General features: G+C 46.9%; 57 protein-coding genes and 1 pseudogene (2 of these 58 running past the window's edge). 19 read left to right on the top strand and 39 right to left on the bottom strand.

Translation table 11 applies throughout. From position 1 onward, the window contains the following. Nucleotides 1–780: the 5' portion of a SusC/RagA family TonB-linked outer membrane protein gene (locus H3H32_RS24445; RefSeq protein ID WP_182458241.1), read on the bottom strand. It extends 2403 nt beyond the left edge of the window; only the first 780 of its 3183 coding nucleotides appear in the window; it begins with the start codon at nucleotides 778–780; the stop codon falls past the left edge of the window. A 982-nt stretch (nucleotides 781–1762) separates the two neighbouring features. Further along, nucleotides 1763–2998 carry a spore maturation protein gene (locus H3H32_RS24440; RefSeq protein ID WP_182458239.1) on the bottom strand — a complete coding sequence of 412 codons (1236 nt, stop codon included), beginning with the start codon at nucleotides 2996–2998 and terminating at the stop codon, nucleotides 1763–1765. A 250-nt stretch (nucleotides 2999–3248) separates the two neighbouring features. Here H3H32_RS24440 and H3H32_RS24435 point away from each other — a divergent pair, with 250 nt between their 5' ends. Both H3H32_RS24435 and H3H32_RS24430 read left to right on the top strand, forming a co-directional pair. Next, nucleotides 3249–3857, top strand: coding sequence for a M15 family metallopeptidase (locus H3H32_RS24435; protein ID WP_374191779.1), 609 nt, complete (start codon nucleotides 3249–3251; stop codon nucleotides 3855–3857). A 73-nt stretch (nucleotides 3858–3930) separates the two neighbouring features. Beyond that, complete coding sequence (locus H3H32_RS24430; protein ID WP_182458235.1) at nucleotides 3931–5001, top strand: M28 family peptidase; 1071 nt, start codon at nucleotides 3931–3933, stop codon at nucleotides 4999–5001. 14 nt (nucleotides 5002–5015) lie between these two features. On the opposite strand, the gene H3H32_RS24425 is transcribed toward H3H32_RS24430, so the two are convergent. Both H3H32_RS24425 and panC read right to left on the bottom strand, forming a co-directional pair. After that, nucleotides 5016–5348, bottom strand: a complete 333-nt coding sequence (locus tag H3H32_RS24425; protein ID WP_182458233.1) for a DUF6169 family protein — start codon at nucleotides 5346–5348, stop codon at nucleotides 5016–5018. 364 nt (nucleotides 5349–5712) lie between these two features. Continuing rightward, nucleotides 5713–6552, bottom strand: coding sequence for a pantoate--beta-alanine ligase (gene panC / locus H3H32_RS24420; protein ID WP_182458231.1), 840 nt, complete (start codon nucleotides 6550–6552; stop codon nucleotides 5713–5715). Between the two features lie 139 nt (nucleotides 6553–6691). On the opposite strand from panC, the gene H3H32_RS24415 reads away from it, so the two are divergent. Both H3H32_RS24415 and glmS read left to right on the top strand, forming a co-directional pair. Next, entirely contained in the window at nucleotides 6692–7498 is an 807-nt protein-coding gene (locus tag H3H32_RS24415; RefSeq protein WP_182458229.1) for a glycogen/starch synthase, read from the top strand. A 135-nt stretch (nucleotides 7499–7633) separates the two neighbouring features. Further along, the gene (glmS, locus tag H3H32_RS24410) at nucleotides 7634–9472 is read left to right on the top strand and encodes a glutamine--fructose-6-phosphate transaminase (isomerizing) (RefSeq protein ID WP_182458228.1); all 1839 of its coding nucleotides are present in this window, start codon (nucleotides 7634–7636) and stop codon (nucleotides 9470–9472) included. A gap of 12 nt (nucleotides 9473–9484) precedes the next feature. On the opposite strand, the gene H3H32_RS24405 is transcribed toward glmS, so the two are convergent. Continuing rightward, nucleotides 9485–9961: a DUF6252 domain-containing protein gene (locus tag H3H32_RS24405; protein ID WP_182458226.1), complete on the bottom strand. Its 477-nt coding sequence runs from the start codon at nucleotides 9959–9961 to the stop codon at nucleotides 9485–9487. 224 nt (nucleotides 9962–10185) lie between these two features. On the opposite strand from H3H32_RS24405, the gene H3H32_RS24400 reads away from it, so the two are divergent. Together H3H32_RS24400 and H3H32_RS24395 are read left to right on the top strand one after the other, a co-directional pair. Beyond that, a complete protein-coding gene (locus H3H32_RS24400) occupies nucleotides 10186–11646 on the top strand; it encodes a serine hydrolase (RefSeq protein WP_182458224.1) in 1461 nt (486 codons plus the stop codon). Between the two features lie 773 nt (nucleotides 11647–12419). Further along, nucleotides 12420–13615 (top strand): annotated as a pseudogene (locus H3H32_RS24395) (IS256 family transposase). Here the strand turns inward: H3H32_RS24395 and H3H32_RS24390 are convergent. The 23 genes from H3H32_RS24390 to H3H32_RS24280 form a co-directional block, all read right to left on the bottom strand. After that, complete coding sequence (locus tag H3H32_RS24390) at nucleotides 13577–13984, bottom strand: hypothetical protein (protein WP_182458222.1); 408 nt, start codon at nucleotides 13982–13984, stop codon at nucleotides 13577–13579. The pseudogene H3H32_RS24395 and the gene H3H32_RS24390 overlap by 39 nt on opposite strands. Before the next feature lie 263 nt (nucleotides 13985–14247). Further along, the gene (locus H3H32_RS24385; protein ID WP_182458220.1) at nucleotides 14248–14646 is read right to left on the bottom strand and encodes a hypothetical protein; all 399 of its coding nucleotides are present in this window, start codon (nucleotides 14644–14646) and stop codon (nucleotides 14248–14250) included. A gap of 56 nt (nucleotides 14647–14702) precedes the next feature. Next, nucleotides 14703–15329 carry a hypothetical protein gene (locus H3H32_RS24380; RefSeq protein ID WP_182458218.1) on the bottom strand — a complete coding sequence of 209 codons (627 nt, stop codon included), beginning with the start codon at nucleotides 15327–15329 and terminating at the stop codon, nucleotides 14703–14705. Further along, nucleotides 15301–15486, bottom strand: a complete 186-nt coding sequence (locus H3H32_RS24375) for a hypothetical protein (RefSeq protein WP_182458216.1) — start codon at nucleotides 15484–15486, stop codon at nucleotides 15301–15303. Before H3H32_RS24375 ends, H3H32_RS24380 begins: the two co-directional genes overlap by 29 nt. An 11-nt stretch (nucleotides 15487–15497) precedes the next feature. Continuing rightward, nucleotides 15498–16019: a hypothetical protein gene (locus H3H32_RS24370; RefSeq protein WP_182458214.1), complete on the bottom strand. Its 522-nt coding sequence runs from the start codon at nucleotides 16017–16019 to the stop codon at nucleotides 15498–15500. 232 nt (nucleotides 16020–16251) lie between these two features. Further along, on the bottom strand, nucleotides 16252–16833 hold the full coding sequence (locus H3H32_RS24365) for a hypothetical protein (protein WP_182458213.1): 582 nt from the start codon (nucleotides 16831–16833) through the stop codon (nucleotides 16252–16254). A gap of 392 nt (nucleotides 16834–17225) precedes the next feature. Next, entirely contained in the window at nucleotides 17226–18029 is an 804-nt protein-coding gene (locus H3H32_RS24360; protein ID WP_182458211.1) for a LytR/AlgR family response regulator transcription factor, read from the bottom strand. 4 nt (nucleotides 18030–18033) lie between these two features. Continuing rightward, nucleotides 18034–21081, bottom strand: coding sequence for a sensor histidine kinase (locus H3H32_RS24355; protein WP_182458209.1), 3048 nt, complete (start codon nucleotides 21079–21081; stop codon nucleotides 18034–18036). 123 nt (nucleotides 21082–21204) lie between these two features. Then, a complete protein-coding gene (locus tag H3H32_RS24350; RefSeq protein ID WP_182458207.1) occupies nucleotides 21205–21837 on the bottom strand; it encodes a hypothetical protein in 633 nt (210 codons plus the stop codon). Between the two features lie 115 nt (nucleotides 21838–21952). Continuing rightward, the gene (locus H3H32_RS24345; protein ID WP_182458205.1) at nucleotides 21953–22111 is read right to left on the bottom strand and encodes a hypothetical protein; all 159 of its coding nucleotides are present in this window, start codon (nucleotides 22109–22111) and stop codon (nucleotides 21953–21955) included. An 8-nt stretch (nucleotides 22112–22119) separates the two neighbouring features. Continuing rightward, a complete protein-coding gene (locus H3H32_RS24340) occupies nucleotides 22120–22743 on the bottom strand; it encodes a hypothetical protein (protein ID WP_182458203.1) in 624 nt (207 codons plus the stop codon). A 104-nt stretch (nucleotides 22744–22847) separates the two neighbouring features. Beyond that, nucleotides 22848–23339, bottom strand: a complete 492-nt coding sequence (locus H3H32_RS24335; RefSeq protein ID WP_182458201.1) for a hypothetical protein — start codon at nucleotides 23337–23339, stop codon at nucleotides 22848–22850. A gap of 78 nt (nucleotides 23340–23417) precedes the next feature. Beyond that, on the bottom strand, nucleotides 23418–24194 hold the full coding sequence (locus H3H32_RS24330; protein ID WP_182458199.1) for a leucine-rich repeat domain-containing protein: 777 nt from the start codon (nucleotides 24192–24194) through the stop codon (nucleotides 23418–23420). Nucleotides 24195–24200: 6 nt separating this feature from the next. Next, nucleotides 24201–25328: a hypothetical protein gene (locus H3H32_RS24325; RefSeq protein ID WP_182458197.1), complete on the bottom strand. Its 1128-nt coding sequence runs from the start codon at nucleotides 25326–25328 to the stop codon at nucleotides 24201–24203. A 65-nt stretch (nucleotides 25329–25393) separates the two neighbouring features. Then, a complete protein-coding gene (locus H3H32_RS24320) occupies nucleotides 25394–25891 on the bottom strand; it encodes a YbjN domain-containing protein (RefSeq protein WP_182458195.1) in 498 nt (165 codons plus the stop codon). A gap of 203 nt (nucleotides 25892–26094) precedes the next feature. Beyond that, the gene (locus H3H32_RS24315) at nucleotides 26095–26757 is read right to left on the bottom strand and encodes an ankyrin repeat domain-containing protein (RefSeq protein WP_182458193.1); all 663 of its coding nucleotides are present in this window, start codon (nucleotides 26755–26757) and stop codon (nucleotides 26095–26097) included. Further along, nucleotides 26711–27358 carry a hypothetical protein gene (locus H3H32_RS24310; protein ID WP_182458191.1) on the bottom strand — a complete coding sequence of 216 codons (648 nt, stop codon included), beginning with the start codon at nucleotides 27356–27358 and terminating at the stop codon, nucleotides 26711–26713. The genes H3H32_RS24315 and H3H32_RS24310 overlap by 47 nt, the downstream gene beginning before the upstream one ends. Nucleotides 27359–27480: 122 nt before the next feature. Beyond that, nucleotides 27481–28905: a hypothetical protein gene (locus tag H3H32_RS24305; RefSeq protein WP_182458189.1), complete on the bottom strand. Its 1425-nt coding sequence runs from the start codon at nucleotides 28903–28905 to the stop codon at nucleotides 27481–27483. 71 nt (nucleotides 28906–28976) lie between these two features. Then, complete coding sequence (locus H3H32_RS24300) at nucleotides 28977–29249, bottom strand: hypothetical protein (protein WP_182458188.1); 273 nt, start codon at nucleotides 29247–29249, stop codon at nucleotides 28977–28979. Between the two features lie 12 nt (nucleotides 29250–29261). Then, the gene (locus H3H32_RS24295; RefSeq protein WP_182458187.1) at nucleotides 29262–30806 is read right to left on the bottom strand and encodes a TPM domain-containing protein; all 1545 of its coding nucleotides are present in this window, start codon (nucleotides 30804–30806) and stop codon (nucleotides 29262–29264) included. A 6-nt stretch (nucleotides 30807–30812) separates the two neighbouring features. Then, nucleotides 30813–31670, bottom strand: a complete 858-nt coding sequence (locus tag H3H32_RS24290) for a DKNYY domain-containing protein (RefSeq protein ID WP_182458186.1) — start codon at nucleotides 31668–31670, stop codon at nucleotides 30813–30815. Between the two features lie 11 nt (nucleotides 31671–31681). Further along, nucleotides 31682–32533, bottom strand: a complete 852-nt coding sequence (locus H3H32_RS24285; RefSeq protein WP_182458185.1) for a hypothetical protein — start codon at nucleotides 32531–32533, stop codon at nucleotides 31682–31684. 20 nt (nucleotides 32534–32553) lie between these two features. Next, nucleotides 32554–32844 carry a hypothetical protein gene (locus H3H32_RS24280; protein ID WP_182458184.1) on the bottom strand — a complete coding sequence of 97 codons (291 nt, stop codon included), beginning with the start codon at nucleotides 32842–32844 and terminating at the stop codon, nucleotides 32554–32556. A 55-nt stretch (nucleotides 32845–32899) separates the two neighbouring features. Here H3H32_RS24280 and treZ point away from each other — a divergent pair, with 55 nt between their 5' ends. Further along, a complete protein-coding gene (gene treZ, locus H3H32_RS24275) occupies nucleotides 32900–34804 on the top strand; it encodes a malto-oligosyltrehalose trehalohydrolase (protein ID WP_182458183.1) in 1905 nt (634 codons plus the stop codon). A gap of 141 nt (nucleotides 34805–34945) precedes the next feature. On the opposite strand, the gene H3H32_RS24270 is transcribed toward treZ, so the two are convergent. From H3H32_RS24270 to H3H32_RS24260, 3 genes are all read right to left on the bottom strand, one after another. Further along, entirely contained in the window at nucleotides 34946–35659 is a 714-nt protein-coding gene (locus tag H3H32_RS24270; protein ID WP_182458182.1) for a DUF8737 domain-containing protein, read from the bottom strand. Nucleotides 35660–35780: 121 nt separating this feature from the next. Next, the gene (locus H3H32_RS24265; RefSeq protein ID WP_182458181.1) at nucleotides 35781–36662 is read right to left on the bottom strand and encodes a LytTR family DNA-binding domain-containing protein; all 882 of its coding nucleotides are present in this window, start codon (nucleotides 36660–36662) and stop codon (nucleotides 35781–35783) included. Nucleotides 36663–36687: 25 nt separating this feature from the next. Beyond that, nucleotides 36688–37554 (bottom strand): SMP-30/gluconolactonase/LRE family protein, encoded by an 867-nt coding sequence (locus H3H32_RS24260; protein ID WP_182458180.1) that lies wholly within the window; start codon nucleotides 37552–37554, stop codon nucleotides 36688–36690. Nucleotides 37555–37737: 183 nt separating this feature from the next. On the opposite strand from H3H32_RS24260, the gene H3H32_RS24255 reads away from it, so the two are divergent. After that, nucleotides 37738–37947 carry a hypothetical protein gene (locus H3H32_RS24255; RefSeq protein ID WP_182458179.1) on the top strand — a complete coding sequence of 70 codons (210 nt, stop codon included), beginning with the start codon at nucleotides 37738–37740 and terminating at the stop codon, nucleotides 37945–37947. A 91-nt stretch (nucleotides 37948–38038) separates the two neighbouring features. On the opposite strand, the gene H3H32_RS24250 is transcribed toward H3H32_RS24255, so the two are convergent. Continuing rightward, a complete protein-coding gene (locus H3H32_RS24250) occupies nucleotides 38039–39289 on the bottom strand; it encodes an MFS transporter (RefSeq protein ID WP_182458178.1) in 1251 nt (416 codons plus the stop codon). 55 nt (nucleotides 39290–39344) lie between these two features. On the opposite strand from H3H32_RS24250, the gene H3H32_RS24245 reads away from it, so the two are divergent. After that, nucleotides 39345–40007 carry a phosphoribosylanthranilate isomerase gene (locus H3H32_RS24245; RefSeq protein WP_182458177.1) on the top strand — a complete coding sequence of 221 codons (663 nt, stop codon included), beginning with the start codon at nucleotides 39345–39347 and terminating at the stop codon, nucleotides 40005–40007. A gap of 111 nt (nucleotides 40008–40118) precedes the next feature. Here the strand turns inward: H3H32_RS24245 and H3H32_RS24240 are convergent, their stop codons facing one another. After that, nucleotides 40119–40541 (bottom strand): Hsp20/alpha crystallin family protein, encoded by a 423-nt coding sequence (locus tag H3H32_RS24240; RefSeq protein ID WP_182458176.1) that lies wholly within the window; start codon nucleotides 40539–40541, stop codon nucleotides 40119–40121. A 330-nt stretch (nucleotides 40542–40871) separates the two neighbouring features. Between H3H32_RS24240 and H3H32_RS24235 the strand changes: the two genes are divergently transcribed. Continuing rightward, nucleotides 40872–42212, top strand: coding sequence for a tetratricopeptide repeat protein (locus H3H32_RS24235; RefSeq protein ID WP_182458175.1), 1341 nt, complete (start codon nucleotides 40872–40874; stop codon nucleotides 42210–42212). A 145-nt stretch (nucleotides 42213–42357) separates the two neighbouring features. Here H3H32_RS24235 and H3H32_RS24230 read toward each other — a convergent pair whose 3' ends face one another. Then, entirely contained in the window at nucleotides 42358–42681 is a 324-nt protein-coding gene (locus H3H32_RS24230) for a hypothetical protein (RefSeq protein ID WP_182458174.1), read from the bottom strand. A 52-nt stretch (nucleotides 42682–42733) separates the two neighbouring features. Then, the gene (locus tag H3H32_RS24225; protein WP_182458173.1) at nucleotides 42734–43504 is read right to left on the bottom strand and encodes an AMP nucleosidase; all 771 of its coding nucleotides are present in this window, start codon (nucleotides 43502–43504) and stop codon (nucleotides 42734–42736) included. A gap of 110 nt (nucleotides 43505–43614) precedes the next feature. On the opposite strand from H3H32_RS24225, the gene H3H32_RS24220 reads away from it, so the two are divergent. After that, nucleotides 43615–44058, top strand: coding sequence for a type I restriction enzyme HsdR N-terminal domain-containing protein (locus H3H32_RS24220; RefSeq protein ID WP_182458172.1), 444 nt, complete (start codon nucleotides 43615–43617; stop codon nucleotides 44056–44058). A gap of 103 nt (nucleotides 44059–44161) precedes the next feature. Here H3H32_RS24220 and H3H32_RS24215 read toward each other — a convergent pair whose 3' ends face one another. The 4 genes from H3H32_RS24215 to H3H32_RS24200 all read right to left on the bottom strand — a co-directional run bounded on the left by H3H32_RS24215 (nucleotide 44162) and on the right by H3H32_RS24200 (nucleotide 47984). Next, nucleotides 44162–44728 carry a YceI family protein gene (locus H3H32_RS24215; RefSeq protein WP_182458171.1) on the bottom strand — a complete coding sequence of 189 codons (567 nt, stop codon included), beginning with the start codon at nucleotides 44726–44728 and terminating at the stop codon, nucleotides 44162–44164. A gap of 52 nt (nucleotides 44729–44780) precedes the next feature. Continuing rightward, a complete protein-coding gene (locus H3H32_RS24210; RefSeq protein WP_182458170.1) occupies nucleotides 44781–45236 on the bottom strand; it encodes a MarR family winged helix-turn-helix transcriptional regulator in 456 nt (151 codons plus the stop codon). Nucleotides 45237–45292: 56 nt separating this feature from the next. Beyond that, a complete protein-coding gene (locus tag H3H32_RS24205) occupies nucleotides 45293–47308 on the bottom strand; it encodes a BamA/TamA family outer membrane protein (RefSeq protein WP_182458169.1) in 2016 nt (671 codons plus the stop codon). A 154-nt stretch (nucleotides 47309–47462) separates the two neighbouring features. After that, a complete protein-coding gene (locus H3H32_RS24200; RefSeq protein ID WP_182458168.1) occupies nucleotides 47463–47984 on the bottom strand; it encodes a GNAT family N-acetyltransferase in 522 nt (173 codons plus the stop codon). Between the two features lie 79 nt (nucleotides 47985–48063). Between H3H32_RS24200 and H3H32_RS24195 the strand changes: the two genes are divergently transcribed. From H3H32_RS24195 to H3H32_RS24160, 8 genes are all read left to right on the top strand, one after another. Next, nucleotides 48064–48651, top strand: a complete 588-nt coding sequence (locus H3H32_RS24195; RefSeq protein ID WP_182458167.1) for a Maf family protein — start codon at nucleotides 48064–48066, stop codon at nucleotides 48649–48651. Nucleotides 48652–48669: 18 nt separating this feature from the next. Next, nucleotides 48670–50226: an alpha-amylase family glycosyl hydrolase gene (locus tag H3H32_RS24190; RefSeq protein ID WP_182458166.1), complete on the top strand. Its 1557-nt coding sequence runs from the start codon at nucleotides 48670–48672 to the stop codon at nucleotides 50224–50226. 65 nt (nucleotides 50227–50291) lie between these two features. Further along, complete coding sequence (locus H3H32_RS24185; protein ID WP_182464466.1) at nucleotides 50292–50459, top strand: DUF433 domain-containing protein; 168 nt, start codon at nucleotides 50292–50294, stop codon at nucleotides 50457–50459. A 294-nt stretch (nucleotides 50460–50753) separates the two neighbouring features. Beyond that, nucleotides 50754–51836: an efflux RND transporter periplasmic adaptor subunit gene (locus H3H32_RS24180; protein ID WP_220472560.1), complete on the top strand. Its 1083-nt coding sequence runs from the start codon at nucleotides 50754–50756 to the stop codon at nucleotides 51834–51836. A gap of 22 nt (nucleotides 51837–51858) precedes the next feature. Beyond that, complete coding sequence (locus tag H3H32_RS24175; protein ID WP_182458165.1) at nucleotides 51859–55071, top strand: efflux RND transporter permease subunit; 3213 nt, start codon at nucleotides 51859–51861, stop codon at nucleotides 55069–55071. Between the two features lie 131 nt (nucleotides 55072–55202). After that, the gene (locus H3H32_RS24170) at nucleotides 55203–56639 is read left to right on the top strand and encodes an efflux transporter outer membrane subunit (RefSeq protein WP_182458164.1); all 1437 of its coding nucleotides are present in this window, start codon (nucleotides 55203–55205) and stop codon (nucleotides 56637–56639) included. Between the two features lie 97 nt (nucleotides 56640–56736). Continuing rightward, entirely contained in the window at nucleotides 56737–57312 is a 576-nt protein-coding gene (locus H3H32_RS24165; protein WP_182458163.1) for a hypothetical protein, read from the top strand. A 171-nt stretch (nucleotides 57313–57483) separates the two neighbouring features. After that, on the top strand, nucleotides 57484–57671 hold the 5' end (the start) of the coding sequence (locus H3H32_RS24160; protein WP_182458162.1) for a M20/M25/M40 family metallo-hydrolase. 745 nt of this gene lie beyond the right edge of the window; the window shows 188 of its 933 coding nt (coding positions 1–188); the start codon lies at nucleotides 57484–57486; the stop codon falls past the right edge of the window.

The raw sequence follows: 57671 nt of genomic DNA, 5'->3' as shown, positions 1-57671 counted from the left end.
GTAGGTATTTGAAAAACCAACCCAGCCATCGTAGTTTACACGTACTTTCCCTGATTTTCCCCGTTTGGTTGTGATGAAAACAACACCATTCGCAGCGCGGCTACCATAGATAGCAGTAGCAGCAGCATCTTTCGCTACGTCCATGCTTTCGATGTCGTTTGGATTGATACTCGCCAGTGGGTTCGAAGGAGCATTTGTATTGCCCTGATCACCCGTGAAGGTAGGCACACCATCTACCACGATTAATGGATAAGAACTCAGCGAAATCGAGTTTGTGCCCCGAATCCTGAAAACGGGTGGGTTGTTCAATACACCATTCGGAACCGTGATCTGCACACCGGCCGACCGACCTGCCAGACCTGACTCGAAGCTCTGAATAGGCATCTGGGCAATGGTAGCTCCTTTAACTGAAGCGATACTTCCTGTAGCATCCTGGCGGGTCTGTGTACCGTAACCGATAACAACTACCTCACTTAGTTGCTGAGAGTCTCCCTTTAAGCCTACGTTGATGGTTGACTGTCTGTTAACAGAAACTTCTTGTGATACATAACCGATGAAACTGAACACTAACGTGCTGTTAGCAGATGCAGTAATGCGATAGTTACCTTGTGCATCGGTGTTTGTACCCCGATTGGCACCTTTTACCTGTACAGTCACCCCTGGTAGGGTAGACCCGTCGTCTGATGAAGTAACTTGGCCGCTTACCACTACGTCCTGTGCTAAAACAGGAACACAGAACAATAAGGATAAGAGCCAACTTCCAAATAAAATTTTCTTCATTTGTAAGTAGAGATTTAATTATACTAAACGTCCTAGAAATTGGGAAACAAAGTTAATGTATAGAATATGAATTGACACTATTCAGCTGGAAGGTTTTTTTGTAATATTCTAATAATTTCACAAAAAGTCACTTTGTTGCAAAATCAATGATAAAGGTTACTTTTATGATGCCCGTAAAAATCAGAAATACAGAGCCTAAGTAGCCGGATTGGCTCTATTTCAGCTTTATACATTCTATAAGGCAGGTTCTATTTATAAACTAAGCAACATAAATTCACCTGAATATTATTTGAGTAGTTTTACTTAACTAGCTCATTAATAGTGTAGTTATTACGCGATTATCTTTTTAAGTGGCTTATTTGTCAGGTAATTAGCGCAACAGAGTATAGGTTTATGCAGTTGGCAAGAAGGTAATTTTCTTATTAATTATAGATAGTGTTATTGTCCAAATTTCTATTATATTGAAATAAAAATTTTATATTTTCTTAAAGACTAATACAATCTATTGTATTGATAGTAAATATAGGAATTTTATTTATGCTGAGATTTGAATTGAACAATTCCGGGAATATCCTGCGAGAAAGAGTAGGGAATTTTGCTGTTTTTTACCTATAAAAAGGCCCTTTTATAAGCACTTAGTAAATAGTTTTTCTCTGATTTATACTTTGATTAATAATAAAAAATAGGATAGAGATTAGACCGAGTTACTGTTACCGAAACCAGCTATTTGGGCTTTATTTGGGCTGCTTATCTGGCTAATTTACTCAGCATTGATACTAGCAAAATTGACTATAAGGAATAACTATGAGCCTTAGTGCTAGGTATCTATAAATTAAAAACACCAGCCTGGTAGAGCTGGTGTTTTAGGTATTTGTCTAGTAGTAGCAGGCGTGAATGCGACGCTCAGCTTAAATTATGTACTGATATTCGTGTCGTAACGTAGGCAGCCAAGCTAATTTGGTCTGACCGATGTGTAGGTAGGTCAATGGAAAAAGAAGTATCCCAGGGCTATACCTGCCATTACGCCCACAAAATCGGCGAATAAGCCATAGGGGATAGCATACCGCGAATTGCGAATACCAACCGAGCCAAAGTACAGCGCAACAATGTAAAATGTGGTATCTGCTGCGCCCTGAAACATACAAGCCAGCCGACCAACAAACGAATCCGGGCCAAATTGCTTCATGGCGTCGATCATCAGTGCCCTTGAGCCTGAACCACTCAAAGGGCGCATGAGGGCAACGGGAAGCGCGTCGGTAAATTCGGTATTCATCCCCGTCAGGGCGAATACGTATTTCAATCCATCAATAACATAATCCATGGCACCCGAATTTCGGAAGGCACTGATCGCAACCAACAGGCCTGCCAGATAGGGAATAATTCGAACGGAGGTTTCAAAACCACCTTTTGCGCCCTCTATGAATGCATCAAAAATATTGACCTTTTTACGCATAGCCCCGAGCAGAAACGATACCACGATCAGCATTAGAACGAGATTGCCCGTCACTTTAGAAATTACTTCGACTTCTTCTTTTGTTTTGGTGGATAAAAACCACAGCGCCAGTCCAATTAACCCGGTAACGCCACAAAGCCAGCCAATCACAGTTTTGTCAATCAGGTTTATTCGTTGTTTGATGGCTACGGTAATCATACTCACCACGGTAGCCACATAAGTAGCAATCAGACAGGGAATGAAAATATCTGATGGATCTTTTGCGCCCAAAATGGCTCGTTGTGCCATAATACTCAGCGGAATGATGGTTAAGCCAGACGTATGCAGTACCAGAAACATGATCTGCGCATTGGAAGCGGTGTCTTTCCTGGGGTTCAGTTCCTGCAAACTCGCCATCGCTTTCAGGCCAAAGGGGGTGGCCGCATTGTCGAGTCCAAGCATGTTGGCCGAAAAGTTCATAATCATCTGCCCATTAGCCGGGTGATTTTTAGGGACTTCGGGAAATAGCTTGTTGAAAAAAGGGCCAATGATCCGGGCTAAAAAATTGATGGCGCCCGCTTTTTCGCCGACATTGAGCAATCCCAGAAAAAACGTCATGACACCTGCCAACGGTAAGGCAATGTCCATGACGGCGACTTTCGAGGAATCGAATAAACCTTCGACAATGATTTTGAAGATTTCAGTGTCGCCTAAGAAAATCAACTTGGCCAGTGCGACCAGAAAAGCAATAACAAAGAAAGCAACCCAGATATAATTAAGTGCCATCGGTTATATTGAGCGAAAGAATGAATGAGCGAAAGAGTGTTGCCGGACTATTCTATAATAAACATCGATAATACGTCGCAGCTATTCTCGTTTGTCAGTTTAGAAATCCTGTAAGTTTACATGAACATTCGGCACAAACCAATTGTGTCTACCCATAATAATGCGGCAAACGTCTGTCTTCATACTCGTTTTTTCACTCATTCACTCATTCGCTCTTTCACTCTTTGCCCAGTCTAAGGTTGAACAAGCAATGATCAAACAAGGCTTGGTCAATGTGCAGGATGCAGACCCATCTATACTCGTAGAGTTGAAATATTCAACGACAGACAACTTTGTGGGAAAAGATGTGTACGGCGGCCTTACACAGGCTTATATGCAGCCTATGGCCGCTAAAAAGCTTGCTGAGGCCAGTAAATACCTACAAGCTCACCACCCCAACTTGCGGCTGTTGGTATACGATGCTGCACGGCCTCGCTCGGCACAATGGAATCTTTGGAACGCTTTGCCTAATCTATCTGAACGGGAGCGCCGGAAATACGTGGCCGATCCGCGTGAAGGCTCTATTCATAACTACGGCTGTGCCGTCGATTTGACAGTAGCTACCAAGGAAGGACGGTCCGGCGCACCGGAGCCCTTAGACATGGGTACGAAGTACGATTTCTTTGGTGAACTGGCTTATCCATCCCGAGAAAATGAACTCCTTAGAGCCGGGAAGTTGACGCAGAAACAGATCGACAACCGGCATATTCTCCGAACAGCCATGCGCCAGGGCGGCTTTACGCCCATTGAGTACGAATGGTGGCACTTCAATGCACTCTCGCGCGCCAAAGCAAAAATGGCATTCAGGATTGTGGACTGACAGGTAAGCTATTTCTCGGGATTCGTATATATTCGCTCCTGTTTTCTGGAGTTGACTAATGCTATTCACGCCTATGTTACGAAGTTTACTGATGACGCTTACGATTTCGACAATCACATTGGTCAAGGTCTGTGCGCAAGTTGATGTGTCGAAGGTTTTAGTGTCGGATTCATTGCTCAAAAAGCACGTTTATCTATTAGCCTCAGATAGTTTGCAAGGCCGCGAGACGGGAAAGCAAGGTCAGCGAGATGCGGCCCTCTATTGCACGAGACTATTCAGGCAAAGCCATTTGATCTCCGCTTTTCGGCTTGATTCGGTTCGTGGTTCTTATCGACAAACATTTCCTTTTACGATTACCGAGGTTGCCATGTTTGGTACTATGCGGGAGAGGAGCACCGTTTCGGGTACCTATAAACGACACGAACTAGCTCCTTGGCCACTTACCGCTAAAGACAGTAGTCAGGTGTTATTTGGCGATAATATAGGTGGGTTCGTGATTGGGACCGATCTGAAGCGAGAAGTAGTCGTTGTTTCGGCTCATTACGATCACCTGGGAAACGCTGGCGGACGGACGTTTCATGGGGCCGACGATAATGCATCCGGTACTGCATCTGTATTGGCAATTGCTGCTGTAGTTGACAGTCTGGTTCAACAAGGAGTTCGTCCTCGCCGGAGTATTTTGTTCGTTTTGTTTTCGGGTGAAGAAGGCGGATTGTTAGGGTCTGATTTTTTCATGGGCAATAGCCCAATTCCGCGTGGGCAGTACATCTGCGATCTGAACGTGGACATGGTGGGACGGATAGATGATGCGCACCGAAAGAAACCAAACTATTGCTACCTCCTGACAGATAATGATGGAACTGCCCTTCGTAAAACGGCCGAGGCTGTTAATCAACAATCAGTGAATCTGGTCTTAAACAAAGGTGGCTATGATACAGACAATGATCCGATGAGGTTCTTTGAACGATCTGACCAATACAACTTCGCCAAAACAGGTATTCCTGCTCTATTTTTTACGAGTGGCGAGCATTATGATTACCATAAACCGTCTGATACTGCCGATAAAATAGCGTATGATATGCTGCAAAAGCGAGCGACCCTGGTTTTTCAAACAGCCTGGCGAGTAGCTAATCCGACGCCCTAAAGAAATCGAAATATCTATTTGGTAGTGTGGTATTGCTGCGCCAATAAGTCGAACTCATCCATAATCGTATGCCGTTGTGGATGACTCAGTCGGAAAATGAGCGATACATAATAAGTTATGTGGTTGACGTCAGGGAAATTGGCATCAATTTTTATGAAGCTAGAATTGTTGAATTCGCGAAACCAGGCATCAAACTTTCGAACCCGAGCTAGATGGCGAGCGTCAGCTGTTTCACAGATATAAAGTAAGATGCGTTCTTTGCTGCTGACGAAATCTTCGCAAATGGCGGCAATGGTCGCCGGAATAAATGCATCTGGCGATACTTTCCCGATAGGCGAATAAATCACGTCAATAATTAATTCGAATATATCCTGGCCTAGGTCAGAATAATTTGGAAACAGATAAGGAGTTGCTTGGAACTTGACTTGATAAGTAACCCTATTGTTAGTCTCGAATACGTAAGAATTCGACTCACCTCCAACGTATTCAAACCTATAAGGATTTCGATTCATCATTACGCTGTTTCAGCCGGTCAAGGGCCTTCTTTACCTCCGGGTCGGTTTCAAAAGCTTCCCGCATTTGTCGCTTTGTTTCCCGCTTTTCTGCCGCCATTCGGCGTAATAACGCAATGGTTTTATTGGGGGCTTCCTGAGTGGGTTGTTGGTTTCATAGTCTTCACGTCTTGCTATAGTAAAGATAACGGTTTATGCCCTAAAACACCAGATTATCAATAAGTCGGACCTTGCCTAAATGAGCCGCCAGGCAAATGGCCGTTTGACCAGGAGCCAGGACTTCATTGGCTATCTGGAGCGTATCGGCGTTGACGATTTCGACATACTCCAATCGAAAATTAGGATTACTACTGAAAATACCGGTTACAGCTGCCTTGGCCTGAGCTGGGCTGTGGCCTTCTGTCAATAATTCATGAGCAAGGGTCAACGATTGAAACAAGGTGGGCGCTTGTTCACGTTCGAAAGGGGTGAGGTTGCGATTACGCGACGACATGGCCAGACCATCGGCTTCCCGTACGGTGGGGCAACGGATTAGTTCGATGGGGAAGCTCAGGTCACGGATGAGTCGGCGGATGACGGCCACCTGCTGTAAGTCTTTCTGACCAAAATAAGCTCGCTTGGGCTGTACAATGTTGAATAACTTGGAAACCACAATGCCTACACCGTTGAAATGACCCGGTCGAAAAGCACCTTCCAACATGGTTTCCAACTCCCCAAAATTGAGTCGAATACCGGGTGACTCAGGGTACATTTCGGCAACCGACGGGGCAAACACAACATCGCAGCCAGCGGCCTGGAGTTGCAGACTATCTTCTTCGAGTGTACGTGGGTAGCGGGCCAGATCGTCGGGATTATTAAATTGAACGGGGTTGACGAAGATGCTGCTGATGACAATATCATTTTCCTTACGGGCGGCCTCAATGAGTTTTATATGACCTTCATGCAGGGCACCCATTGTTGGGACGAAACCAATGCTTTGTTCGGGTTTGATGTTGGCTATATACTGACGAAGACCGGAAATTGTCTCGAAACGGGTCATGACGGGCGTTTTGTTGTTTTGCGGGTACAATGATACAAGAACCGCATCTTTTTTGGACAAAACTTATTGAAATACGGGAAAAATTTGTATAATTTTGCAAGTTTTTTGGTTCTCTCAGACAACACACGCTTCCCTACTTATGAGCAAATTACGCATCCTTTACGTCGCCAGCGAAATCAATCCTTTCTTGAAAACGTCTGATGTCGCTGACTTCGTCCGCAAACTGCCGCAGGCCATGCAGGAGCGTGGGATGGAAATCAGAATTTTGGTGCCTCGCTTTGGGCTGATTAATGAGCGAAAAAATCGCTTACACGAAGTAGTACGGTTGTCGGGTATTAATATTGCCGTAGGTGACGATGAAAAACCACTAATTATCAAGGTGGCGTCGATTCCAACCGCGAAATTGCAAGTGTATTTCATTGATAATGAGGACTATTTTCAGCGAAAGTACGTCTTCCACGATAAAGAAAATCGTTTCTACGACGACAACGACGAACGGGCAATTTTCTTCTGCAAAGGTGTTCTGGAAACAGTGAAGAAACTTGGATGGGCTCCTGATATCGTTCACTGTAACGATTGGATGACATCCCTGATTCCGCTGTACCTGAAAACGACCTACAAAAACGACCCGATGTTCAAAGACACCAAGTCGGTCTTTACGGTCTATAACAACTCATTTGAACATCGTTTCGCAGGAGACATCATCGAGAAAGCTCGGATGATGGACATTAATGACGAAATGCTGTCGGAATTAAAGACGGCTGATTTTCAGGGCTTTATTCGGATAGGTTGTGCCTATGCCGATGCCGTAGTACGGGCCGAAGAGGAGTCGAGCGATAGCTTGAACGCTATCCTGAACGATTTGCCAGAACATAAATTCGATAGCGTCGAAGATGAAGATGTAACCGATCGGTATTACAACCTGTATACACAACTGGCTGGGTAAACCATCCATTTACGTAAATCACCAAGCAAAAAGCCGGAATGCCCGGCTTTTTGCATTTATTTTACTCCCGAAATAAGTTTATCTTTCATAATCCCACCCAGTGGATAACTGATAACTCATAACCGCTAACTGATTATGTGTGGCATTGTAGCGTATGTGGGGCACCGAGAAGCGTGCCCGTTAGTAATAAAAGGCTTAAAACGGCTCGAATACCGGGGGTACGATAGCGCTGGGGTAGCGTTGATGAACGGGCACGGTCTGAAGGTTTATAAGAAAAAAGGGAAGGTTGTTGCGCTGGAGCATGAACTCGAAGGAAAAGAAACCCACGCGACGATTGGTATGGGGCATACGCGCTGGGCTACTCACGGCGAGCCTAACGACGTAAATGCGCACCCGCATTACTCATTCCATCGGAAACTTGCCATCATCCACAACGGTATCATTGAGAACTATGCGGCCATTAAGCAGGCATTGCTAAAAAAAGGGCATACGTTTTCGAGTGAAACCGATACCGAAGTACTAGGCCAATTTATTGAAGACATCTGGGAAAATAACGGCGGAACGCTTGAAGAAGCTGTGCGACTGGCTTTACAGGAAGTGGTGGGGGCTTATGCCATCGTGATCATGAGCGAAGCAGACCCTACCCAGTTAATTGCGGCTCGGAAAGGTTCTCCACTAGTGATTGGCGTTGGCGAAAATGAGTTCTTTCTGGCATCGGACGCCACTCCGATTGTTGAATACACAAAAGACGTAATCTACCTCAATGATTACGAGATTGCCGTTATCAAAGATGGCGCGCTGAAAGTCGTTACGCTCGATAACACAACCACAACCCCCTACGTCCACAAGGTTGAGCTGGAGTTAGAAGCCATCGAAAAAGGCGGTTTCGATCATTTTATGCTCAAGGAGATTTTTGAGCAGCCACGCTCCATTGCCGACTCCATGCGGGGCCGCGTGAAGGCCGACGAAGGAACGCTTCTGCTGGGTGGCCTGCGCGATTATATGGACAAGCTGGCCAAGTCAAAACGGATCGTGATCATTGGTTGCGGTACATCCTGGCACGCGGGTTTGGTTGCTGAGTACATTTTTGAAGAACTGGCCCGGATTCCGGTTGAAGTGGAATACGCATCGGAATTCCGTTACCGCAACCCAATTATTAAAGAAGGCGATATCGTCATCGCCATTTCGCAATCGGGCGAAACTGCCGATACGCTGGCAGCTATTGAACTGGCGAAATCCAAAGGAGCAACCATATTTGGGGTTTGTAATGTCGTTGGTTCGTCCATTGCGCGGGCAACTCACGCGGGCGCATTCACCCACGCAGGACCTGAAATTGGGGTGGCCAGCACAAAAGCATTCACGGCGCAGGTGACTGTTCTAACCTTGATCGCCTTAGCGGCAGCCAAGCGGAAAGGAACCATTTCGGACTCACTATTCCGGCAATTGCTGGCCGAATTGGATAGTATTCCGGCGAAGGTGGAAAAGGTGTTACAGGCGGCCGATAAGATTAAAGAGATTGCCTACATTTTCACCTATGCTCGAAATTTCATCTATCTGGGGCGGGGGCTTAACTTCCCGGTTGCTTTAGAAGGCGCCCTGAAGTTGAAAGAAATCAGCTACATACACGCGGAAGGTTATCCGGCTGCCGAAATGAAACACGGCCCTATTGCGCTCATTGATGAAGATATGCCGGTCGTTGTCATTGCGACGAAAGATAGCTCCTACGAAAAAGTTGTCTCGAATATCCAGGAGGTAAAAGCCCGAAAAGGCCGCGTTATTGCCATCACCACTGAAGGTGACACGAACCTGCCCGGTATGGTCGATTTTACGATCGAAATCCCGAAAGTGCACGAGGTGTTAATGCCATTAGTATCCGTCGTTCCCCTGCAACTATTGGCCTACGATATCGCCGTAATGCGTGGTCGAAATGTTGACCAGCCGAGGAATTTGGCGAAGTCGGTAACGGTGGAGTAGACTTACCGTATTCTAGCGAATATTCACATTGAACGAGCCTTCTGTCAGGGCTCGTTTTTTTGTTCCCGATGCATCGTAGGCCGTGAAGCTAAACGTACCAGTCATGTACTTATCTGTTTTCTTGGTGATCGTGATACTGCCGGTTCCCCCATTTACAGTTGCAAAGTCTTCCTTGTTGATGGTCAGAATGCCAATGTTGACGTTGCTCAATAGATAGGTTCCTTCGGTAGCGGTGGAGGGTAGAGCGAGGGCTACCACATCGCTGGTCTTACTATCGAGGCCGTAAATAGCGAAGTAACCGTTGGCCCCCGGAAATGTGGCGAGTGCATAGGCATAATCAGGCGTATAGGCTTGTCCATCAACGTTTACTTTAAAATCCACAGTGTCTTGGGTCGGAGCAGGGGCAATGTCGTCGGACTTCTTGCTACAAGAGCTAACACTAAGGGTAAACAGGATCGTTACAAGCGTTACTACGTAAGAGATTTTCATGAGTGATATTGCGTTTTTGGTTGTTGTCTTTTTTGATGAATCAAAGCTACTACAACCAGCAGGGGCCAAAGGAGAGACTATGTATGAGGTGTGTTTGGCTTTAAACCCGGTGGAAATCATGCTACAGTTGGCGAACAAAAAAGGCACTAGGCGAAGCTGATTTAAAATTAGTCCTGGCAAGTAACCTTTGCGGAAAAGCGAAGTTTCCAGCGAAACACATACTTATGAACTCCTTTCGCTTTCTAACCATACTTTTAGTTTTTGCCGTTCAGTGCGGCATTGTGTTTGGGCAAACGGCCCAGATCAGTAATGTAGAAACACTGATACGCCGTGAAATGCAGGAGCGCCGTATTCCGGGCCTTCAGTTGGCCGTTGTTCAGCACGGTAAAGTTGTTCTGCTGAAGTCGTACGGAATGGCGAATATCCAGAATGCGGTTCCGGTTACAGACCGAAGCGTTTTCATGATTAACTCCTGCACCAAAGCGTTCACGGGCGTTGCCATGATGCAGTTAGTTGAAGAAGGGATCGTGGACCTTGGGGCGCCCGTTTCCCAGTATCTTGATGGCCTTCCGGCAAACTGGCAACCCGTTACAATACGCCAATTGTTAACACACGTCTCAGGTCTTCCTGATATTAACCGAATTGCGAATCCAAATACCGGAGGACTGGTAGGGTCAGAAACGGAGGATGCTGCCTGGGCGAAAATCCAGACGTTTCCAATGGATTTCCCAACGGGCGAGCAGTTCAGCTATAACCAGACGAACTATGTGCTACTGGCGAAAATCATTGATAAATTTCGTGGGAAACCTTTTGCTCAGGTGTTCAGTGAGCGACAATTTCAGGTGGTGGGTATGCCAGGTACCCAGTTTGGTGATTCGCGCGATGTGATTCCCAATATGGTACAACAGTATAGATTTGTCACGAAACTGGATGGACAAGCGCTTCCTGAAAAACGACTTGTCAATAATTATGGGGAAATGTCGCCGTTTCACCGCACGGCCTCGGGTTTGAACAGCACCGCCGAAGACATTGCGCACTGGATTATCGCGTTGCAGCAAGGCAAACTTCTCAAGACAAAAGACGCACTCAAAACGCTCTGGACTGCCGGGACGTATAACAACGGTTCACCAACGCAATGGGCGCTGGGTTGGGTAACCAAACCTCGCCCCAAACACAGTCCGATTGTAATAACAGGTGGTGGTCGCTCGGCCTTTTTTGTGTATCCCGAAGATGATCTGGCGATTGTGGTGCTCACGAATTTGGCCGGAGGGTATCCAGAAGAATTTGTGGACGAACTGGCTGGTTTCTATAACCCCGATATTGCCGCATCCGATCCCGTTACCGCTCTCCATATGCAGTTGCGAAAACGGGGTTTCGGACAGGCCATCGAGGTGGCCAATGAACTGAAAAAGAAAGATGCCAACTTCCAGCCGTCCGAAAATGACCTGAACGATTGGGGCTACCAAATGCTAAACGGTGGCGGAAATGCACAAAACGCGCTCGAAATTTTTAAGCTCAATGTGAGTTTATTTCCTCAAAGCTGGAATGTGTATGATAGCTACGGAGAAGCCCTGCTCAAGAACGGCCAGAAAGAAGAAGCCATTGCCATGTACAAAAAGTCGGTTGAGCTAAACCCGGATAATCAGAACGGGAAATCTATGCTGGCGAGAATTGCGGGGAATTGATGGAGTTGACAATCAGCTGGCGAAACATTAAATATGATTCTCACCGGGTTTTAACCCGGTGCATCCGATCCATTCTGTTTTTTTGCGCCGTGTTTTAACCCGGTGATAATCTTGACCGTATCAACGTTTCCCTCGTTCAAAATTCTCAATAAGCCACGCTAAACTGTATGTCATAATGAAGATTCTTCTGCTTAATTTTCCTAATAACGTGTGTTCTGGATTATGAGTGGCCCGTCAGGGCCTTCACAGCGCAGCGTCGGTAGGAAAATCTGTTTCCAAAGCAAAAATGTGCCGTCAGGTACATAATTATTGTGTACCTGAATTATTGTGTACCTGACGGCACACGTTATCTACACATGTGGATTTCTCTACCGACGCTACGCTGTGAAGGCCCTGACGGGCCATTTCTAATTCCGAATTCACATACTTTAGTTAAGTACTGAGTAACAACAATTTGGACACTAGTGCTTAATTGCCGGGGAGCATTTTCTTGCAGTTAATAAAATTGTCGATAAGGCCCGAAGAGTTTGTCTCGTCAAATTCGTCAAAACCGATGACGAATGCGGGCTCGGGCATGAAAAACCGTATCGAATTTGTGATGTGTTCAACGTACTCAGAAGCAATTCCCTTTTCAGCAATACCTTTCGCAATTTCAGAGAGTGTTCAATAAAGTGTGTCAAGTTATGATTTGCTAACTTGACAATCAAATGGATATAAAACGGGATAAAAACGGCTTTGATTATGAAGCCTTTCGCCAGGAAACCATCGCTAAGATGCTCGCTGGCGAGAAAGAACTGACAGGCAAAGATGGTCTGTTGGCTCCATTATTGAAAGATTTGCTTGATGCTGCCCTATCGGGTGAGATGCAGCCGCGGTGGCGGACCACCTCACGTTGAGCAAAACCGGCCTAATCGACGCAACGGCAGCAAGGCCAAGCAGGTCAAGACCGGACATGGTCCAGTCGAGGTGGCCATGCCGCGTGATCGGGATGGCTCGTTTGAACCCAAGATCATCGGCAAGCGTCAAACGACCTTAGGCGAAGGCTTGGACAACCGCATTCTTTCCCTCTACAGCAAGGGCATGTCCTATGAAGATATTCAGGAGCACCTGGAGGATTTATATGGCTTGGAGATCAGCACTGGCCAGTTATCTGCCATCACAGATAAAATCCTTCCTTTAGTTGAGCAATGGCGTTCTCGCCCCTTGGAGCCAGTTTATGCCTTTGTGTGGCTGGATGCAGTTCATTTCAAAGTACGGCAAGACGGCAAAGTCATCAGCAAAGCCGCCTACAACATTTTAGCGGTTGAGCGCTCCGGCGCCCCGGTTACAAGGCCGGAAGGATTTGCTAGGCATCTACATTGGTGATGCCGAAAGCGCACGTTTCTGGCTCTCCACCCTGACTGATTTACAGGCTAGAGGGGTCAAAGACCTATTAATCTGCTCGATTGATAACCTCTCTGGGTTTGGCGATGCGATTGAAACAATCTACCCCAAAGCTGATGTGCAGCTTTGCTTGGTCCATCAGGTGCGCACATCAATGCGATATGTGGTCTCTAAGGACCAGAAAGCCGTAGCGGCTGATTTAAAACCGATTTATCAGTCGGCTACTGTGACCGGAGCAGAACAAAAACTGGCTGATTTTACTGACCGATGGGGAAAGAAATATCCATTGGTTGTTGAAAGCTGGCAACGTAATTGGCTGCGATTAACTCGTTTTTTTGAGTATCCCGCGGCTATTCGTAAGGTGGTCTACACGACTAATACGGTTGAAGGGTTCCATCGGCAAATACGGTGTGTAACCAAATCGAAAGGTGTTTTTTCGTCAGAGACAGCTTTATTAAAGCTACTTTACCTGACAACCCAACGCATCATTAATGGCTGGCAGTTACCCTTACAAAATTGGGCCGTTACACTCCAGCAATTGACAATATTATTTGAAGATCGTGTCCGAAATCACATCACGATCTGAGGAAATGACACACTTAATTGAACATTCCCCAATTTCATAATCCCACCGTATTTCTTTATCTGGGTTATAGACTAAAAATGGAATTATAAACGGCACATAACGACTGAATAATGGATTTTCTTCATACGTTAATCGGGTATCTGGCCAAACGTTGATTTCCGTAAAGATCGGGCCCATATCAACCATATAGATTGCCTTGTTCGTCTGGATATTCCTGGAAAATTCGTCCTGTTTTTCGTTGATGTACACGTTTACATAGGCAGCATTCCAGACAGTCGTCCCTTTCTGGTTGACGATATAATAGGGGTGAAAAGAATTGGTAATCGCAATGCCGCCTATATCACCAATTACCTTGCGATAAAGCTCCACGACTAGTTGTATGTCGGTTGCTACAGTATTCGGATTGTTGGTAAACCGTAGAGATAGTACGATTTGAAACTTGTTAACGGAGTCGGGTTGCCGGGCGCAACGACTTGTTTTCGCTTAAAAAGATCAAATAACCCCATTCGTATGAATTCCTGTTTAAAGACTCCTTAACGAACCTAAAGATGGATAGCCAGCGTACAAATTACATAACTGAATGCTGGTTTAGCCTTTACAGATAAGCCTTCATTGGCCTTACTATACTCCGTTTATTTAAGCTGATAAACTCCTGTGAGCAAATACTCTTTCCACAACTGAACATTATCAAGGGTTAGCACAAAACGGATTTCAGGGTTGTCCCAATCAAAAATTACCTCCGCAACCAATGCACCATCACTTGTGTCACTATCCCAATGAAAGAAGTCAGAAGCGATTAGGGCGAAACTAATTGTATTTAACTCGACAGGTGAAATTTTTTCGGAAATGACGTCATCACAAAGCTTTAAGAGATGCTCTTTTCTGACTTCAAACTCCCCTTCTTTTAAGCGATCAATGTAAACGGTAGTGACATCATAGCCCGTCTGCTTTTGGCTATCCTTTAAGTCAATTGCCAATAAATCAGGAGAGATCTTATTCTCAAAATATTCTTTTAGCGTTAGCTCGGTCATTTAAAGGGAATACATTTTCAGGTCGATTGTTTTCCCAAATGCTATTAAGTGATGGTCTATTGTGTCCAGCCAAGCTCTTTAATAAGCCGCTTTATAGCTCCCTGCGTACCATTGCGGATAGATTTATCGGCGGTTGGTGGCTCTAAATAAAGATTGTTGGAAAGTGTTTTGTACCGTACATCAAGCAATAGATTGGCTTCCCTATCTAATAATTTCATCTCAACATCTGTATCATAGTTTTTTCCGACTGGAAGAATATATAACGTTGTGTACGTGATATTTATGAATTTTATTCTGGATAGGAGTAAACAGTCAAGATTATTAGCTCTACATGCTTCACGAATAGCTGCTGTGTCTGGTTGAGAAACGGAAAGTTCTTTATTTATAGGATAGATACTTTTTGTTGAATATTTGCTAAGTTCACCTAATATAGTCGTCTTAAAAATACTATCTGTTTGGGGGTGTACTTTTGCAACAATAGTATCTCCTTCAATTCTAGCGAAACCAATTTTAGTTATCTCGCCGATTGATGAATTTTTATATAAAGTTTGACGGCCGATTGTAGCACAACCTGTGAAAAGTAAGAAGATGAAATAAAGAAGAACGTCTTGTAAAAAATGAAATTGGGCTTCCATTTCATTTTTTACAAGACGTTTATTCTGGCGTGGCGATTGAATCACCATGAGCAAGATTCTTTTCCTGTTTTTGCAACCCTTTTGTAGGATTTCTTGCCCGCTTTTTCTTATCCGTGGCAATCCACTGGCTTATCAACGCGAAATCCTCCTTCGATAATTGTCGGCCTGATGTATAGAAATCAATATGTTTCGGCTCCTTGATCATAATATAATTTGCTAATTTTCTGGGAAGTATTGATGAATAAGTTTGTGGGCAGCTTTGGTATCAAGCGCCATCACATTTCCAAATAGTACATGAGCGCCTAAGGATTTTTGATAATGTTCCTTCAATTTTGTCTTGCTCTCAAATGAGACATAACCTCCATAACCTTTGTCAAAAGATAACTTGCAAGCGAAAGCAACCAAATTTCCCGGTACACCCAAGTACACTTTTTCTGCGCCACGGTTGAATTTGCTACTTTCGATAAGTGCCATAAAGATGTGATCACCTCGGTCTTGTAAGCTGATTAGTCCCTGAATTATGGACGTGTTCTCTAGGATAACAAGTTTATAGACGGTTTTGTCCACTTGTTTAACCTCAGACTTCCAATCAAATAGCCACTCGGATTTCTTGAGTCGTTTTAAATCATTAGTAGTTAACTCAAGGGTTTGGGTTTTAAAACTATCGCCAGAAATGGCGTTTTCAATTGAGCGGGTAAGTTTATCGATTTCGACGTCAAATGGTGGTGGGTTTGCCATTAGACAAAGTTAGTGTTTTTGCTTCAGGCTGCTGCGCTTAATACGGTTTCTAGCCCGCAGATATTCTCTCATGTTTTTGGCTATGCACCTAACGCTAATGAGTGTTGATGGTGAGCGCACAAGCTTTGGCAGACAAACGTACCAGAACCTTTACACACTCATTTGGTTAGGTAGCAAACTCTCCTTCGGGACGGGCGTCTTGTCAGCGGTAGCCTGCCTGCTTGGAGCGAATCTACCGAGCCTGCCAAAGAACAAGGTCTAACATTTTAACTTCTGTAATGTCTGCGGCTGGGTAAGTCTTCTTAAATTGACTAACCAAATATCTACCTTGTTCGGACTGTAAATATTGGGTGTAACAGCGGCTTATTTCCGCATGTAATGAGCAGATACTATCGAACCGATTCGGGTCACTTTGATAGGGCAATTTTGTATTTAAATTCTTCAGCACAATTGAGTCGATGACTGGCATCTGAGGGTTCAAAGTTGCTACCAATTTGCTTGCAAACGAAGCCTCATATCTGTTTGTAGCTTTGTGTAAAGAACGAAGTATGGTTGAAAAATCAATGGATTGACTGCGCGATTCATCAAGCAACTCGTAAAAGGCATTATACCAAACTGCTGGTTTTTGGCGAATTCGATAGAAGCCGTTGAAGCTTTTTCTGAATTCTGTGTTGTCTTTCAACGGCTTACCAGTTAGCTCATTTAATCTTTTTTGGATGTTGAGATATTTGGCGAGACCTACCTTAACATTTTCTAAACTTGAGTCTATTTGGGGAGTTGTCAGGCTCACTGTCAAAGTGAAAGGTTTTTCCATACTTGGCTTAATAAAAACTCAAAAACAGTTCATTTTTTATATCTGTATAACTCAGGGCGTTCGTCCTGTCAATCGAAGCCTGAAAATGGAAGCTTAATCTACCTAACCGGGAAGTTCACTCTGTCACACGCAACCCGACCAACGAGCCAAAGACCTGCTTAATGAACCGTGCCACTTGTCACAGATAACCCGCCTTTAACTCACATTTTATTGACTTCACCGCAACATACTATTCTACGCAACTTCTCGAAACTACTCCCTTCAGATTATCAATCATTTTTAGACCCAAAACTTTACCGCTTAAACAAAGAAATACCTACCCGCTCTCACTTCCTAGGCCAAAACAGCGAAGTGAGTTAACGGTAGGTAAAGCCCAAAAAATTATAGATGCCCTACTTCAACTTTCCCGAATTAACGTAGAAGTCAGACAGTAGCGATAGGAATTCCTCTTTGCGACGGCGGGATACTTCAATCTCGGTGTTGTCGCTCATCCAGACCTGGCCGCCGTCGCCTTTTACGTAGCGTTTGATGTGTTCGAGGTTGACGATATTTGATTGGTGAACGCGGAAAAAGTAGTAGTTGTCCAGAATTTCTTCATACTCTTTCAGCAGTCTCGATACCACAATGGCCGGACCTTTCACCAGGTGAAATTTGGTGTACGATCCCAACGATTCGCATTGGATGATATCGGTCATCTGGACAAAGTGGATGCCCTCGGCGGTGGGCAACGCAATGCGCTGGTTGTCATTCTTTTTGCGTTCGGAGAGACGGAGGCTTTGCGTCGCGTCGAGATGCTCCTGCAAAATCTGAAGTTGTTGCGGACTCACCCCCGCTACCTGTGATTTCGATTTTTCGACGGCTGCCTGTAGTTCGTCGGGGTCAATGGGTTTGAGGAGGTAGTCGATGGCGCTGAACCGGAATGCCCGAATGGCAAACTCCTGATAAGCCGTTGTGAAAATTACCCCGAAATCGACCTTCTCGAAGCTGGCCAGCAAATCGAAACCCGTTTTGCCGGGCATCTGAATATCCAGAAAAACCAGATTGGGCTTTACGTTCTGGATTAACTCAATCCCCTGATCGGCATTTTTAGCTTCGCCAACAATGGCCACTTCGGGGCAAAGAAGGCGCAATAGATTGGTCAATGCCTCGCGGGCATTGGTTTCGTCGTCGATTAATACAGCACGAAGTTGGTTCATAACGTTACGCTTTTTCTATGGGAATAGTCATTTTTACCCGCGTTCCCGCTGGGTTATTATCAGTATCAAATAAGTCAATCAGTTCTAGTTGAGCTTCCTTGTCCTTCCGTCGGAGCGATTCGAAAATTCCTTTTGTCATCTCCTGCCCACGCGAAATATGACCTTCTGTTCGAGGAGCAAACGCCCGCCCGACTCCGTTGTCCTCAATGGTGCAAACAATGTGATTGTCCTGGATACGAGCCGTAATTTTCAGCGTTTTAGCGCCTTCTTTGGGCATCAGACCATGCCAGATGGCGTTTTCGACGTAGGGTTGCAGGAGCATGGGGGGCAAGAGCGCATCGAGCAAAACGTCATTGTCTTCAATATCAAATGAATAGCTGAACTCGTGATTGAAGCGGAATGCCTCAATTTCCACGTACATGCGTAGCGTGTCGATGATTTGCTCGAAGGATAAATATTGATGGTTTGAGTTCTCCATAATCCGGCGTACCAGCTTGGAGAATTTCGATAGGTATTTGGCGCCCTCAATCCCCCGATTGGTGAGCAGATAACTCTGCACGGAGTTGAGCGAATTGAACAGAAAATGCGGGTTCATCTGCGATTGCAGGGCTTTTAATCGCCACTCGGTTATCTGTAAATCGAGCCGGTTTCGTTCGTCAAGTGTATTCACTCGCCAGCGCATCATCAGAACAATCAGGCCAGCGATGAATAGGCCGATGAGCGTTCTGAAAAGCCAGGTATTGGTAAAGTAAGGCTTTATAGTCAGGTGAATACCCAATGGTTGCTTGCTCTTTAGACCGAAGCTATCACTGCTGCGGACATGCAGCGTATACGAGCGCGCGGGCAGGTTGGTAAACGAAACGGTATGCTGGTTTCCCAGATCGACCCAGTTCGGTTCGTAGCCTTCTAACTGATAACTATATACGTTTTTGGACGCCGGTTCAAAATTCAGTGTCGAGAAGTTGAGCGTGATCGAATTTTCGTCGGGTTGTAGAATAATCTCTTTCGTAAGGTCCTGATGAAGCATTTTTCCCTTCACCTCGACCGAGCTGAGCGCAATGTGCGGAATGATTTTGCTACGAAGCAGGGCATTTATATTCAGCAGATTGATGGTGTTGATGTGGCCTAAAATCAACTCATCCGAACTGGTTTTTAGAAACCCGACCGGGTCGTTGCTGCTCAATCCTTCGATGGTGGTGAGGTACTTGATTTTCCGGGTATTGAGGTTGGCGATATGAATTCCTTCATTGGTGCTGAACCACAGGTTGCCTTCTTTATCGTCGCAGATATTGGAGCAATAGGTATCCGATAGCTTGTCGTGCTGGTAATCGAACGAAGCCAGAATTTGGCCCGATGATGAAATTTTATTGACGCCACCCCAACTGGCAACCAGGATAGAACCGCCCTGGCCCCGTTCTACAGCATTAATACAGAGCCCGCCCAGACTTTTGCCCTTATTGGCGGGTAACTCCATGATGTTGACAAAACGCGCTTTGGGCTCATCGAAATAATACAAACCATTGGGGCAGGTGGCTACCCAGATTTTGCTATCGTTACCTTCCGTAATCGCTTTGATGTAGTTGTTCTGGCAGAGCTGTTTCCCCGCCGATTCGGGCCAGAGTTTCAGTTCTGTATTCGTCGATAGATCAACTACTTTGAGCCCCTGCGTCATGTTGGCAATCCAGAATCGCCCTTTCTGGTCTATCAAACCATCGCGGAATTCGGTGGATGTAAATAAACGAGAGGCAATGGGTAAAGCCGAAAATGTTTCTGTCGATGGATTGCCGACAAAAACACCTTTATCGGTGAAGGCCATCGGGCGGTTTTGAATCCATTGCAGCCGATGGGTATAGGTGCTGGTAGGATAGGGCCACAGGCGAAACTGGTTGGTGGTCGATTGCCAGGCCAATGCGCCTGAATGGGAGAGACCTAACAGAAAACGCTTGTCGGCTAACTGTAAGGAACTCGTCACTTCAACCGGCAACCGAACGGCGCTGGCGGGTATGTCGATGGTGTGAATACCCGGATTTCGATACCGATACTTGATAAGTCCTTTGCGCGTACCGATCCAAAGAATACCATTGTCTTTATCGTCGTACATGACCTTGACATGGATACCCTTATCGTAAAATTCGGGTAGATGATACACCTTGTTTTCGTCGGGGTAATACAGACTTAGCCCTTTCTCGGTACCAATAAACAGTAGCTTTCGCCCGTTCGCATCAACGGACTCCTGACCGCAGATTACATTCTGGTTGGCAAATTCTTTACTCAGAAACGAAAAGGATGAATTGCCAAATCCATCAACCTGGGGCAATTCAGCCGGGGGCGAAAAGCGAAGTAAGCCAGCGTCGAAGGCGCCAATCCAGATCGTGCCTTTGGTATCCTGAAAGGCCATTTCCAGACGAACAGGGCGTTTGTTGTTCGCCAGTTTGGCTTCCTGACCCAATAGGCAGATTAGTTTGTCGTGTTGACGATCGTAGTAGTAAAGCCCTATCTCCGAAATAACCCAGAGTCTTCGTTGGTTATCTTCGAAAAAGGTAGCGTCCTGATGAATGTTATTGCCCGACGAAAGGGCGTACATCCGGAGTTTCTTTCGAGCCAGATCATAGCGTTTCACGGCGGTATAATCGCCAACCCAGGCTTGGTTGTAGGAATCGACGAATACCCGTTCGTGCATGTCGTTGGTTCGGTCGTCGTCTTCATAATTATTCCGAAGAATCGTTTCGACGGTCAACATTTCGGGATTAATCGAGCATAAGCCTTTCGTGGAAATGGCTGCATAAACCGTTCCCGCCGAATCGGTTGAAACCCCTGAACAATAGCCTAACCGCTGATCGTCGACGGTCTGGAACGTGTACCCATCATAGCGGCAAACGCTTCGCCCGGTGCCGATCCACAAAAAGCCCCGCTTGTCTTTGGTAATGCACCAAACGTCATTGGAAGGTAGTCCTTCTTTGGTGGTGATGTAGTCAAACGTTAGCGTAGGCATTTGCGCATTGGCTCCCCAACAGATCGTAAAAACCAGAAGGAAAGCCAATAAGGAGCGCATACGTTGATGGTGAATTATTCTGGCGCGGGCATTCGCCCGTGCCGGTCAATGTAGCGAGTATACACTCGCGCCTATGTAAAGACACGGGCGAATGCCCGCACCAGAAAGTCAGCAAGTTACACGTTAACGCGTAATATTTTCAGTGCCGAATTGACTGCCTCCGCCCATTGCCCAGCGACCACGGGCTTTGTTGCCTGCCAGCACGTATTCGACCGTTCCGAACGCCTGACCGGGGCCGTAGCCAATCACGAGATAATTTCCACTCATGAAGCCTACGCCGTTGTAAACGCCATTGCCAACCTGCCACTGCGCCTGAAAGGTGTCGCCGGTTTTTTGCAGCGTTAATTTTCCGCGATAGGGACGCCCATCTGGATTTGTTCCGACCAGGTCATAGTTCCCATCGCGACCCGTTAGGGTTTCGGTGCCGGTTGCGCCAGCCAGACCGGATGCTGTCCAGACTCCTTCGATACGCTGATTGGCCGAGTTCGTTTTATAAACCACAATGCCGTAACCTCCATTGAGGCCATAACCCACAAACAGTTTTCCATCGGCCAGCAAGCCCAGGCCGCTGTAGTTGCCTGCCGTTGTTTGCCAGTTTACGCCATACGATTGACCGACGCGCGAGATGTTTAACGTGCCGTCGTAGAATTTGCCATCGGGTAACTGCGCTTTTTCAATGCGCCAGTTACCATCCTGGGCTAAAAGAGTTTGGGCCGTGATCATACTAAAGAGAGCAATAAATGAGTAAAGTTTCATGGAGATAAATGAGGTTTGAGTTGATTGAATGGGTGCTCTGATGGCGAGAGTAGGATGGCGCGAACGTCTACGTTCGTGCCGATTATTCTCCGGCCTCTGGCCGATTGGTTATTACTTACTTCCGGCCAGAGGCCGGGGAATAGTCAGCACGAACGTAGACGTTCGCGCTATCATGGTCTTGTAACGAGCGGAAATACGTCTGCTGGCGATTTACTAGCCAAGTGCCAGCCAGAAATAGGGCAACCAGGATTACGTAAGGGAAGAGCGATTTCATAGGTAGGGTTAGCGAGAAAAAAGGTCAAAGAATTTAGACATCGTTGTGTAGTTACGGAGCGATCGGGTAAAGACATTTTTATTATCGTCGAGGACAACGTTGCCGTTTTCATCGGTCACGTATTCGTAAATTGAGCCATTTCCGTACGCGTGAACCCGGTATTTGTAGAGGAAAATCCAGCAAAGTGATCCAATCAGAAATAGAACCCCGCCAAAGCCCAGGATGTAAATGTTATCTGCTCGTTGACGCTGGAAACTGCTGGTCAGAAAAAACGTATCGCTCTTGGGGCTGTACAGAATTGGAGCGGCTTTGCCTTCGCTCACGGCGGCAAATTCTTCGACCGAAATGCCGCCCGTTTGCGTACGTGCGATAGACTTGCCCGATGGATTGGTGAAGCTTACTTCGAGACTGTTGTCTGTTTTTTTGAGGACAAGGGCCTGGATCGAAACACCGTTCTGCTGGATATTTTTTAGCTCTTGATCGCTACCATACCACCAATACGTAAACCAGAGGCTGATGAAGAAAAACAGCGAGAACATGCGGAAACCCAGCGTATTATATTTCCGAAGGACGAAGTAATAATACGCCATCAGGAAGGCACCGAAACAGAGAGCTTGAAGTTTGTCAGTCATGGCTGTAGAGGTTCTTAAGTGAATCAAACTTACTTGAGTCCGAAGCCCTCAAAAGCACGACTGGATAATAGGTGGGGTTTACTCGAAAAGTGGTGGATTTCGCTTTACGGGTGGCGCTGTTCTAGCTGTAAAGTTTGCTCCCAAAAGCGAATGGCCGAACTGCATTGTACCTGGAAAATGAGCCAGAAGATGCCGTAGACGAGCACCGCCGGGAAGAGCGTGTTGACAAGAATCGTAATGTCGGCGGTTCTGAACACCTCAGGAATGGCGAGAATAATAAAGAACACGAAGGGGAAGCACAACAGAAAAAGGGCAACAAACCAAACCGTGTGTGGGCGTATGCTGAGCGTAACCAGCATTTTACCCTGACTGGCTCTATACATGCCATCTATGCTTGGACTAATACCGTGCTTTTTGAAGTTACTACTCGTTTTCCGTACCGAAAACCCATACGGGGTGAAGGTGCCGTAATAGGGTTTTGTGCTATAGAAACTAAAGCCTGTAATCACATTGTCGACTAAACGCTGACCAATCACATCCGAGGTTAGTTCGGTCTGATAATTGAATTGACGGAAAGGTAACAGAGTAGCAAGCATGACTAAATGGAATAAAACCTATACGGTTTTTGAAGCCTTATAGGTTTGGTAGTAAAGAGTTTGATTGGCCTGGATAGCTTATTGCGGAATAGAATTTCCCCGAAAATCGGTGCTGACGATGGCTTTGAATTGATCGAGACCATCGGTTGACGTTAAGCGATTGTTCATAGCAAATAACCATTGAACGTTGGGGCAACCCCGTAAGGTTTTTAAGTCGGTAATCTGATTATCAGAGATATCTAATCGCCCTAGCTTCGTAGATTGCAAGCCGCTCATATCAGTTAAGCCACAGTTTCTCAGATACAGATCGCCCAGCTGCGGAAGTTGCGAAAGCGTCGCCAGATTCCGAATGGGGTGATCAGATAGATTCAGCGCGGTTACGTGTCCTTTTTGTACGCAAATTTGAAAACCGTTGCGGGGTTCGGTAACTTTTTCGGCCTGTCCAATGTGCCAGTGTTCGGTAAAAACAGCGTCCTGTAATCCTAATCCCGCATCATGCGTGATCTGTGCCAGAATGGCTTTTTCGCTGGGGTCAAGCGTTGTGAAATCATAATCATACTGCCCCTTTGCGGCTTTGCCATGCCCCATTTCCATCGCGAAAACAGTGGCATAAATCCCGATGCCGAATACACAAAATCCCATTGATACGAGGGCAATGAATTTGTGATCGCTGAATCCTTTGAACGCCCACCAGCTTGCCAGCAGATATAGTAGGAAGCACCCTAAAAATAGAGGTATGCCCAGCCAATCGGGTATTTTCTTTAAGACCGAATTGGGATCTGTGAGGCCAACGGTAAAGGAATAGCCTAAAACGAACGTCAGCGTGAGGGAGAGTAATAAACTGCGAGTAGCCATAACGTCTTATAAATGAAACCAGTACAAGGTATCTTTTTTTAGTATGTAGGCTGAACCATTAGCCGATTGCAGAAAAAAATCGTTTGATAGCTTAAGCGGATAATACCATTTGAAGCGAGTTGTTTCTCGGCCGAGTTTCAGCTCGTAGTAGAACAGAAACTCTTCTGCCAGAGCACCCGATAATACACTGGACCGTCGGGTAACGATTTTCTCGGTTGTTTGCAACGCACTTGTTTTGTCGCTGACAGTCTGGCCTTCTCCAAAATCGAATCGAGTAGTCGACTGACCAATGATAACGTTTTTGTTTACGTCGTTCTGAAGAAACCGAACCTGTGTTTTCTGGGCGAGTGCTTTCGTCAGGGTAAACGCGGCTGTGCTGCCATCGGCAAACTTGGTAAACAAATACGCGTTGTGCCCGGTGGGACTTTGATAGCCGAAAAACAATTTCCCTGATCGGATTTGCTCTAGCGCATAAGCTTCATAATAACGCTCGTGTTGGTCTGATTCGAACTGAGCTTGTTGCCCACGAGCTTTTCGAATCGCTTCCCAGTATTTATCAGCATTCGCTTTGTTGCCCTCCAGTATGGTAGAGGTGATGGAGTCAGTTTTCTGAATGTCAAACTGCTTGCCAATTTCCTGCTGTTTCTGGCGAAATAATGCCTGACTTTCTTCGGCTACCTTCTCCCAGTCTTTGGTTTGTCGCGCATCAGGATAGTTGCCTGCCCAATAAGTATGCACTTCGTCAATGATTTTAAATTGTTGTAAATCAATGATGTGAAAGACATTGGCATACTGCCACAATAGCGAGCCGGTTTGTAACAGCGCCAACTCCGTTTGCAAAATACTCAGCTCGCCGAGTGGAAGCTGTCGCAATCGATTTCCCAACTGATCGTATTCGACAAGCGTATGTTCCGCAAATACGCCCGTCGAAGCCGTCAGAACGATGGCATAAATCTTTGTTTTATCGGCCGAGAAAATAAAGCTGTGAACGGTTGTATTGGGTATCGAATCGACCCGAATTCGGGCATTGTCGATTTGCGGGAGCAAAGGCAGATCAGGGTGCGTATCTTCCCGGCTCAGGCAACCCGATAAAAACGAGAGCAGGCTCATCAGTAAAATCGTAACCGGTTTCATTTGAAGCCGTTTAAACCTATGGGGTCTTTTTAGACCTTATGGGTTTGTTAATATAATCTGCCTGCTTAGTTCGACCAGTTGGGGAACTGTGCTTTCAATTGGTCGTCTAATTCATCGGCCCAGAGTTCCAGATCGCGGATGCAGGTCGTTAGTTCCTGGTAGTCCATTCCCCGAATGTCACGTTCGTAGGTAGCGTAAACGGTTTGGCTATTCGGAGCAATGCATAGTTTTACCCCTAATCGGAGATCGTTGAGTTCGAGTAAGTGACGATAGAAACCCAGCAGGTTGTTCGTTGGGATTTCCAGTAGGGGCGAGAAAATCCGCAGGTAATCGCGTCGGCTTCCGCTCTCAAACTTGATGGTTTGAATGTAGACCTCAATCGTTGCGGAGCCATTTTTCCAAAGCCAGTTATTGTTTTTAGCGCCGTAGGTCTGGTCTTTGGTCAGTCCAATCGATTCAACGTAGCACTGAATCATTGTCTGAACGCGATTGTATTGCTCGTTGGCAAGTGCGGCCTGTGCGTCTTCGGGTTTGGCAGGTGAAGGATTTTTAATTGGTTCCATTGATGTTTTCGTTTAAGAATGATTTCGTTTGACAGATCAAAACTACTACGGTTATCAGACCCGCGGGGAGCAACTCTACGCAGGGTGGATTTGGGTTTATAGGTGGTGGGAATAAGAACAAAAGCGGCTGTACCTACGGGCTTCAGCCCGTATCTAATAATAATTCAAAACCCCTAGATACAGACCGAGGATATGGATACAGGCTAAAGCCCGTGGGTACAATTCCGCAGATAAGCGGCAATTGACTGCGCTTCACTGGCTTCGCCATTACCGGCAACGCCTTCCCAGCCGACTTTAATCAGAAAGTCGACATTGTTGATGGGGAGGGTTAAATCGGCTCCGGCTTCTACTAATAATTCAACAACATTATAGCTGCCACCATAAGGTGTTACGGCGTGATAGAGAGCGGTATATCCATCCTCATCAACTACGTCCACATTGAACCCCTGCTCGATAATAAATCGCATGGTAGCTATATCCAGCTTCCGGGCAGCGGTAAGCCAAGCTTTTTTCCAGTTATCGTTCGTGTCCAGAAGCTCGGGTGGTAAAAGCTCCCACAGTCGTTTGTTCAGTTTGGTCACCCGCTCTGCATGCGGTTCAATAGCAGGGGTAACCTGGGCCTGATTGATACTCAGGTCGTATTGATACGTTAGACCATTGGGTTGGTCCACCCACGAAAAAACGGAGTTCTGATTATGAGCTTCATAATAGGCCTGAAACGTTTCCTCGGATGGCGCATCCGGGTTGTTCATAAACAGGCCATAGAAATCGAAATTGAGCCAGATTACTTTAAGGATGCGGGGCGAGAAAACAATAGGCTTAACCGCCATAATGCCGTTCAACATTGGTAGAACCTGTGAACTCATCTTTTACCGACAAGTTGTATAACTTCTTGAATCGGCCCCGTGCCGCCAGCACCTCTGGCCGAATGGTATCAAGGGCTTTTTTCATGGCGAATGTCCCGTTCGTATTGTCTCGATAAAAACCATCGCCGAGGCCCAGGCTATTGTTAACAATCAGGGTTAGCAGGGCATTGTCGTGCGTAGCTTTGTCGGACAGATCGGCGATTTCCCAGGCAATAGACAAGTATTTTAACGATTTGGTGCGATCCTGTTTGATGTTGAACGAAGGGTTATCCTGGGCGTAAACGATCGCCAGTTTTACGTATGCAATTGGGTCCATATAGGTATTGGCGGCTGTTTCGAGCGCATCGACGGCTGCTTTTCCGGCGGCAGGATTATTCTCTGGCAAAGGCACTTTAATGAAACTGTAGTAGGTTGCCAGGCCCTTTTTTACGGTTTTCTCATCGGGACTGGTTGCTATTTTTTTCAGAGCCGCCATGTCCATTGCTTTTATCTGTTCGCGGATAGTCAGATAATCTTTGAGGTCTTGTGCTGAGTTGGGCGCTGCCGCCGGTGTGGTGAACAGGCCGAGTACGCTGCTCAGGCCGAGGAGAAGAGTTTTCATGGATTGATTTGTTTAACAACTAGAACACTGATTTTTATGATTGATATAGATTTGTGATTAATGATTTTGTCCTTAAGCCATGACCGATTTATGTGAATCATAAAAATCTGCGTTCCAATGGTTTAAAGAGTAAGAAAAGGAAGTAAACTGCTGATTGATTCACTATGAAAATCGGTGCGCCATAGGGCTTTCTGGGTTTGCGGATCATACCGAACCCAATAGTCATACAGCAACGTGCCGGGATTGCTAAAATCCGATTGTTCGAAATGTAGAAAGAGCTGATTATAGCTGGTTAGATAAGCCCCTTTGATGTCCGCTTCGTTGATAAACGGTAGGTCGAATTGGGTTCGTAGCTTACCACTAACGCTATTGACTATACGCACTGTATTTCTCGTGCCAGTGGGATGACGGGAAATTATACTGATCTGCTCCCCATGTTGCCAGACTTGCCCACACGAAAAATCGCCATTCAGTCGCCAGGTTTCTTGTTGAGTAAACGGATCGAGTCGCCGGACAAAAGCGTTGGTGCGTTCTATGAAGAGGTCATTGTTGAGTGGGTAATAGGTACCCTCTGTAACGCTTCGGTGCAATTCTTCGCCAGTTTTCAGCGAGACGATTTGATACGAATGGCCTTCGCCAATTTTTTGCTCCGTGTTAATAACCAATACTTTATTGCCTTTTATAATCGGTTGATAATCAGTTATGACGATTTGCTTGACGGGCGGTAGAAACCACACTGTTTCGTTGTTGACCCAGCTTTTAGCCGTAATTCCAATTTTCCAGGAAGTGTCTGTTTGTCTATTTGCAATAACATCCTGATAAAGCGGCTTGGTGGTTAAATAGAGATCGTCGGTGAACGCCATACCTGCATAAAGGCTTGACGGACTGGTCAACGGAGCTGGTTCAGGCGAGACTTTGCGGGTAGTTTCGCCTGTTCGTGGATTGATGAAATGCACTGTCGAGGTCTTTGCTTCATACACCAACACGTGTCGGCTGGTTTGGCCAACAACGTTTCCGATGAATGGTAACTGCCACAGCTTCTTCGCCGTTGCCCGATCAAAGGCGCTAATGGTAAACAGGCCCGGTTCGTGCTTTACGGTGCCAAGCAACACCGTCGAATCTGGCGATGCCTGATAGCGCACGTCAGTCGGGAAGGGTAGGGGTAGTGTGATGGCTTTGACGGGCGCAGTAGCGGCAAAGTAGCTGGCCTGACCGGAGTTGCGTCCCGTAAAAAAGCTCATTATTCCGCCCAATGCGGCCCCGAATATGATAATGCCTATACACACCTTATCACGATTTTCATGGTTCGCCAATAAGTATTTTCGGATAATCCAGTCTTCCGCAAATCGTCCATCCATCTCATCTATCCCATGCACGTAGGATTTTGCCGAGTCTGGTTCGTCTTTTTTGAGAATCGCAAAGCCCGTTCCCTGAGCCCAGAAAACGTCAAGTGGTGATTCTTTCAAAATAGCCTGTCGCTCAGCTTCCGTTAGCCGTTTTAGCTGCTTTTCCGCCCGGCGTTTTTGAAAATATCTCCTGAAACACATTGCTTTAGTTTAATTTTTTTGCCACATAGACACAGAGGATATAGTATCTTAATTGTTTGAATTGAAAGGATTTAACTTTCTGTGTTTTCTGTATCTCTCTGGTTTGAAAGCAGGTATTGCCGAATAATCCAGTCTTCGGCAAACTGTGCCGAAACTTCCCCCAACATATCCACATGAGCCTTCTCAAAATCAGGCTCGCTCTTCAGGAAAATATGAAATCCTTCACCCTGAAAGAGACCTGCCTGTAAGGGTGATGCCTTTAAAATTGCCTGCCGTTCTGCTTCGGTTAATGGTTGGATTCGTTTTTCCAACTGCCGATTTTTGAAGTATTTTTTGAAGCACATGAAGTAGTTAGTTTACCAGCTACTACCAGCGCCACCACCGCCTGAACTACCGCCACCCCAACTACTGCTACTACTCGACGAGCTACCTGACGAACCACCACCTCCCGAACTCCTGCTGCTACTGCCCGACGAGGAGTACGTGGTTGATGAATGAGCGGATGACGACGAACGCTGCTGGATTATCGGAATGGTGTACTGGGTTTCGTAATGATGGCCACAGGCTTTGCACTCGTATTCATGGGCACCCCGCCCTTCCCGCTCTGTAGTGGCTTCTTTTACAACTCGACTTTTGACTTTGTAGACCGTTTTGGATTCGCACTTTTTGCAGCGATGATACACCAAATTGTTTAGGTTTTCGTAGCCAATCGTCTGTGTGCTATTGTGAGTCTCATTCCGCCAAACATCGTAATCGACACTGCAACTATTTTGCTCAATTTGTTGATAGTCATTAAGAAAGGCATCTCGGTGTGTTACGGCTACTTTCCATAAAGGGTACCCTTCTGCCGTTGTTCGGGGAGCATTCCGAATGGCGTAGAGCGCTTTTTCGTCTTCCCGTTTCAACCACCAAAACGGAATCGGATACAGCAGAATATTGCCTAAGCCGTTGAAATGCGCGGCTTTATAACGCACATACCGGTCTGCTTCGGTCATGGTGCCGAAAAGCTGGTAAAATGTCTTGATTCGTCGTCGGCGGGCATCCCATAAAACCAGGCCCGGAACGGCGTAAAAAACGACGACGATTTGCCAGCTATGCAACCAGTTATCCTGCCGTAGTTGAACAACCAGTAAGCCTACGGCTGAGGGCATGATCACATACATCAGAATGGCCCAGAGAATTCGCCGTTTCGATTGCGTAATCGTGAGTTCGATTTTGTCGGTAATGGGGTTTTGTTTTCTGACGAAAAATATAATCAGCCGGAGCACCAGCATGGCTGGGGTTAAGAGGGCGAAGAAGAGCCACAGTGCGCCATCTTCGAGTGGTGCACTGTGTCGTTCGGTGGTTGCCTTCGAATCATCGTAAACTTCTTTGGTGGCTTCTGGCGTGCTGATTCGGTTTGTAATTTCCTGAACACCGGCCAGCATGGCCCCATCGAAATCGCCGATTTTAGCTAATGGAACTATGCTTTCGGCTTGAATCCGTTTGCAGATGGCATCGGGCAGAATGCCTTCTAAGCCGTAACCAGTTTCCATTTCGATCCGATGCTGATCTTTAACGAGCAGCACCAGCAGGCCGTTGTTTTTCTTCTGATAACCAAGCCCCCATTTCCGAAACAGTGCAGTCGCAAAATCTTTAGGCGCGCTCTCACCAATGGAATTTACACACACCACGGCTACCTGTGCTGTCGTGGAGTCTTCTAGTTTCCCCAGCATCGCGTCGATCTGACTCACCGCCGAACCCGATAGAATATGGTCGGGATTACTGACGTAGTGCGAGCTTCGACTTTGCTTCGGGTTAGGCACCGTTTCGAGCGTGTAGGTCTGGGCAACAACCGATGGTATTCCCCCACAAACAAACAGGAAGAATAAAATGGCTAGCTGGGTAATTTTCTGATTCATCGTGGGTTAATTCTGATTGGTGGCTTTGTAGCCAGACGAGTAGGTACTGTTTTTGTCTTTGGCCTGAAGGTAATTCGTTTCGGTAAACGAAGTAGGGTCAGCTCCTTTAACAGCGTGATCGCTGAAATAAACTCGCTGTTTGTCTTTGGCGTAGTATTGCCCAGCGCTGGAGAAGTTGGCGAGATCGACGTTTTCGATCGGTGCCCAGTGCGTGTATTGCCCCAATACCAGTCCCCAGGCACGGTGCTTATCGCAGAAGTTAAAGTCCGACACTTTCCGGAACGTCGCTCCATCTACGCCCTCTATAGGTTTTTCCTGAAAATAAACCCGTCGCTTGTCGCGTGTCAGATAATACCCGTTGAACATCGGAACAAAGACAAACGAAGCCGGATCGGCCCCATCAATGATAAACATGTCTTTATATACTCGATGGCTATCGCAAACGTAGGGCGCGCCCTCGGCTGTTACATTCGTCGGCGTGTCATTGCTATTCGGAACAACCCTAAAATGGGGACCGTCGGTGCTGATCAATTCATGCCGACTGTAGCCATTGGTTTTGTCCCTGGAATAAGCTCCCGATAGGTATTCAAACGTAGCTGGGTCGGCATTTTGGATGATTCGGCCTATGTAGAATACATGGGTTTTGTCTTTGCCGTAATCATCATTGATGATGGTAAACGAGTCTGCATCCGCTTCAGGAATAACGGATCGGTTCGCGGGAAAGCCCCGATACATAACTACCTCGCCTTTTTCAATGCGGTAGCCCCTCCGTGAACCCGGCCCGCAGGCGAGTACTAGCAAGCCAATGAGTGTAATGGCCAATGTCCCAAACGTACCGAAGATTTTTTTGAGTAGACTGTTCATGATGGTGGAAATTATCGGCGACTGTGTGCGTGTACTTTGGGTGGTTGTCCTATTGCCTGTTCGTGCTGATGTCTGGTCGATGGAATAACTGGAAGTGTCTCAGATTTGGGCGTTTTGGTGATCGTATTTTCTTGATTTGCAGGTTTTTCGATAAGTTCTGACGTCTTTTTATCGAACAGATTTGCTTTCAACCAATCGATGTAGTGACTGAAGCGTTCGACATCGTGATAGGTTTGCCAGATAATCACGAAGCTGCCGTCTTCTAGTTCGGAAATTCGAATCGGCGTTGCTGTATCCAGTACAAACCAGTGCTTAAACCGCTTCCGAAACGTAAACCCTGAAGTATCCATTTTGGCGCGGGCGGCCTGTTTAAATGACTCCGTAATGGTGTTGGGTGCGAAAGAAATCGCCAGGTAGTACGTGTACGAATTGACATAAGCACTCCCGGCTTTCACCAGCGACGAGGTCATGCCTTGCCACCAGTTGAAATGAACCGTGTCGTCTGATGAGCTGGTCAATGTTACGTCGGAACAGGAGTAATATTGGCTGCCCAGAAAGTTGGCAACCTGTTCGGGAGGAGTGGTTGCCTTGTATATTTTATTGGCGGTAAAAAAGGCTTGTAGACTGCCGCTGGCCTTTTGCCCAAAGATGAAGAAAGACGCAAAGAAGAGGATCAAAAAGAACAGGCAGGAAGTAGGTCCGAGTCCCATTAGCACGAAACTCATCAGGCCAATCCAGCTACCCACCATGAATTGGATCGCCGATGTGGGCGATGTTTTTCGGGCGAATAGATACACGATGAAGAAACTAACACCGTAGATTCCTCCAAAAACAATGGCCTGAAAAAATGTGTCCTGATCCATGCAATGAGCTTATGAAAACGCTAGAAAACAACCAGAATCAACAGGATGAGTAAGGTGATTGCCAGTAAGGCGATCCAGTCAAAACGTTGTTCCAGGAATCGCCTGATTCCTGCTTTAGCGGGCTTCGATAAGCCCAGTTTGTTAAAATTCTCTCCCCTCTCCATGCCGTGTTTTGTTGTTTGATGGTTATTGTCCAATAAAATTAATACGACCATCAGCACTGATTTAGCGAGGTTGATAAGTGGAGGGAACCCATCTGAAACCGGCAGAAGTGGCTTGATATGCGGTTGTAAACTCAATTTTGCCAACACATCGGTTAAACATTAGTTGTCTATCTAACTGCTTGTCTGTCACCAATCTCAATGTATGAATCAATCACTAATTAACCACCGGACGCTGGGCGTTACGTTTTCTGCCAATAGTACATGCGTGCGCGTCTGGGCTCCACAGGCGCAATCGGTAGAGCTTCGTGTGTACAATCGAGAGCTAACGATACCGCTTCAAAACGATGGCAATTACTGGCAAGCGAACGCCAATCAACTCCAGCCCGGCGATACCTATAAATTTATCCTGAACGGAACCCTCGAACGACCCGACCCGGCATCGCTGGCACAGCCTGATGGCGTACACGGTCCATCGCAGGTGCTTGATGTCACGACGTTTGCCTGGACGGATGCCGATTGGCGTAATCTGCCGCTGGAAGATTACCTGATTTACGAGCTTCATACAGGAACATTCACGCCCGAAGGCACCTTTGCGGGAATCGAAAGCCGGTTGGATTATTTACGTGAACTAGGTATCAATACGATTGAAATCATGCCGGTAGCACAGTTTCCGGGTACGCGTAACTGGGGCTACGATGGCGTTTGTCCTTATGCTGTGCAGTACTCGTATGGGGGTGCTGCCGGGCTTCAGCAATTAGTGGATAGCTGCCACCGGAAAGGGCTTGCCGTTGTGCTTGATGTGGTCTATAACCACATGGGGCCGGAAGGGAATTACTTTGGTGATTTTGGTCCATACTTCACGACTCGGTATCAGACGCCCTGGGGAAACGCGCTCAATTTCGATGGTGACTATAGTGATAGCGTGCGCCGGTATTTCGTTGAAAATGTGCTGATGTGGTTTCGGGATTTTCATATTGATGCCTTACGAATCGATGCGGCCCATGCGATTCATGACACTCGGGAAACCCATCTATTACGCGAGATAAAACTGTATGTCGATGAGTTGATGAGCCAGACCGGGCGACAACATTACCTGATTGTTGAGTCAGATCAGAACGAAACGCGCTTTATTCAGCCACTGGCCGATCAGGGCTATGGCATGGATGCGCAATGGAACGATGAGTTTCATCATGCCTTACGGGTAGCGGCTGGGGGCGAACGGAAAGGCTATTATGCTGACTACAACGGGATTATGCACCTGGCAAAATCGTACAAAGATGCCTATGTGTATGATGGTACGTACATGCCTCGCCGTGCCCGGATTGTCGGGAAATCAACGGCAGGATATGCCGGGCGACAATTTGTGGTTTTCTCTCAGAATCACGATCACATTGGCAACCGAATGTTGGGCGAGCGACCTAGTCAGCTCGTGAGCTTTGCCATGCAGAAACTGATGGCAGGAGCCGTTATCAGTAGCCCCTATTTGCCGATGCTGTTTATGGGCGAAGAATGGGGCGAATCGAATCCATTTTTATATTTCGTCAGCCATTCTGATCCGACTCTGATTGAAGCGGTTCGGCAGGGACGCAAGCGAGAATTTGCCGCTTTTCAGACACCTATTCCCACGTCCAGCACGCCCGTACCGGGTGAAGTGGTTGCTAGTATAGACCTACTGGACGCCCAGGATGAACGAACATTTGAGCGATCGAAATTGCAATGGTCATCCCTGGCAAAAGAGCCGCACCAAACCCTTTTTCGCTACTACCAGACCCTGCTCGCCTTGCGAAAGCAGTCATCGTTACGTCATCCCGACCGTGAATCGGTGGCTGTGGTGGCCGATGAAGTGCAGCAAACGCTCACGCTGTTTCGTCAGCACAAGCAGTTTCAAAAAGGGCAGTTAACAGAATCGGAGACGGTTGTCTGTCTGATGAATTTCTCGAAGGAAACCCGGTCATTTACGCTAACCGCTACTGAGCGACAGTGGCAAAAGCTGTTGGACTCCGCCGATCCGCAATGGCTAGGTTCTGTACAGGCACCAATGACGCTCGCTGGAAATGAATCTGTGGTGGTTCAGGCGGAATCTATCCTGATTTATACAAATAAGTGAGACTGGCCGGATAGTGGTGTCAGGTTCTTCAACCTGACACTTTTAGGTTGCTCAAAACCTACTGTTTATACCAATAGGTTTTGAGAAACCTACCGTGTCGGGTAAAAGCACCTGACACCACTGTAACACCACACTCAAGGTCTAATCCCCTTTCGTCAATCGCAGAATCGCCACCGCGTGAGAAAACAGCACGGCTGGAACGACAAAGCCAGGCAACCAAACATAGGGAAATTTTAGAATGGCGACATTGGGCTGGTCGAAGGCGAGTTGCTCGAAGGGGAAAGGCGTTGCTAGGAGGGCGTGCCCGACAATATTCAATACTGAGCCTAAGGCCAGCACGTTCCAGAATAATAGCCAGCGGGACGATATCTGTTTCCGAACAAAGGCATAATAGCCAATAATTGGCGTTGTTAAACCGGCCAGAATATCATAGTTGCCACCTTCAAAAGTCATGAGTTGAGGCACCTGCTGATAGATGAACAAAGCATACAAGGTTAATTCGACAGGTAGACGCACCGTGTGTAAGAACGTTAACCTCGACAAGGGTAATTGGCTAACCCAAAGCCGCCCTTTTGAGGTAACCAATAAGCCGACTATCAATAATAGAGGTGGTCCAAGAACCAGTATCAAATGGGGCGGTTGGGCGTCGAGTTGCTGGAAGAAGTTACTATAGGCTAGCGTTGCCAGAATCGCCAGCCAACTGATGCCCACAATAAGGAATCGCGTTGCACTTCGGGTAGAGGCCTGGCGGATGGACAGATAGAGCATGACCAAAGCGAAGAGTGTCGTTGCCGTAAAAAAGAGCACTAGCCAGATGGGTGTGGCTTCATATAAATGTGAGAGATTGGGTTTCATAAGGCATGTGGTTTCAGCAGGCTACCTTGCCTGTTGTCACAAAGGAAACCAGCCTTACTGACGTCTGTACGCTGAATTGGTCGCTACATTAATGAATGGTACGCAAAAGAAGCATGAATGGTCAGTGTACAGTTGCCGTCTGTAACCATTTCTTGAGTTCGAGGCTTCGGTAGCGACTAACGATGACCTCCTGATTGGGTTGTTGCTTATGCAGGGAAGGCACAAGCGTAACCATGAGTTTGCGATTGACATCGTCCTGAACGGCCCGAACCGCGTTTAAGCCAACGACAAACTGCCGACTGAGCTGGAAGAAATAACGAGTATCCAAATGATCTGTCAGTTGGGCAAACGATGAATAGCGGGTTGTCAGTTGCTGACCATCGGCTTTAACGAGCAGCACCAGGCCACCTGTCGAATAAAAATAAGCAATCTCATTAGCTGGTAGGCGCAATTGGCCCGTGCTGACTTCAATCGAAATAATCGAAGGCAATGACGTTAGTGGGATGCCAGCCGTTGATTCTGATGAAAAATTGGCCGAAAGTGGTTCATTGAACTTTTCCCGTTCGGCAAAAAAAGCCTGCAAAATATACAGTCCCGAATAGCCTCCATTAACCAGCGTTGCCAGCGTAATGCAAACAATAACTCCTCGGGCAACGATGAATGCAGGTGGCCAATGGTGCATATAAACTCGCTGAGCCAATGGGAAAATAATGGCAAAAGTCAGGAGTGTTGCCAACCCGCCTACAAGTATCTGTGCCAGCAGCCGACGGATGGGGTTTTCCCAGAAGGGGAGCCGATGATCCAGCCAGCGGAAAATGAACAGATTGACCTCCCAGCAGGAGAACATAACCGTAGCCACCGTCAGAAAATACCCCCACGGAAATTGGTAGCCAGACTGGCCGGGAAATACCTGACTAAACACCACATGCGACGCCACGAGTGCCGCAATCGGAATGGCGGTGATCAGAAAGATGATATGCTGCTGGCGTGTAAGGGGAGACATGGTAGCGATCTATGCTCACAAAACACTACTCAACTTTGTAAGCAACCAGGCTATTTTTATAAAAAGTCGGAACGATTATCAATTTCTTCTTGGCAACGTAATCAATATCGGCCGCGTTGATTTTTTCGGGCCGCGTATCTAGCAATTGTTCTTTTGTGCCATCGGCATTCACATGGAATAGCTGGCCGTTCCAGTCCGAGACAAAGTAATTTCCTTTTCCTTCGGGCACAATACCATCTGTATTGGTCATGCCATCGGCTATTTTCGTGATTACTTTTGTAGCCAGGTCAACAGACTGCAAAGCGCCTATTTTGGTGCTCCCAATCAGGAGCTTATCCTTTCCAACCGCCAGTAAGCCATTGGGTTTGTTGAGTTGTTCGCCATCCAGAAAAACTTCCCATTTACCGTCTTGCAATCGATAGACTTTATCATTCCTGTTATCCGAAACATATACGGTGCCATCTTTCGCCACCGTCACGTCATTTAAATACCCATCTTTCCCAACAGCATCCCAGGTTTTTTCGGCCTGACCATTTTCCGTATTAATACACACCAGCCGATACACATCCGTCACATAAAGCTTCTTTTTATAGAGGCCCATTCCCTTAGGTGCATTCAGGCCAGACGTCCAGCGTAAGTTTTCAATGGTACCATCCAATGACACTTTCGAAATGAAACCGCTTCCATCGAGGGCGTCGGGTTTGCCATCAATATTGGCCACATACAACGTGTGTTTACCATCGTACAGGACCGACTCTGGGGTACGAAGTGTTGTATCCGTTTGCCAGGCTTTCACCAGTTTTATCGGTTTCGGACGAGCTGCTGCAGGCGTCAGTGCAAGTAAGAAACTTCCGGTAATTAACACAAGACTTGGTAAAGTATACTGATTCATACTTTTGATTATCAGTTAATTGAAAAAATTTAGTTGTAAAATGCCGGGTCTACCCTTACTCTACAGCACATATATAGAATAGACAATATAATTTTTCTAATCGGCTATTAATTTGCGATTCTAACGTAGAAACAATCTAAAAACGAGGGTGTTTAAAATCCTGCACGCTAAAAAAATCAGGTTATGGAAAATTACCAGTCCCTCGCTTCGCAGGTGCAGACACCAGTCGGGCAACTCAAGGAAAGCATCCGAGATATGATCCGGCTGCAACGTGATTATCAACTTTCAGACGAGTTGTTCTGGGAAGTTTTTAACGCTCGCGTTCTGCTCAACGAACAGATTGATGTGAATGCCTTCCTGAGCGACTTAAACACGTCACCCGTTTTAGCCTAACCCTATGGACGTATTGGTTGCCAACCTGCGCCTAACTATCCACGAATCGGTAGCCAGGCGCAGGTTTTTATTTATCCATCACCTTTTGCCATCAACTCAACCGCACCGCAAACAATTCTTTCGACTTGGCGTACACATACGCCACGACGAATAGCGTAACAACACCCCCCAAAGCAACCGACGGTACTGCACCGAGCAGCCGGGCCAGCAACCCTGATTCAAAAGCCCCGATCTCGTTGGATGAACTAACAAAGATTCCATTCACAGCCGCTACGCGCCCACGCATATGATCGGGTGGAAAAATCTGTAAAATTGTTTGCCGAATAATGACGCTCACACTGTCGAAAGCACCCGTTAAGCCCAACATCAGGAGCGACAGGTAGAAGTTGGTAGACCACGCAAACACAATAGTGGCTACGCCAAATCCAGCTACGGCCAGCAGCATATTTCGCCAGGCATTGTGCGTTGGTGGATGCTTGGTCATGTAAGCCATCGTAAGCAGGGCACCTACAGAGGGGGCCGCTCGCAGGAATCCTAAACCTTCGGCCCCTACTTTTAAAATATCTTCGGCAAAAACGGGCAGAATGGCTACCACACCTCCAAACAGTACCGAAAACAGATCGAGGGAAATGGCATAGAGGACAATCTGGGTTTTGAAAACAAAGCGGAACCCTTCGGTCAGGCTTTCCCGTAGACCCATAACTGGTTCATTACTGACGGGTACAGGCTTGCGTTTGATGAGTGTAATGAGCACATAACAAATCACCAATAATGCAATGACTACAATCAGCGAATTATCGAAACCAACCCAGCTGTACAGAAAACCGGCTAAACCCGGCCCAACAATGGCCCCGGCCTGCCAAAACGAACTACTCCAGGTAGCCGAGTTCGCATAAAGTTCGCGGGGGACCAGAAACGGTTTTAGGGATGAGCTGGCAGGTGAATAAAAGCCCTTGGCGGTGCCAATCAACATCAGCACTCCATAAATAGTGGCTAATCGGGCTGTTTGTGATAAACCAGCTACGATAGACGGTTGAAACACTAAATACAGAATCACCGAGCCCAGCAGAATGACCAAAAGGCTCCACTGAAGTATCCGTTTCTTGTCCCGACGATCGGCCAGGTGTCCACCAAATAATGATAGAGCAATAAAGGGAATCGCTTCGGCCAGTCCTACTAAACCGAGCATGAGCGGGTCGTGCGTGAGTTTATACAGCTCATAACCAAGCGTAACTTCCTGAATCAACAGTGTAACTGTAATCAGGAAACTGTTCATGACGAAATAGCGAAATTCAGGAATTCGGAGGGAGGCAAATGTGTCGTCAGACGTTTGTTGAACCATAGTCACACAAACCGTAGATTTACGGCTTTATTAGTTAGATAAGCAACCGAAAACAATGGAATCTCCGTTCCGAACAAGGGTAAAAATTTGTTGCATCAGCAGTGTCGATGAAGCGCGACTGGCTAGTCAACTCGGAGCCGATGCCCTTGGTTTAGTGGGCCGAATGCCTAGTGGGCCTGGCGTGGTCGCCGATGATATAGCCGCTCAGATTGTCAAGGCCACTCCTCCGCCCATAGCAACTTTCATGTTGACCAGTGAAACGAATCTTGCTGCTATTATCGCTCACCAACAACGAGTTGGTGCCAATACGATTCAACTTGTCGATGCCGTGCCACCCGATACGTATGCTCAATTGCATAAGGCCTTGCCTGCTATAAAGGTGGTTCAGGTAATCCATGTCATTGACGAGCGGAATCTTGACGAAGCGCTCGAGGCTGTTCAGTATGGTGTCGATGCGTTGTTGCTGGATTCGGGGAATCCAAATCTGGCTGTGAAAGAGTTGGGTGGTACGGGCCGGGTCCACAACTGGCAGGTAAGCCGAAAAATTGTTGAACACTCGGGGGTTCCCGTATTTCTGGCCGGTGGCCTAAAGCCCGATAATGTGCGAGAAGCTATTGATAGCGTACAACCTTTTGGCCTCGACATTTGCAGTGGTGTCCGAACCAATGGCAAATTGGACGCTCAGAAACTCGAAGCGTTTATGAAGACGATAAAGTAGCGTGGAGCAGGGTGCCGGGAGCAGCAAACCGCGCTTCGTGCACCCTGCTCCACGCAAAAAAAAAGCTCACACCAATCGGCATGAGCTTTCTGATTGTTACCGGATACCCGATTAGGCAACGGTAATTTCCTTCACCAACTTCTCTTCCTTCACTTCGATTTTAGGTAACTCTACCGTCAGGATACCATCGGTATAAGCGGCTTTGATACCATCGGCATTTACAGTTTTAGGCAGCTTGAAACTGCGTTCAAACGAGGTAAAGCCAAATTCTTGACGGGTGAATTTATCCGTCGTTTCTTCGTTTTTTACTTCCGACTGATACCCAATCGTCAGTTTGTTATTTTCTACGTTAATTTTCAAATCCTCTTTCTTCAAACCAGGCGCAGCCAGGTCAAGAATAAACGCCGTTTCAGTTTCCTTTACGTTTACGGCAGGTACGTTTGGCGTCGTGTTTTGGTAACGATTAATTACCGGACGGCTATAAAATGGGTTAAAGAAAGTAGGGAAGTTGTTATATCGAACTAAGGTTGCCATTTGCTTATTTGGTTTATTGGGTTGTTTATAATCAAACACATACATCCTTAGTCAAATGCTGTACCAATACAATTTAAGCACTATTTTGCTGACATTTTGACATAAAAATCATTGATTCGACAATAAAATACGACAAATTGTCATTAATTTTATTTCAAGATGACTCATTTGGCAGGTTTTACTAGAGAGATGTCCACTAGTCATAGAGGCTTGTTCTAAGACCTATACCAGCTTCATCATTTTATCATATTGTCAACTTGGCTAAGCGGCAACAAAAGCCTAATTTTAGCCCCCTTAATACGACTCACCCAAACTTCTGAACTACCTATTATGAAGCGACTTATATTGCCGCTGGTCACGCTACTGTTATGCACTAGGCTGACTATTTCTGTTTCCGCCCAACAAACCGCCGTTGATTTCTTCGAAAATGGCATCGCTAAAAGCAAAGCCAACGATTTTACAGGAGCCTTACAGGCCTTTAGTATGGCCATCACCATGAATCCCGATAATTCGGCGAGCTATTATAACAGAGGGTTAGCCAAAGCTAATTTGAAAGACCATCGGGGAGCCATTCTGGATTACGATCGCGCTATTGAGATCAATAGCAAAGACGCGTTGGCTTACTTAAGCCGGGGCGTCAGCAAAAGCAAACAAGATGATCATCGGGGAGCACTACTGGATTTCAGTCGCTCTATTGAACTAAACCCCGACGACGCACAAGCTTATTATAACCGGGGCGTTAGCCGGAGCCGTATTGATCAGTACCGGGGTGCTCTGGCCGATTTCACCAAAGCCCTCGAACTAGATCCAGGCAATGCCCAAACCTACTACGTTCGGGGGGTTACGAAACAGAAATTAGAAGACTTTTCTGGTAGCCTGCCCGATTTCACGAAAGTAATTGAACTCACCCCCAAACGTTCACAAGCGTATGCCGGACGAGGTATGTCGAAAGTTGAGTTGAATGATTTTGCAGGAGCCGTAATCGATCTGAACAAAGCCATTGAACTGAGTCCCGAAGATGGCGAATCGTTCTTCTACCGGGGTTATGCAAAAAGTAAACTGGAAGATTATAAAGGTGCCCTGCCCGATTATGATAAAGCAATAGCTCTTAAAGGCGACAACTACCGGGCTTATTATGGACGAGGTTTCTGCCGTAGTAAACTAGGCGATCAGAAAAGTGCCGTTCAGGATTTTAACCAGGCTATTGATATAAACAATGCCAACACCGATTCGAAAATCGTTTATAGTGGAAAAATCAGTCGTGTTACGCTCGACAAGCTACGTGATGTGGTACAGGAGCGCAACAAAATCAACGAATTAGGGAGCGAACGTGCTGAGGCCTATTTCAGTCGGGCTGTTAGCAAAAACAAACAGGGCGATCAAAAATCAGCGATTATCGATCTAAACAAAGCCATTGAGCTTAGCCCAACCTATGCCGAAGCCTATTTCAGTCGGGGCCTAATCAGATCGGCGCAAGGCGATCAACGGGGAGCCATTATGGATTGCAATAGTGCGATCAAGCTAAACCCACGCTATGCTGAAGTGTACTACATTCGGGGCATTATCAAACACAGCCTTGGCGATGAGAACGGCGGTTGCCTGGACCTTTCCAAAGCCGGTGAATTAGGCTATAATCCAGCCTATAAAGTGATCAGCGATTATTGTAATTAGTAAGCCCTGAAGGTTAAAAGGGTTTTCGGTGAAATGTATTAGCTATAAGTTAGCCTGATATATTTCACTGAAAACCCTTTTAATTTTTTATACAGATCAAACCACTATCGACTCTGCAGATATTTAGCTTTATAGGCCATTATGGCTATGGCAGCCTTTCTCGTAAAATCTGCAAAATGAGACTTTGACCTGCTTGTATGTTAGCAATATTCTCTTGCATGTTAGTGATATCACCCTGCATATTAACGATACTACTTTTAACTTCAGCAAACCCTTGTTGCACATAAGTCGTCAAGTTAGCCAAGCCGTTAGCTGTCACTTCGCCAGTTTTTTTCACCTGGTCAAGTTCAGCCTTTGTCTTAACGGCTAGTTCGGCAAGCTGCCCCTGCCCTTCAATAAGCCGGTCAATTTTTTGAAGCGAGTCAGCCATCAGTGGCTCCAGTTGGTCAAGTCTACGGTCAGGTTTCATAAAGCAAATATAATAACTACGCTTTATTAATCAACTCACAGCTAGTTTTAGGTTACTCAAATCGCAAGTGCTTCACCGAATCACCCGACGACTCAAGTTCAAGAAGGGCATCGATGCCTATATCGAGGTGAACATTGACAAACTGACCCGTCACTTTTTTGTCGCTTTCTTCGGTTTTCACACCTTCAGGTACTAATGGGTTATCAGATACGAGCAGTAGGGCACCATGTGGAATTGAATTGACAAAACCTACGGTAAAAATAGTAGCCGTTTCCATATCGATGGCCATGGTACGGAGTTCACGCAGGTAATCTTTGAATTGTTCGTCGTGCTCCCAAATTCGTCGGTTGGTGGTATACACCGTGCCTGTCCAATAATCCAACTCGTATCGTTTGATTGTTGACGACACGGCTCGTTGCAGTCGGAAGGAGGGAAGAGCCGGAATTTCGGGCCGCATGTAATCATTGCTGGTACCTTCACCTCGTATAGCGGCAATCGGTAGCACTAAATCGCCGATCTGTGTTTTTTTCAGGCCACCACATTTACCTAAAAACAAAACCGCTTTCGGGTTAACTGCCGAAAGCAGGTCCATAACTGTAGCCGCCATAGCGCTACCCATGCCGAAGTTGATAATCGTGATGTTGTTGGCCGTAGCTGTTTGCATAGCCCGTCCGATACCAAAAATCTCTACATCGAATTTCTTGGCAAACAGCTCGACGTAATTGATGAAGTTGGTTAGCAAAATGTATTCGCCAAATTGCTCAATGGGTGTTCCTGTGTAGCGTGGCAGCCAGTTCTGAACGATTTCTTCTTTTGTTTTCATAGATTTTAATTAGCGAATGAGTGAAAGAGCGAATGAGCGGGTTGGGTATAAGTCACGTTTTTTCACGCACTCTTTCACTCATTCGCTCATTCACTCATTATCTTAGTGGTATGGCTCCATTGAACCTCCCTCCTTTTGACTATAAAACTAAGCAAGTCGAAGGAAAACCGTATATTTTTGACCTGTTACGCCGAAAGTACGTCCGGCTATCGCCCGAGGAGTGGGTTCGTCAGCACATTGTGAACCTACTGCTGACACATTATGCCTACCCCAAAGCCCTCATCCGTTCGGAAGGAGGGCTAACGTTGAATCAGACTCAGAAGCGAACGGATGTTGTTGTCTTTGATCGGCAAGGACAGCCTTTTTTAATTGTTGAGTGTAAAGCACCCCATATCACACTCACCCAAACGGTTGTTGACCAAACTGCCCGCTACAATCATGTTCATCGTGCCCCTTACGTAGTTATTTCTAATGGACTGGTGCATTATTGCTGGTGTGTAAACCACGACACTGCAGAAGTGCAATTTATGGATGACTTCCCGGCGTTTGTCTAATACCAGAGGCCTAGAAGGTTTTAAAGACGTTTATCGCGAGCTTTTATGCACAAAAAATCCCCGACACCAGAAGGCGCCGGGGATCATTATAAGCAATCATAGGTTAGTTTTTCACCAATTCACCAGAAGCCCGGATAGCGATTTCATCGCTAACTACGGCAGCCGGAGCAGAACCCAGGGTAAAATCACCCCGTTTTACTTCGCCAGTTACAATGAAACCAGCTAAGGTTTTCTTGTTTTGTGGGTTCGTAACAGGTCCTTTAAGTACAGCATCAAGCGTTACAGGTTTCGTTACACCGTGCATGGTCAGATCACCAGTCACTTTGTATTTGTTACCCGATACTTTCGTAACTGATTTGCTTTTGAAAGCCAGCGTTGGATATTTGGCAGCATCGAAAAAGTCAGCGCTTTTCAGGTGGCCATCACGCTTTTCCTGGTTAGTATTGATGCTGTTTACATCAGCAGTAAAGTCGATTTGAGCATCAGTGAAGTCATCTTTTGCCGAAGTCATTTTCACGTCGAAATTCGTGAACTTGCCATCAACTTCCGACAACATCATGTGTGTTACGGTGAAATTCAGGTTCGAGTGCGCTTTGTCCAGCGTCCAGGTTTGAGCGAAAGCTCCTACAGATGAGAATAACAGGGCAGCAAGTAAGGTTGCTTTTTTCATTTGGATTGTAAACAGTTAATTAAATTTAGTTAAACGTAATGACAGTATAGAATTAAGACCGAATCCGGTCTAGCAATTGACTCAGGTAAATAGCCTCCTCTTCGGTCAATTTGCTTCGTTGTTTATCCGACCACTCTGTCTGATAAACATCTAATTGGTTGAGTAATGCCAGTCCCTTATCTGTGATGACCACATCGACCGCACGTCGGTCGCTGGGGCATTCGGTGCGTAAGACAAGTTTCTTGGCCAATAGTTTATCCACCAATCTTGACGCATTCGACATTTTATCGAGCATGCGCTCGGTAATATCACTGACTTTAACAGGATCAGGGTATTGGCCACGCAAAATTCGCAGCACGTTATACTGCTGCAATGTCAGCCCAAATGGCTTCAACATCTGCATCTGGCTAGCCGCCATCCAGTTGCTGGTAAAGATCAGATTTACCATCACCCGGTGGTAAGGTGTTTTGAATGGTGTGCTCTGTTTTATATCAGTTTCAATGGACATGGCACAAAGATAGTGTAATTGTATTTAATGTAGCAACACTAAATACAATTATTTTTTTAGCGGTAAGGAATAATCTGAGGTGCAGATAAATCAAAATCACGAAATTGTAGAGTTGGAACGCCTTCAAATGCCGTTCGGAACGGTATTGTATTGCCCGGAATATTGGGATAATACGCCAGCCGAATCTGGAAACTGGTAAACGTCAGGTTTTCATTCCGTAGCCGGAACCCAATGCCGTAGCCCTGATAAAGCGGCCCTTTCAACAACGTTCTGTCAGGAAAACTAATGAGTCCAAGGTTAGCGAACGTCACAAACGCAACCCGGAAGCCAATCAGGCTGAGCCGCGAAAAGAGGACGTTTTCGTAATTGATGAACCATCGGTTTGTACCCCGCAAGGCGTCGCTATTCAGGCCTATGCCGTCGGTGTTGACACCACTTCCTGTACTGCTCAGGGAAATGTATTCATTGTCAAACCGGTCGATCCCAACGGTGTAACGCGTATTAAAGAAGTGGCGCATGTTGCCCCACCTGGTTTTCATGAGTGGGCTAAAATAGTTTGACTCGAGCGACAAAACGGCCTGTTCAACCTTATGATTCCGCACATAGCCGCCAATATTCACCAGTCCGTAGAGATAGCCAAGATGGCGCATGTATTTGCCCTGTGAGAAATTCATACCCGCATACATTCGCTGGCCTAACTCGGCATTATCGAAGCCAACCGTAGCGGCTATCGACTCGCCAATAGGAACGTCTTCTGTACGACCAAACCCGTAAATAAGTACATCGCGGGTGTATTTGCGACGGGAGAACCCAACACTAAACAAGGTAGTCCGACTGTCCTGATAAATCTGGTTCGTGTCAGCCGTAACATCCGGGCGTTTGAAATACTCATAGTTTGTGTTGCGTAAGGCCACAACCAGTCTCGAGCGACCTTTTTCTTCGGTATCTCGCTGTTTGTAAAACAACCGGAACGAGCGGCCTATCCAGATATCCGAATAATTATAACTAACCGGTACCAGTAATACGCTGTCATTCCTGGTAATTAAGCGATTGTTAACCTGCGTATGGTTGAGTTCAATAGAGCCCGCATATTTAGTATCTGGTGTCAGAAAAGGCCGATAGAGCTTAACGGCCACTTGTTTCAGATCGCGCAGGTAGTACAGATCGGCCTCGGCAGTTAGAAAGGTTTTCCCGATGAATGGTACTTTATAGCGGGTCTGGTATTCAGCTTTCTGACGTGGATCGGTTCCTGAATAGGCGAATTGTGCAAAAAGCTGATGGCCCAATCCTCGAAAATTAACCTGATCGAAGCCAACGCTGAAATTCGTAAACCCGCCAAAGCCACCATTTGGCAATAACGACCAGACATCCTGCGTAATCACATACACATCAACAAACTGTCGACTGCCCGGTCGGGGGACTACTAAAATCCGGGCATCGTGAAAAATAGACGTCGTTCGCAACAGCCGTTCGTTATCGCGCAAGACAACCGGATTGAGTGCATCGCCCTGCCGAAACAGCAAATAAGAGTTCCGAATAACATGCTCGCGTGTATTTGTATGCACCGTGCTACCCACTCGCTCGACCCAGTTATTTGCTTTTCGAAGTGTATCGTAAACCGTTTGCCCAAATACGCCCAGTCGGCGGATATAAATATCCCCAATAATCCGCCCTTCAAATATCTTAAATGGATTGACTTCAATCTGACTTACTTCACCGGTTTGGATACGGCTATTGTACACGTCACGAAAAACAGCATCGTAGAGTTGCCGGGTTAGCCGATGTTTATACATCGATGTTTTCAGACGACTGTAAAAAACACTATCTCGACGCATCAGAATACTGTCTGTCTGGGCAGTTAAATGGGCAGCTGTCAGCGAATCAGTTGGCCCAACGTCAATGCCAATGTGCCGAAGTGTATCGACCTGAACATTTTCAAGCGGGTCTTTCCGGATTTGTCGAGTAGTATCGACCTGAGCAAAAACCGACAGATTGCATCCGCACAGAACAATCAGCCACACCAGAAACTGATGAAACCTTGATTGACATTCGTTCGGATAAAGTTGATACATTATGATCTTGAACAGCTAATAGTGATAAGCGGATGGACTGGTTTAAGTGAACAAACGATAAACTGATTCCGACACGATTAGTAACGATTTTCGGATAAAGCTTTAATTATAAACTAATTAAAGTGTTAAAATAACAGGCAAAAATACCAACCTCCTAATTATCTAATTGTTTCTCAAGCCAGAAATCCCGCTGACGCTCGGTGCCAAACTGGAAATAATGAAACCCGAATTTTCTGAAACCGATTTTTTCATAGAAGGCCATTGCGCGGGCATTCCGCTCCCAAACTCCCAGCCAAACAGCAGTATACCCTTGATTTCGCGACCAGTCCAGACAATGTTGCATCAGTATACGCCCCTGCCCTTGGCCAATCTGATTTTGCAAAAGATAAATGCGTTGAATTTCAATAGCGTTTCGGTCGGCCATTTTCCGGGGAGGGGCGTGTTTGCGTAGTTTCGCGTAGCCAACAAGCTCTCCATCACCTGATTCGAGCAGAAAAAAAGTAGACCGATGATCGGCTAATTCCGCTTCCATAATGGGAACGCTCATAGCCGATTGAACGTATTCTTCCACGAGTTCGACAGGGTTGTGAGGTGGACCAAAAGCCTCACGCATAGTGGTAATAGCCAGCTCCGTTATCGCGGCTGAATCAGAAATAGTAGCGAGTCGAATGGTCATAGTTACAAATAAGCAATCAACCAATATACGCAGAAACCTTCATTTTTAGGTTAATTTTGCACTTCGTCTTTCTGCCTACATGCTCACATTACGCTATCCACTCGTGTTGGCTTCGGGATCGCCCCGACGCAAACAACTGATGACCGATGCCGGTTTTTCGTTCACCATCGAAACTCGGCCTACCGACGAAATCTTCCCCGAAACCATGCCCGCGAATGAGGTTGCCGAATATCTGGCTCGTCAGAAAGCGGATCAATTTATGCCGGATTTGGGCAATCGGATTATTCTTTGCGCCGATACGGTTGTGATTCTAGACGATCATATCATGAACAAGCCCCAGGATGAAGCCGATGCCCAGCGAATGCTTCGAGCTTTGTCTGGACAAACGCATCGCGTTCGAACGGGGGTTGCCATTCTTGCTCCCGGCACCAACGGCGAACCTCAATTAGATTCGTTCACGGACGAAACAAGGGTACAATTTGCCCCGCTTACCGACAGTGAAATTGCCTATTACATCAAGGAATGTAAGCCATTCGACAAAGCTGGATCGTATGGTGCACAGGACTTTATTGGCCTGGTGGGCATCGAACGACTGGAAGGTTCGTTTTATACCGTGATGGGTTTACCCACACACCGGGTTTATCAGGCCCTGAAACTATTTAGCTAGTAAGCTAGTCTGTAAAGAATGACCGCTGCAAACTCTGCTCAAGCCAATACAACTTTAGCGCCTATCCAGTCCAGCCCAGTTCCTGTCGGACAAACAGGTGTTCACTACGAGATTTTCGTCCGTTCGTTTGCCGACTCCAATGGCGATGGTATTGGTGACCTCAACGGTATTACCAATAAGCTCGATTATTTGAGCGACCTCGGGGTGTCAGCCATTTGGCTTATGCCCATCAATCCATCACCCAGCTACCATAAATACGATGTGACGGATTACTACGGCATCGATCAGGAATATGGCACGCTGGACGACTTCAAACGACTGATTTCCGAAGCGCATCAGCGAGGCATTGCCGTTATTATTGACTTAGTATTACACCATACCAGTATTCAGCATAAGTGGTTTCAGGAAGCCTCCAAAGGGCCGGATAATCCCTATTGGCATTACTACAAATGGCTAACGCCCGCTGAAATTAAGGCCCGAAAACTAGCTACTCGGGACATTACTGCCGATTCGGGCGAGAAAAATCCCTGGCATTCGGTTCGCGGGGCTAACTATCCTGAACAATATTATGGGATGTTCTGGAGCGGCATGCCCGATCTGAATTTTGATCACCAGCCCGTTCGGGACGAGTTTTTTAACATAGCCCGCTACTGGCTCAATGAGGTGGGAATAGATGGGTTTCGACTGGATGCCGCCCGCCATCTCTATCGTGAAGCCGAAGAACCTAAAAATCACGAGTTCTGGCAGGAGTTTGGAAAAGTCGTTGAAGCGGCCAAACCGGGAGCGTATACCGTTGGCGAAGTCTGGACACGCCCAGAACGGATTGCGCCCTATTTCAGAGGGTTGAAAGCCAACTTCAATTTTGACCTTCAATTGGCGATTGCCGAGATTGTAGGTAAGGAAAACGATACCGAAGATTTAGTGGAGTTTCTGCTATATGTTCATAAGGCATTCGGCAACGTAAATCCCAACTTTATTGATGCCTTGCTGCTATCCAATCATGATCAGAACCGCATTGGCAGTTTGCTAAAGGGCAACCTCGACCAATTGAAAGTAGCGGCTAGCCTCTTGCTTACGCTGCCGGGTTTACCTTACCTGTATTATGGTGAGGAACTTGGCATGCTTGGCATGAAACCCGACGAATACATCAGGGAACCGTTTCTGTGGGATGTTCGCGCTCGAGATACACAGCGTACTCGTTGGCGTCGGGGAAAATATAGCACCAGCCAAACGGTTCACCCACTGGCTCAGCAGCTAAGCGATCCTGATTCGCTGGTCAATCATTACAAACGCCTGATTCACTATCGAAACAGTCACCCAATTCTGACGAATAATATCAGTAAGCTTTTACCGTCCGGCATTCGGCAGAAAGGGATTGTTGCGTTTATGCGTCAGGATGCCAGTGGTGGCCCCTGCGTTCTGTTGATTCACAACCTGACCAAAAAGCCTATTGAGGTGGTCTTTTCTCCCGGTGAGGAATGGTGTCGTTGCATCGTATTTGAGACAAAACCGGGTGGCTCGTTCCTGAATAGCCGAGTTACCGTGCCCGCTTACGGATGTGTTGTGGTTGAGTGAGGACCATTGTGAATACGTTCTTCCTACCTTAACTTTACTAAAATAGGAACTCATGCTAATTCACCATTGACCCCGCCATCTGTCACGGGAAACCCACTATCCGCGGATCGAGATTACTCGTTACAGCTATTCTGGAGTTGCTGGTCAGTGGAATGACATGGAACGAAATTCTGGCAGATTATCCTAGCTTGGAGATCGATGACATTCAGGAGTGCCTGAACTATGCAATTTAGATAGCTCTTTCCGCACCCCAAATCGCCTATTCATCCAGGCAATTTGGGGATTCAACTTGTTTTTAATCCCCAACTAATAACCCACGGTGGCTTTTGTAATGTTATTGAGTATCCGATGAGGATACGAATAGATTATGAAAGCGTTTCGAAAGCATCCACAATACACTACGAATTGCCAATGGGCTATGCTTCTGTTGGCCGGAATCTGTCTAACAGCCTGTAGCAGCTCCGACAAAAAAAAAAGGCGGTCAGACGGACTCGACCGCCTTAAAACAGCCTAAAACGTACTCAGTATTGACGCTCGCTCCTCGTAAGGAGGTTCTCTACGTCGATTTTCCCGCCATCATTCAGGGAGAACAGAATGTTGAAATTCGTCCCAAAGTGGATGGGTTTGTCGAGGCTATTTATGTGGATGAAGGCGCAACGGTCAAAAAAGGGCAACGGCTCTTCCGCATTAATGCCCCTCAGTATGCCCAGGACGTACTGACTGCTCAGGCGGGTGTCCGAACAGCGCAGGCCGATGTCAGTTCGGCTTTGTTGGCCGTTAATAAAGTCCGTCCTCTGGTTGAGAAAGACATTATCAGTCCCTATGAGCTGGAAACAGCTCAATATACACTAGCCTCCAAAAAGGCTGCTCTAGCTCAGGCGCAGGCTGCTCTGGCCAATGCCCAAACCAACTTGGGCTACACGAATCTGGTTAGCCCCGTTAGTGGCGTCGTTGGGTCGATACCGTACAAGATCGGAAGTCTGGTGACCAGCACGACAACTAATCCGCTAACGACGATTTCGGGCATCAGCGAAGTATACGCTTATTTTGCCCTGAACGAAAAACAGTTACTCGATTTCACCCGTGATGTGAGCGGCAACACGCTTCAGGAAAAGCTGGCTAAGTTGCCCGACGTTATACTTCTATTAGCCGACGGATCGACGTATAATTACAAAGGTCGAATCAAAACGGCTATTGGTCAGATTGATACCCAAACGGGCTCCAGTAATTTCCGCGCTACATTCCCTAATCCGCAAGCACTCCTGCGCAGTGGCAACAGCGGTACCGTTCGTGTTCCTCGCACCATCGACTCGGCGCTGGTAGTTCCCCAAAGTGCCACCTCCGAGCTTCAGGACAAACGATTCCTCTTTGTCGTCGGGAAAAATAACATCGCCAAAACTACTGCCGTAACCGTGACACCCACACCCGACGGGCAATACTTCGTTGTTCAGAGCGGGCTAAAAGCGGGCGATAAAGTTGTGCTCGACGGAGGAACGGGTCTGAAAGACGGCGCATCGATTAAGCCGAAGCCTGCTTCGCCAGCCAGCGTCTATAAAACGACAGCCCCCAATACAACAACCGCTGCGACCGACACAAACACGGACTTGTAAGTTATTCTCAACAACCTGCCTTATGCTTCGCATATTCATAGAACGTCCGGTATTAAGTACCGTCATTTCGGCCCTGATTGTCTTGTTGGGCATTCTGGGCATGGTCAAGTTGCCTATCGCTCAATACCCCGATATTTCGCCACCAACCGTACAGGTTTCTGCTAGCTATAGTGGTGCCAACGCCGATGTCGTGCTCAAAAGCGTGATTGTGCCGCTGGAAGAGCAGATTAACGGCGTAGAAGGCATGACCTACATGACCTCGTCGGCAACCAACGATGGGGCCGGTAGCATCAGCATTTATTTCGCCGTGGGTACCGACCCTAACCAGGCTGCAGTGGACGTACAGAACCGGGTTTCGGCAGCGACGAGCCTGTTGCCGCAGGAAGTTACGCAGGCTGGCGTAACGGTTCGGAAACAGCAAAGTAGCAACTTGCTGATTATGTCGATCTATAGCGATAATGCAGCTTACGATCAGACATTTTTGCAAAACTATGCCGCCATCAACGTTATTCCCCAACTCCAGCGGGTGAATGGCGTGGGGGCCGCCAACGTGTTCGGATCAGCCAAAACGTACTCCATGCGAATCTGGCTCAAGCCCGACGTCATGTCCATTTACGGGATTACTCCTGCCGATGTATCAACGGCTCTATCAGACCAAAATGTGGATGCGGCACCCGGTAAATTCGGCGAAAATGACAACCAGACTTTCCAATACGTTATCCGGTACAGTGGCCGATTGCAGTCTACACAACAGTTTGGGGATATTATCATCAAAACAACCGGCAATGGGCAGTTGCTGCGACTTCGGGATATTGCCCGGATTGAGCTGGGCTCGCAGACGTATACCAGCTTTACAAGCACCAATGGCAAGCAGTCGGTGGGTATTTCGGTGAGCCAGACGCCCGGTTCCAATGCGCGGGATGTGATCAACAACTCCAAGAAGGTCATTGAGGCTGCCGCCAAATCTTTCCCGGCAGGGGTTCATTTTGTCTATTTGGTCGATATCAACCAGTTTCTGGATGCATCGATCAGCAAAGTGTTACACACGCTGCTGGAATGTTTCGCGCTGGTGTTCCTCGTGATCTTCATTTTCCTGCAGGATTTTCGCTCGACCATCATTCACGGCGTTTCGGTGCCAGTGGCCATTACGGGTACGTTTTTCTTCCTGTATCTGTTTGGTTTCAGTATTAATCTGCTCACGCTGTTTGCGTTGGTGCTGGCCATTGGTATTGTGGTGGATGATGCCATTGTGGTGGTCGAGGCCGTTCACTCGAAGCTGGAAAGCGGCTATAAATCACCCCGTAAAGCGGCCATTGACGCCATGAGTGAAATCTCGGGCGCTATCATTTCGATTACGCTCGTGATGGCGTCGGTGTTTCTGCCCGTAACATTTATCACAGGTTCTGCGGGGGTGTTTTACAAGCAGTTTGGTATTACGCTGGCCGTCGCCATTATTATTTCGGCGGTCAATGCCTTAACGCTTTGCCCGGCGCTGGCGGCTCTCTTCCTGAAACCACCGCAACATGCCGAAGGCGAAAAACCTAAAGGGTTATTACAACGCTTTGGGGTTGCCTTTAATGCGGGTTATGATTCCCTAACGGCCAAATACACCAGGTCGGTCACATTTCTGTCGGCCCGGAAATGGTTGGCACTTATCGGTATTGGGTTGTTTGGCGGACTGTTTTACACGCTGTTCAAAACCACGCCTTCCAGCTTCGTGCCGAAAGAAGACATGGGCAGTATTTTCGTCAATATCACGCTTCCCCCAGCTTCGTCAGTCGAACGAACTACGGCTATGGCCGATCAGGTCGATTCCATCGTGCATACGATCCCCGAAGTGCAAAACAGTATGCGTACGCTGGGGCAGAATTTCGTGGCGGGTAACGGGAGCGCCTATGGGCTGATTATCGTCCGATTAAAACCCTGGGATGAGCGTCCCGGCGTTAGCGACGACGACGTCATCAAGCTGATGAAACAGAAAACAGCCAACATTCGGGATGCTGAGCTTGTCTTTATCCAACAGCCAACCATTACGGGATTTGGAACGAGTGGCGGCTTTACCTTTCAGCTACAGGACAAGGGCGGCCATACTACCGATGAGTTCTATAAGGTGACGCAGAATTTCCTGGCCACGCTGAACAAACGACCTGAAATTCAGTATGCTACCACCTCATTCAATCCCAACTTTCCACAGTATCAGCTGGATGTAAATGTGGCTAAATGTAAAGAAGCGGGCATTACGGTGGGCGATGTGCTCAATGCGATGCAGGTCTTCTACGGCAGTTCGTACGTATCGAACTTCAATGAGTTTGGCAAGCAATACCGCGTTATCATGCAGGCTGATACAAACTACCGGTCAAACCCCGCCGGACTAAACAAAATAGCCGTGCGAACGTCGGCGGGTACAATGGCTCCGATCACTGAGTTTATTACCCTGAAACGAATCTACGGCCCAGAAAGCGTTTCTCGTTTCAACCTGTTCTCGTCGATGTCGGTCAACGGGTCTCCTAATTCGAACTACAGCACGGGGCAGGCTTTACTGGCGATTCAAGAAGTGGCAACCCAAACGCTCCCGGCGGGTTATGGTTTCGAGTATTCGGGCATTAGTCGGGAAGAACAGAACGTGGGTTCGCAAACGCTGTATGTTTTTATTCTGTGTCTGGCCTTCGTCTATCTGCTGTTAAGCGCACAATACGAAAGCTATTTACTGCCGTTTGCGGTCTTATTCTCCTTACCAGTTGGCTTATCAGGCGTGTATGTTTTTGCCCGGCTTTTCGGGTTAGACAACAACATCTACATGCAAATCTCGCTCATCATGCTGATTGGTTTGCTGGCTAAGAATGCCATCCTGATTGTACAATTCGCCGTTGAGCGAAGGCAGACCGGAATGGAACTGCTGGAGTCGGCGATAGAAGGCGCCAAAGCTCGTTTACGACCAATTCTGATGACCTCATTTGCCTTCATTTTCGGTTTAATGCCGTTGATGTTTGCCAGCGGTGCCGGTGCTCAGGGAAACCGTTCGATTGGGACGGGTGCCATTGGTGGGATGCTCTTCGGTACGTTACTCGGGGTATTTTTTGTACCAACGCTATTTGTCATTTTTCAGGGTTTACAGGAAAAAATAAGCGGGCCACCCACCCAACACGACCCTGATGATGAGGACGATGAGCCCGAGAAAATTGATGATAAAAAAGCTCATTCAGGGAAAGAAGCTATCAAGACGGTTAGCACTTAGCAAGATTAAGTGATGAGATTGTACAACGGAGTACCACTCCGTTGGCCCGTTAGGGCAATTGGACTCCACAGGCTTTGGCCTGTCGGCCTAACGGAGTATCACTCCCTTGTACAGTAAAGCAGCTAGATACCATGAATACGAAAAATATAAATCTGGGAATAACACTGCTACTGGGGACCATTCTGGCTTCCTGTAGCGTGACCAAACCCTATGAAAGACCGGGCCTGACAACCGATAAGCTCTATTGGGGTCAACAGACGACCGATTCGACCACGTTGGCGAGCTTGCCCTGGCGGCAGATGTTTCCGGACACCATTCTGCAAGGGTTAATTGAACGGGGGCTGGCCAATAACCTGGATCTCAAAATTGCGATCGCCCGTATGCAGGCGGCCGAAGCCAATGTGTTGCAAAGCAAGCTGGCGTTTTTTCCAACGCTTAGTACCAATGCGGGTTTTACGCTCTCCAAATCATCATCGGCGCAATTGCGGGCGTTGAATATCAGGAATGCCGATGCCGGATCAAGTACGGTAAGCACCACGTCTATTCCGACAATTAAGCAGTACTCGCTGACCGCCAGTACGAGTTGGGAGGCCGATGTATGGGGGAAACTGCGGAGTACAAAACGGGCTTATGTAGCCGCTTATCTGCAAAGTGAAGCCTATCGACGCGCTGTACAAACACAATTGATTGCCAACATCGCTAACGGCTATTATGCGTTGCAGGCCTATGACAGGCAGCTAAAAATCACGCTGGAAACGGTCGACAACCGAAAGACGGACGTTGAAACGATGAAAGAGCTGAAAAAAGGCGCAGTAGTCACAGGAGCCGATGTTGTGCAGAGTGAAGCCAACCGATATGCGGCCGAAGTGACGCTACCGGATATCCGCCAGAATATTCGACAAACCGAAAATACATTAAGTCTATTGTTAGCCATGCCATCCGACAGTATCCCACGAATGCAGTTGGATACGGCATCAACACCATCCCTGCAAACGGGACTTCCAGCTCAATTGCTAAGTAACCGCCCTGATGTGCAGGAAGCGGAATATAGTTTCCGCAATACCTTCGAATTGACCAATGTAGCCCGAACCTACTTCTACCCAGCCCTCACGATTACCGGTACGGGTGGTTTTGCAACAGCGAATACATTGACTGGCTTCTTTGCCGGAACCTTCTATGGAAGTCTGATTAGCGGCCTGACTCAACCTATTTTCAATCAGGGCATTAACCGACAGCGGCTTAACCGCGCTCAGGCTGCACAAGCTGAAGCTTACTACACCTATCAGTCAACGTTGCTAACGGCTGGTCAGGAGGTGTCGAATGCGTTGTATTCCTACCAGATGGCGGTTGATAAAGCCAATACGCGTAAACAGCAACTTGCCGCTTTACAAAAGGCTGTTTCTTACACAAAAGAACTGCTCAAATACACGGCCAATACAAACTACACCGACGTATTGACTGCTGAGCAAAACCTGCTGTCGACTCAACTAAATGGCGTTAACGACCGATTGCAGCAACTTCAGTCAGTTGTAACGCTCTATCGGGCTTTGGGTGGCGGCTGGCGCTAAGAACAAAAAAGCCGCATACTTTAGCAACGTTTAGGCCAAAACAGCGGTACATGAAGATAGTCAATAGTGACGAATTGCCTTTAAATCAACGAAAATTATGAAAAACGCACTAATTATGCTCGGCCTATTGGTCGGTATTGGATTGTATCAACCCAGCCACGCACAGGTAAATGTCAGCGTCAATATCGGAAGTCAACCCATCTGGGGGCCAACCGGCTACGACTACGTAAACTATTATTACCTGCCCGATCTGGATATCTATTACAATGTTCCCCAGCAACAGTGGATTTATTTCGACGGCGGGCGATGGATTACAACATCCGTATTGCCTCCCCGTTATAGCAGCTACGATCTGTACCGGATGCACAAAGTAGTTATCAACGATAACCAGCCCTATCTACGGAATGCTGTTTATCGGAAGCAGTACGCATCGTTCAAAGGTCGTTACGACCAGCAACCCATCCGCGATAGCCGTGATTCGAAATATTATGTAATCAACAATCACCCGATGCACAATCAGGTAGCGAATCGGGGCGCACGTCCAGGTGGTAATCCGGGGCGTATGAACGGTCAACAACCAGGGCGAAGTAATCAGCAACCAGGTCGAGACAGAGGTCAGCAGGGAGGACATCCCAATCGACCACAAGGTGAAGGCAGTCGTGGGCCACGCTAAGGCATAAATTCACCGATTAACTCTTAACCTTCAGATGATGCGAACTTATAGTTGCATCATCTGAAGGTTTTGTTTTCAATAAAAGCTATTCATCGGAGGGGAAGCCCGTCAAATCTATTTTCTGGATAGCTTTGTGCCCATACTGACTTATGTTGGTGCTATAGTCTATTCATGAAAAAACAATTTCTCTTTCTTCTCATCTTACTGACAAGTCCATTATTTGCTCAGGAACCTTCAGCAAGGCGTATTATAAAACACATCAATACACTCGCTTCCGACAAGATGCAGGGACGCGGAACGGGTAGTCCAGAAAATGCCAAAACCGCTCGCTACATTGAAAAACACTTCAAAAAATATGG

This window comes from Spirosoma foliorum (genome assembly GCF_014117325.1).
Classification (GTDB): Bacteria; Bacteroidota; Bacteroidia; order Cytophagales; family Spirosomataceae; genus Spirosoma; species Spirosoma foliorum.
The sequence above is the reverse complement of the archived record's forward strand: the minus strand, read 5'-3'. Positions and strand labels throughout refer to the sequence as shown.

Bases quoted from the DNA above. Each gene is read 5' to 3' on its own strand.
- H3H32_RS24200 (WP_182458168.1), bottom strand. From the start codon at position 47,984: ATGACCATTCGACTCGCTACTATTTCTGATTCAGCCGCGATAACGGAG.
- H3H32_RS24230 (WP_182458174.1), bottom strand. From the start codon at position 42,681: ATGAAACCTGACCGTAGACTTGACCAACTGGAGCCACTGATGGCTGAC.
- H3H32_RS24350 (WP_182458207.1), bottom strand. From the start codon at position 21,837: ATGAAACTTTACTCATTTATTGCTCTCTTTAGTATGATCACGGCCCAA.
- H3H32_RS24165 (WP_182458163.1), top strand. From the start codon at position 56,737: ATGAAAAACGCACTAATTATGCTCGGCCTATTGGTCGGTATTGGATTG.
- H3H32_RS24440 (WP_182458239.1), bottom strand. From the start codon at position 2,998: ATGGCACTTAATTATATCTGGGTTGCTTTCTTTGTTATTGCTTTTCTG.
- H3H32_RS24435 (WP_374191779.1), top strand. From the start codon at position 3,249: ATGATCAAACAAGGCTTGGTCAATGTGCAGGATGCAGACCCATCTATA.
- H3H32_RS24265 (WP_182458181.1), bottom strand. From the start codon at position 36,662: ATGTCTCCCCTTACACGCCAGCAGCATATCATCTTTCTGATCACCGCC.
- H3H32_RS24375 (WP_182458216.1), bottom strand. From the start codon at position 15,486: ATGATCAAGGAGCCGAAACATATTGATTTCTATACATCAGGCCGACAA.
- H3H32_RS24285 (WP_182458185.1), bottom strand. From the start codon at position 32,533: ATGGATCAGGACACATTTTTTCAGGCCATTGTTTTTGGAGGAATCTAC.
- H3H32_RS24210 (WP_182458170.1), bottom strand. From the start codon at position 45,236: ATGTCCATTGAAACTGATATAAAACAGAGCACACCATTCAAAACACCT.
- H3H32_RS24400 (WP_182458224.1), top strand. From the start codon at position 10,186: ATGAACTCCTTTCGCTTTCTAACCATACTTTTAGTTTTTGCCGTTCAG.
- H3H32_RS24175 (WP_182458165.1), top strand. From the start codon at position 51,859: ATGCTTCGCATATTCATAGAACGTCCGGTATTAAGTACCGTCATTTCG.
- treZ (WP_182458183.1), top strand. From the start codon at position 32,900: ATGAATCAATCACTAATTAACCACCGGACGCTGGGCGTTACGTTTTCT.
- H3H32_RS24195 (WP_182458167.1), top strand. From the start codon at position 48,064: ATGCTCACATTACGCTATCCACTCGTGTTGGCTTCGGGATCGCCCCGA.
- H3H32_RS24225 (WP_182458173.1), bottom strand. From the start codon at position 43,504: ATGAAAACAAAAGAAGAAATCGTTCAGAACTGGCTGCCACGCTACACA.
- panC (WP_182458231.1), bottom strand. From the start codon at position 6,552: ATGACCCGTTTCGAGACAATTTCCGGTCTTCGTCAGTATATAGCCAAC.
- H3H32_RS24360 (WP_182458211.1), bottom strand. From the start codon at position 18,029: ATGAACCAACTTCGTGCTGTATTAATCGACGACGAAACCAATGCCCGC.
- H3H32_RS24260 (WP_182458180.1), bottom strand. From the start codon at position 37,554: ATGAATCAGTATACTTTACCAAGTCTTGTGTTAATTACCGGAAGTTTC.
- H3H32_RS24355 (WP_182458209.1), bottom strand. From the start codon at position 21,081: ATGCGCTCCTTATTGGCTTTCCTTCTGGTTTTTACGATCTGTTGGGGA.
- H3H32_RS24310 (WP_182458191.1), bottom strand. From the start codon at position 27,358: ATGAAAACTCTTCTCCTCGGCCTGAGCAGCGTACTCGGCCTGTTCACC.
- H3H32_RS24240 (WP_182458176.1), bottom strand. From the start codon at position 40,541: ATGGCAACCTTAGTTCGATATAACAACTTCCCTACTTTCTTTAACCCA.
- H3H32_RS24430 (WP_182458235.1), top strand. From the start codon at position 3,931: ATGTTACGAAGTTTACTGATGACGCTTACGATTTCGACAATCACATTG.
- H3H32_RS24205 (WP_182458169.1), bottom strand. From the start codon at position 47,308: ATGTATCAACTTTATCCGAACGAATGTCAATCAAGGTTTCATCAGTTT.
- H3H32_RS24250 (WP_182458178.1), bottom strand. From the start codon at position 39,289: ATGGTTCAACAAACGTCTGACGACACATTTGCCTCCCTCCGAATTCCT.
- H3H32_RS24385 (WP_182458220.1), bottom strand. From the start codon at position 14,646: ATGACCGAGCTAACGCTAAAAGAATATTTTGAGAATAAGATCTCTCCT.
- H3H32_RS24300 (WP_182458188.1), bottom strand. From the start codon at position 29,249: ATGTGCTTCAAAAAATACTTCAAAAATCGGCAGTTGGAAAAACGAATC.
- H3H32_RS24365 (WP_182458213.1), bottom strand. From the start codon at position 16,833: ATGGAAAAACCTTTCACTTTGACAGTGAGCCTGACAACTCCCCAAATA.
- H3H32_RS24320 (WP_182458195.1), bottom strand. From the start codon at position 25,891: ATGGAACCAATTAAAAATCCTTCACCTGCCAAACCCGAAGACGCACAG.
- H3H32_RS24190 (WP_182458166.1), top strand. From the start codon at position 48,670: ATGACCGCTGCAAACTCTGCTCAAGCCAATACAACTTTAGCGCCTATC.
- H3H32_RS24235 (WP_182458175.1), top strand. From the start codon at position 40,872: ATGAAGCGACTTATATTGCCGCTGGTCACGCTACTGTTATGCACTAGG.
- H3H32_RS24255 (WP_182458179.1), top strand. From the start codon at position 37,738: ATGGAAAATTACCAGTCCCTCGCTTCGCAGGTGCAGACACCAGTCGGG.
- H3H32_RS24380 (WP_182458218.1), bottom strand. From the start codon at position 15,329: ATGGTGATTCAATCGCCACGCCAGAATAAACGTCTTGTAAAAAATGAA.
- H3H32_RS24170 (WP_182458164.1), top strand. From the start codon at position 55,203: ATGAATACGAAAAATATAAATCTGGGAATAACACTGCTACTGGGGACC.
- H3H32_RS24305 (WP_182458189.1), bottom strand. From the start codon at position 28,905: ATGTGTTTCAGGAGATATTTTCAAAAACGCCGGGCGGAAAAGCAGCTA.
- H3H32_RS24325 (WP_182458197.1), bottom strand. From the start codon at position 25,328: ATGAAACCGGTTACGATTTTACTGATGAGCCTGCTCTCGTTTTTATCG.
- H3H32_RS24405 (WP_182458226.1), bottom strand. From the start codon at position 9,961: ATGAAAATCTCTTACGTAGTAACGCTTGTAACGATCCTGTTTACCCTT.
- H3H32_RS24370 (WP_182458214.1), bottom strand. From the start codon at position 16,019: ATGGCAAACCCACCACCATTTGACGTCGAAATCGATAAACTTACCCGC.
- H3H32_RS24220 (WP_182458172.1), top strand. From the start codon at position 43,615: ATGGCTCCATTGAACCTCCCTCCTTTTGACTATAAAACTAAGCAAGTC.
- H3H32_RS24215 (WP_182458171.1), bottom strand. From the start codon at position 44,728: ATGAAAAAAGCAACCTTACTTGCTGCCCTGTTATTCTCATCTGTAGGA.
- glmS (WP_182458228.1), top strand. From the start codon at position 7,634: ATGTGTGGCATTGTAGCGTATGTGGGGCACCGAGAAGCGTGCCCGTTA.
- H3H32_RS24295 (WP_182458187.1), bottom strand. From the start codon at position 30,806: ATGAATCAGAAAATTACCCAGCTAGCCATTTTATTCTTCCTGTTTGTT.
- H3H32_RS24335 (WP_182458201.1), bottom strand. From the start codon at position 23,339: ATGCTTGCTACTCTGTTACCTTTCCGTCAATTCAATTATCAGACCGAA.
- H3H32_RS24270 (WP_182458182.1), bottom strand. From the start codon at position 35,659: ATGAAACCCAATCTCTCACATTTATATGAAGCCACACCCATCTGGCTA.
- H3H32_RS24415 (WP_182458229.1), top strand. From the start codon at position 6,692: ATGAGCAAATTACGCATCCTTTACGTCGCCAGCGAAATCAATCCTTTC.
- H3H32_RS24245 (WP_182458177.1), top strand. From the start codon at position 39,345: ATGGAATCTCCGTTCCGAACAAGGGTAAAAATTTGTTGCATCAGCAGT.
- H3H32_RS24330 (WP_182458199.1), bottom strand. From the start codon at position 24,194: ATGGCTACTCGCAGTTTATTACTCTCCCTCACGCTGACGTTCGTTTTA.
- H3H32_RS24340 (WP_182458203.1), bottom strand. From the start codon at position 22,743: ATGACTGACAAACTTCAAGCTCTCTGTTTCGGTGCCTTCCTGATGGCG.
- H3H32_RS24290 (WP_182458186.1), bottom strand. From the start codon at position 31,670: ATGAACAGTCTACTCAAAAAAATCTTCGGTACGTTTGGGACATTGGCC.
- H3H32_RS24345 (WP_182458205.1), bottom strand. From the start codon at position 22,111: ATGAAATCGCTCTTCCCTTACGTAATCCTGGTTGCCCTATTTCTGGCT.
- H3H32_RS24315 (WP_182458193.1), bottom strand. From the start codon at position 26,757: ATGAGTTCACAGGTTCTACCAATGTTGAACGGCATTATGGCGGTTAAG.